Below are 55068 nucleotides of genomic sequence, written 5' to 3'. Positions count from 1 at the left end.
AACTCGGTAACGTTATTGGTTATCCTTGCCCTATGACGGCACCCGAGCGCGCCCCCCAGGACTCCGCCGACCCCGCCCCTGACCCGGCCCCGAACCCGGCCCCGGCCCCGGACGCGGACGCGGACCCACGGGGCCTCGTCGCCGCCCTGCGTCTCGAACGCGCCCACCACGACGCCTGCCGGACCGCGTTCACCGCCATGGTCGCGGGCGCCGACCTCCAGGTCGTCACCGGCGAGGACGTGTCCGCCTCCGGCGCCGACGCCGAAGTCCTCGGCTACCAGCTGCGCAGCCACGCCAAGGCCCTTCACGAACTGCCCGAGGGCCCCCTGTTCTTCGGCCGGCTGGACTTCGCGCACGGCACCGGCGGCGAGCACGAGGGGCTCGCCCACCACATCGGCCGGCTGCGCATCAGCGAGCACCCGGCCGCCCCGCCCCTCGTCGTGGACTGGCGCGCACCCGTCTCCCGCGCCTTCTACCAGGCGAGCGCCCGCGACCCGCAGGGCGTCGCCGTACGGCGACGGTTCGGCTGGGCCCCCGGCAGCCGGGGCGACTCCGCCGACCTCACCGGCCTGGAGGACGAGCGCCTCGACGCCGGCGAGCACCCGGCCGGGCCCGGGCGCGGGTCCGTGGCGCAGGACGGCGGCATCGTCGCCCGCGAGATCGAACGGCCGCGGGTCGGCCCCATGCGGGACATCGCCGCGACCATCCAGCCCGAGCAGGACGACCTCGTACGCGGCGACCTCACCGCGTCGGTGTGCGTGCAGGGCGCCCCCGGCACCGGCAAGACCGCCGTCGGCCTGCATCGGGCCGCCTACCTGCTCTACACCCACCCGCGGCGCATCCAGCGCGGCGGACTGCTGATCCTCGGCCCCAACCGTGCCTTCCTCACCTACATCGCGGAGGTGCTGCCCGCCCTCGGCGAGACCGGAGTACGGCAGTCCACCCTGCCCGACGAGATCGGCCGTCACCGGGCGACCGGAACGGACCCCGACCGCACCGCCGCCGTCAAACACGACGCCCGGATGGCCGAGGTGCTGCGCCGCGCGGTGTACGGGCGGGTGACGGCCGAACGCGCAGAGGACCTGTCCGTCCCGGAGGGCTCCTGCCGCTGGCGCGTCGGGGCCCGTGCGCTGGCGGAGATCGTCGCGGGCGTGCTCGCCGAGGCGCCGCCCTACGAGTCCGGCCGCGAGCGGGTGCGCAGCCGGATCGTCCGCCGGATCCAGGAGCAGGTCGAACGCCGGAGCGGGCCGCGCCCCGTCTCCTGGACCCGCCGGATCGAACGGGCGCGGCCCGTGAGCGCCTGCGTGGAAGCGGTCTGGCCCAAGCTGCGCCCCGAGGAGGTCGTCGCCGGACTCCTCACGGACGCCGAGGCGTTGGCGCGGGCGGGGGACGGACTCCTGGACCCGGACGAGCAGCGCGCCCTGCTCTGGCCGCGGCCGCCCCGCTCCCCGAAGTCGGCGCGCTGGTCGACGGCCGACCTCGTCCTGCTCGACGAAGTGGCCGGCCTCCTGGAGCACCCCCGGGGATACGGCCATGTCGTCGTCGACGAGGCTCAGGACCTCTCACCGATGGAGTGCCGCGCCGTCGCCCGCCGGGTCCGCTTCGGCTCGCTCACCGTCCTCGGCGACCTGGCGCAGGGCACCACCCCGTGGGCGGCCGCCTCGTGGCCGGTGCAGATGACCCACCTGGGCAAGCCGAACGCCACGATCGTCCCGCTGACCACGGGCTTCCGCGTGCCGGCCGCCGTGCTCGCCCTCGCGGACCGCGTCCTGGACCGCCTCGACGTCGACGTGCCGCGGGCCGACTCGTTGCGCCGGGACGGCGAACTGCGCGTCCGGCGGGCGAACGGCGACCTGTACGCCGTCGTCGTCGCCGCCGTGCGCGACGCGCTCGCCCACGAGGGCTCGGTCGGCGTCATCGCGGCGGACCAGCAGGCGGCCGCGGTGCGCGAGGCCCTGACCACGGCCGGCCTGCCGTCCTGCGGGCCGGACGAGCAGGCCGGCCGGGTGACGGTCGTTCCCGCGACCCTCGCCAAGGGCCTGGAGTACGACCACGTCGTCGCCGTCGAACCGGCGGCCGTCGCGGAAGCGGAACAACGCGGACCGAACCGCCTGTACGTGGTGCTCACCCGCGCGGTGACCCGCCTGGAGATCGTCCACGAACGCCCCCTGCCCTGGGACCAGTGAGCCCCATGGCACCCTCCGCATGCCCCTTCGGAGTTACGGCGGAGGGGTGACGGGGGGATCCTGGACGTGATGCTGCTCTTCCTCGACGTCGACGGGACGCTCATCCCGTTCGGAGCCACGGACCCCTACCCCGAGTACGGACCTCCGTCGCCCGCGCACCCTCTCCTGGCCCGGCTCGACCCGTCCCTCGGCCCCCGGCTTCTCGCGCTGGGATGCGAGTTGACCTGGGCGACGACCTGGCTGGAGGACGCGAACACGCTCCTCGCACCCCGGCTCGGCCTGCCCACGCTGCCGGTCGCGGACTGGCCCGACGAGGACCGGCCCGACGAGGACTGGCCGGACGAGGATGAGCCCCCGGCCGACGGCGTCCACTGGAAGACGCGGCCCCTGGTGTCCTTGGCCGCAGGCAGACCGTTCGTCTGGCTCGACGACGAGATCACCGACGCCGACCGCGACTGGGTGGCCGCCCATCACCCAGCCCCGGCGCTGCTGCACCGCGTCCACCCCGCCCGAGCCCTCCAGGGCGCGGACCTCGCGGCGGTGACGGAGTGGATCGCGGACCGGTGAGGGTGGAGTGTGCGGGCGCGCCCCGTCCCGCCGGCGTGGTGACGGGCTCAGGCGTCCGCAGGTGAGGCGTTCAGGGCGGCCGGGTCGAAGCAGGCTTCGACCCGGATGTCGGCGGCGAGCGACTCCGCGACCGACCCGGGCGAGGCCGGTCGGCAGGTCGTCGCAGGCGATGCGCTCGGCTGCCTGGGAGGCACCTGTGCTCGGCCGGGCTCCGACGGATCGGTGGACCGTCTCCGGTGAAACGTCGGCGGCCCGCAGGAGCCCTGCACCGCCGCCTCAGGCGGTCTTGTCAGACCTGCCGTCTATCTTCTGCCCATGACATCGAGAGACCTTGCTCTGTTCGATCAGGCATGGGACCGGTTCGAGTCGTGGCTGGCCGCCCGGTCGCCGGCGGATCACGCCGCACTCCGACCGCCGGCGACGGGCGCCGAGCTCGCCGAGCTGGAGAAGCAGCTGGGCTTCGTCCTGCATCCCGAGCTCAGGCGGCTGCTGGAGCGGCGGAACGGTGTCGTCGAGCCCGAGCGGAACAGCGGACCCGAGCCGGGGGTCTTCCCGGCCGGCAACATCCTGCCGCTGGGCCACCGGCTCGCCTCGACGGCTGAGATCGCATCGATGCACGAGATCCTCGTGGACGTCGGCGAGGACAACGCTGAGGCCGATCTGTGGGACGAGGAGGACCTCGCCGGCCATCTGCACCTCTGTGTGCCGTTCGCGCTCCCCAACGACGGAGGCGTCGCGTTCGTCGACCACCGGCCCGGGCCCACGTACGGGCACGTGTACGAGATGGGCATCGGCTCCGGCGATCTGGAGGGCACCCTCTGGGGCTCGAGCCTGACCGGGTTCGTCCGCGCCGTGACGGACGCTCTGGAGACGGGCGCCCCGTTCAGGTACTACTGGCCCGTCACCTTCGAGCATGCCTCCGGCAGGACCTGCATCGAGTGGGACATCCGCTCATAGACCGGATCGCGGACGGGCCCCTGGGCCGTTGCCGAGCGCGAGTCTGGCGGCCACGGCGTCGAGGACCCAGTCCAGCCCGGTCGTGAAGGACGTCTCGGCGTCCACGTCCGTGCCGTCGTGCACGGCTTTGGCCAGTGCCGGGAAGCGGCCCGTGGCCAGCATTCTCGTCACATGCGGGCCGGAGGCGCGCTGCCAGTCGCGCTTGGACAGGCCCGTGGCGCGCTCGGCCCGCAGGTTCGCGATCTCGCGCCTGATCGCGCCGGTGAAGTAGGCGCTGACGGTCTCCACGGCGCGCATGGCGGTGTCGACGTCGGCGAGGCCGTCGAGCGCGGCCAGCTTGGCCTCGGTCACGGCGAGGCCGTTCGGCCCGAGGGTCGGGCGGCCGCCGAGCAGGTCGGCCAGCCATTCGTGGCGGAGAGCGGTCTGCCGGGTGCGGTGGGCGAGGACGCGCAGCGCCTCCCGCCAGTCACCGGGCTGCTGCCCCGAGCCGTCGGGGAGGATCTCGGCCTGGACCTCGTCCACCATGAGGTCGAACAGCTCCTCCTTGGTGGAGATGTATCCGTACAGCCGCATCGGGCCTGCGTTCAGCCGTGCGGCGACCTTGCGCAACGACACCGCCTCCAGCCCGCCCGCGTCGGCCAGCGCGACGGCGGCGGCGACGATCTGCTCCCGGTCGAGCGGCACAGGGCGAGTCGGCGGCTCGGGCCGGTCCCACACAGTCATGGTCACACCGTACTCTTGCGATACACCGTCCTATGACAATACGGTGTATCGACATGAGGCATCGCATCGCAGTGGTCGGGAGCGGTCCCGGCGGTCTGACCTTCGCCCGTGTCCTGCACCGCCATGGCCACCCCGTCACCGTCCTCGAAAGCGATCCCGCCCCCGATGCGCGTCCTCCGGGCGGCACCCTGGACCTGCACGAAGGGCTGGGCCAGCTCGCACTGGACAAGGCGGGACTGCTGCCGCAGTTCCGGCAGCTGTCCCGTCCCGAGGGACAGGCCATGCGCATCCTGGACACGGCCGGGACCGTCCTGCGCGACTGGCGCCCCCGTCCCGACGACCGGGCCAATCCCGAGATCGACCGCGGGCAACTGCGTGACCTGCTGCTCGGCTCTCTCGACGTCCGGTGGGGGCGGGGCGTGTCGCGGGTGACGCCGGGGACCGGGGACGGCGTACTGGTCCATTTCGCGGACGGGCGGCAGGAGTCGTTCGACCTCGTGGTCGGCGCGGACGGCGCCTGGTCCCGGGTCCGCCCCGCAGTCACCTCGGTGACGCCGCGCTACACCGGCATCACCGTGGTCGAGACCTCCCTGGACGACGTCGACACCCGCCACCCCGACCTCGCCCGGTTGATCGGCGACGGTTCCGTCGCCGTGTACGGCCCGAACCGGAGCCTCGTCGCGCAGCGCAACAGCGGCGGCCACGTCAAGGTGTACGCCCGGTTCCGCGCGCCGCTGGACTGGCACGCGAACCTGGATCCGGCCGACGTCGAGGCCGTGCGATCGAGCCTGCTGGCACTGTTCGACGGCTGGGCCGCTCCCGTCCTGGACCTCCTCCGCCACGGCGCGGCCTTCGCCCACCGTCCGCTCCACGTCCTGCCCGTGGGCCACACCTGGACCCATGTCCCCGGAGTGACGCTCCTGGGCGACGCCGCCCATCTGATGCCCCCGTTGGGGGTGGGCGCGAACCTCGCGATGCTGGAAGGCGCCGAACTCGCCGAGGCCATCGCCGTCGGCCCGGGCGCCGACGTCGACGCCGGCCCCCGACGTCTGGACGACGTCGTCCGTGCCTTCGAGGAGCGGATGTGGGCGCGCGCCGCCAAGTGGGCCGAGATCACGACGGCCGGCCTGGAACGCCTGGTGGGCCCGGACCCCGCCGAAGCCCTCGCCCAGTTCGAAGAGGTCCAGCCCTCCTGACCCCCCGGCCGGGGTCGCCGTGTGCGGCCGCCGTGCTCCTCCCGAGTGGTGTGGCGCACTTTTGCAAGCGGGTGCTTGCAATAGTTAGCGCGGGTGGTGCAAGGTGGAGGCATGGCATCGCTCAACGTCGGCAATCTCGGCGAGTATCTGCGCGAGCAGCGGCGCAACGCGCAACTGTCGCTGCGGCAGCTCGCCGACGCCGCCGGAGTGTCCAATCCGTATCTGAGCCAGATCGAGCGTGGGCTGCGCAAGCCGAGCGCGGAGGTGCTGCAGCAGGTCGCCAAGGCGCTGCGGATCTCCGCCGAGACGCTGTACGTCCGGGCCGGCATCCTCGACGCGGAGCGGGACCGGGACGAGGTGGAGACCCGAGCGGTCATCCTCGCCGACCCCACGCTCACCGAGGCGCAGAAGCTGGCGCTGCTCCAGATCTACGAGTCCTTCCGCAAGGAGAACGGGATCGGGAGCGACGGTCGCGGCCACGGCGGCGTGGACGGCGTGGACGGCGTGGACGCCCGCGCGCGGGAGAGCGACGCCGATCCGCAGCAGACGGCCGGTTGACCGGACCAGGGGACCGGCCGCACCGCTGCGGAACCGCACGACCCTCGGCCGAGGGCGCAGTGGACGCACTCGATGTGATCGAGGTGTCCGACGTACTCGGCTCGCACGACGCATACGACGCACACGACCTGTACGACGAACGTCAATCCGGGAGGACCTTCACCATGGCCATCACCGACGACCTGCGCAAGACCCTCAGCGACCCGACTCCGCTCTACTTCGCCGCGGGCACCGCCGACCTGGCCCTCCAGCAGGCGAAGAAGGTGCCCGGCCTGGTCGAGCAGCTGCGCACCGAGGCCCCGGCCCGCCTCGAGGCGGTCCGCAACACCGACCCCAAGACCGTGCAGGAGAAGGCCGGCGCCCGCGCCAAGGAGGCGACCGCCCGCGCCAAGGAGGCGCAGGAATCCCTCCAGTCCAAGGTCACCGACTTCATCAGCACCCTCGACGGCGACATCAAGAAGCTCGGCAGCACCCTCGACGCCGACCTGAAGAAGCTCGGCGAGTCCGCCCAGGACTTCGCGCTGCGCGGTGTCGGCGTCGCCGCCGAGTACGCCGTCAAGGCCCGCGAGACCTACGAGAAGGTCGCCGAGCACGGCGAGCAGGCCGTGCGGACCTGGCGCGGTGAGGCGGCCGAGGAGATCGAGGAGCTGGCGATCGCGGTCGAGCCGAACACCCAGCCGAGCGCCGAGCCGAAGACCGCTCCGGTCCAGGTCAAGGAGACCGCCGCGCCGAAGCCCGCTCCGGCCGCCGTCACCGTGCCCGCCCCGGAGGCGAAGAAGCCCGCCGTCAAGAAGGCTCCGGTGCGCAAGCCCGTCGCGAAGAAGACGACGCCGCCCGCCAAGTGAGACCTGCGGCCGGGAGGGACACGGCTGACAGCGATATCGACATACGGTCACGGGCCGGGCACTGATGCGGTGCCCGGCCCGTTGTACGGGTAGGGGAAGGGCGGTTGCGGGTACCGTGACCGCACAGGACGAGCAGGTCGAGTCGAGACGCGTCGGATCGGGTGGTGGGCGTTGTGCTGATGTCAGGCTTCGCGGGACTGATGTGGCTGCTGTACCTCGCCATGCTGGTCCTCGCCGTGGTGGCTCTGGTGATGGCGGCCGTGTTCCGTGACGACGCCTACCGGGCCGCCGACAAGCAGAACAAGGGCTTCTGGCTGATCATCCTGGGCATCGCGGTCGCGGTGAACCTGCTGGTGCCGATGCTCTTCCTGCAGCTCGCGGGCCTCGTCGCCACGATCGTCTTCTTCGTGGACGTCCGTCCCGCCCTCAGGCAGGTCTCGGGCGGCGGCTGGGGCCGCCGACGCGGCGGAAGCAGCAGCGACGGCCCGTACGGCCCGTACAACGGCGGACGCTAGACCGGAGGGACGGACGGACGGAGGAACCGGGCGGGGCGGACCGGACGGACCTTTCCTCCCTGTCGAACCCGGCGGGCCGGATCCCGGTCAGGGAACCCGGTCCAGCAGGACGACCGCCACGTCGTCCGTCAGCTCGCCCCCGTTGAGCTCACGCACCTCGTTCACCGCGGCCCGCAGCAACGCCTCCCCGCTCAGTCCCTCGGAGAGCTGCCGGCGGATCATCTCCACCATGCCGTCCTGACCCAGCCGCTCCCGGCCCTCGCCGATCCGCCCCTCGATCAGGCCGTCGGTGTACATCATCAGGCTCCACTCGGCCCCCAGCTCGACCTGTGTCCGCGGCCAGCGTGCGCCCGGCAGCAGGCCGAGGGCGGGGCCGTTGTTGTCGTGGGGCAGCAGACGCGCGGGCCGGTCCGGGCGGGCGATCAGCGGCGCGGGATGACCGGCCAGGCACAGGCCCGCCCGGCGGCCGTCGGGCGCGATGTCCACCGTGCACAGGGTCGCGAAGATCTCGTCGTCGTCGCGTTCGTGCTCCAGCACCTGCTGGAGAGTGTTCAGCAACTGGTCCCCGCACAGACCCGCCAGGGTCAGCGCGCGCCAGGCGATGCGCAGCTCCACGCCGAGCGCCGCCTCGTCCGGGCCGTGCCCGCAGACGTCGCCGATCATGGCGTGCACGGTGCCGTCCGGCGTGCGGACGGTGTCGTAGAAGTCGCCGCCGAGCAGCGCGCGCGAGCGGCCGGGGCGGTAGCGGGCGGCGAAGCGCAGCGGTGAGCCTTCGAGGAGGGGCGTGGGCAGCAGGCCGCGCTCCAGCCGGGCGTTCTCCTGCGCGCGCAGCTTGCCCTCGGCGAGCCGCCGCTCGGCCGTGTCGGAACGTCTTCGTTCCACCGCGTAGCGGATCGCGCGGCTCAGCAGCCGGCCGTCCAGCTCGTCCTTGAAGAGGTAGTCCTGGGCGCCCACGCGCACCGCCTCGGCGCCGCGCTGGGCGTCGCCGGACGCGGTGAGCGCGAGCACGGCGTGACGGGGCGCGAGCCGCAGCACATGCCGCAGCACCGCGAGCTCGTCGTCGTCTCCGGCGGCCGCGGAGGCGCGGCCCGGGGCGGGCAGGGCGAGGTCCAGCAGGATGCAGTGGACGTCGTCGGTGAGCAGCCGCTCGGCCTCGGTGAGGTTGCGGGCGGTGCGCACCCGGATGGGCCTGTCGTCGGAGTCGCGCAGGTCGCGGACGATCGGGGCGGCCGTGGGGTCGTCCTCGATCAGGAGCAGGGTGAGGGTGGTGTGGGCCGAGGCCGCGCCGGCGGCGGCCGCGTCGCCACCGCTCGCGCCGGCGGCCCCGACTCCGGTGGCGCTGACTCCGGTCTGGCTCACTCCGGTCGTGCTCACGCCATGGTGGACGCCGTCGGCGGGCGTGGCGTTGAGCGGGGTGTCGCTCTCGGCGGGCGTCGCCTCGTTGCGACCGGCGTCTTCGTTGCGGACGGCTTCTTCCGTGGAGGGACCGCCGACTGCGGGCGCGGCATGCGCCTGACCACTCTCCACGGCCGGGATCGCTCTTTGCCGCGGTACGGGTACGGGCATCGTCTTGGGTTCCTTCCCTCCCCCCGAGGGCTGGCGGGGGCGAGGGACCTCGACCCACCGACCGGGACCATAGCGGCAGAAGGCGTCGCAACGGAATGGTGTGAAGCACGGTGCTTGATCTCTGGCCACTGTCATATGCCGCGTTCCGTACCGCAGTTGGGCACGCCGGGAACCGGGCGGGAATGACGAACGTCACGTCCGCCCCGGGTTTGGGGCGCGGACGAGGGTGTCGTGGGTCACGTGCCTGAGTCACCGACTCGCCGGCCGCGCCCGCCAGGTCACCCGCCCCGGCCGGCGTCTCCGGTCACGCGTCCGGTCGTACGACCCCGAGTATCGGCATCGAACCGGCCCCGGCGAGCGTGACCGTACGGCCCGGGCGCGGGGCGTGGATGATCGAACCGTCGCCCACGTACATCGCCACATGGCTGGCGTCGCTGAAGTAGATGATCAGGTCGCCGGGGCGCATGTCCTCCACCGGCACGTGCGGCAACTGCTGCCACTGCTCCTGCGAGGTGCGCGGCATCGCCCTGCCGGCGCTCTTCCACGCCTCGGAGGTCAGTCCGGAGCAGTCGAAGCTGTCCGGGCCCTCGGCGCCCCACACATACGGCTTGCCGACCTGCGCGGTGGCGAACTGCACGGCCTTCTTGCCCTGCACGGACGCCGCGCTGTCGATCTCGTGGAGGATGCCGGTGTCCAGCCAGGCGGTCTGCGCCTTCTGCGCGGACTGCCGCTCCAGCTCTTCGAGGCGCGCCTTCTCCTTCTTCTCCAGCCGGGATTCGAGCTTCTCGGCCTCCGAGATCTGCTTCTCGATCTTCTTCTGGGCCGCAGCCTTGATCTTGCGGCCCGCCTCCAGCTTCGCCCACTGTGCCGAGGCGTCCTTGGAGTACTGCTCCAAGTCCTGCTGCGTGCGGGTGAGTTGAGTGATCAGGCCCTTGGTCGCGCGTTGGCCCTGGCGCACCCGGCCCGCGCCGTCGAGGAACTCCGACGGGTCGTTGCTCAGCATCAGCTGCGCCTCGTCCGGCAGGCCGCCGGTGCGGTACTGGGCCCGGGCCGCGGCGCCCGCGCGGTCCTTCAGCTCAGCCAGCTTCTGCTGGCCCGCGACGATCTTCTTGGCCAGCTCGACGATCTCCGCCGACTGCTTCTGGGCCGCTTCCTCCGCCGCGTTGTAGGCGTCGGTGGCGACCGCGGCGTCGTGGTACAGCGTCTCGAGCCGGGCGCGGACGGCCTCGAGGTTCTTGTCCGCGGTCGCGGTCGAGGGCAGCGCGGGGGCCTGGGCGCCTGCGGTCGGCGTCGGCGTCGACGTGGTGGTCGGTGCGGGGATCGGGCTCGCGAACGCGGTGCCGGGCGCCCCCAGCACGGTGATCGCGCAGACCACGGCCACAGCCGTCGCGAGCAGGCCGCGCTTGCCCGTTCCCATACCCCGTCCCCCAACCCCTGATTAACCGTCAGTAACTTACGGCGCTCGGGGGATCGTGCCATGTCACAGCCGAAAACGACAGAGTGACGACGGCGCGACAGTGACGACGGCGACGACGACGGCAACAGTGACGACGGCGGCGGAACGGCAGACCCGAAGAGCGGCCGAACCGGTCCTTCCCCTTCTCACCACCCCGATATGACGATCTCCCCGCCTGTGTGACGAACGACGCACGGAGATCGTTCCCGGCGGCCGGGGAGGGGTCCCGCTCAGTCCCTGGGCGCCAACGCGCCCCACCGCACCGTCACTTCGCCCTGACGCCATCGCACCGGCCCGTCCGTCACCGGCCAGTCGGCCGTCAGGGCGCGTACCGCGCGGATCCACCGCTGACGGGCGCCGTACGACGCGTAGGGCGCGGCCGCCGCCCAGGCGCGGTCGAAGTCGCGCAGGAACGCGTGCACCGGCTCGCCGGGGACGTTGCGGTGGATGAGCGCTTTGGGCAGCCGTTCGGCCAGGTCCGAGGGGCGTTCCAGGGAGCCGAGCCGGGTCGCGAAGGTGACCGTGCGCGGCCCTTCGGGCCCGAGCGCCACCCACACGTGCCGACGCCCGATCTCGTCGCAGGTCCCCTCGACCAGCAGACCTCCACGGGACCCGACGGCCGGATCGGCCGGTGCGAGCCGCGCGCACAGACGCTCCCAGACGCCGGTGACCTCGCCCTCGTCGTACTGCCGCAGCACGTTGGCGGCGCGCACGAGGTGCGGCCGCCGGGCGACCGGGACCTCGAACCCGCCGTGCCGGAAGACCAGCCCCTCGCGTTCGTACGGCGCGGCGGCCGCGACCCGGGCGGGCTCGATCTCGACGCCGACGACCCGCGCGCGTGGCGCGACCGCACGCAGCCGGTGCAACAGCTCGACGGCCGTCCAGGGCGCGGCCCCGTAACCGAGGTCGACGGCGACGGGGTCGACGGCGCGACGCAGCTCGGCGCCGTGCGTCGCGGCGATCCAGCGGTCCATGCGGCGCAGCCGGTTGGGATTCGTCGTCCCGCGCGTGACCGTGCCCACGGGGCGGACGGAGGCGTGGGATGTCATACCCGAGAGGGTAGTGCGGCGCCGGCGCCGGCCCGGCCGGCCCCTTGGCCGGGCCCCACGCACACCGCCCTCGAACGGTTGAGCGACACAGGGTAATGACTCGGCAAAAACCGCCCCCTTCCTTAACCCGCCCGGAATGGGAATCCCTCCGACCGGCGTTGCACCCCCCTGGAGGGCGCGCCACACCCTCCTTCCGGCATGCCCGCAGCAAGGAGGAACGGCCCGTGAGCCAGTACGCCAACAGGCTCGGGCGTCGCTCCACGGCGGCTCCCTCGCGGCTCAGGCTCCACCGCCGCCCCCGCCGCGTCGCGATGCTCTCCGTGCACACCTCTCCGCTCCACCAGCCCGGCACCGGTGACGCCGGGGGCATGAACGTCTACATCGTCGAACTCGCGCAGCGCCTCGCCGCCATCAACATCGAGGTCGAGATCTTCACGCGCGCGACGACCGGCGGTCTCCCGCCGACGGTCGAGCTGGCCCCCGGGGTCCTCGTCCGGCACATCGACGCCGGCCCCTACGAGGGTCTCGCCAAGGAGGACCTCCCGGCCCAGCTGTGCGCCTTCACGCACGGCGTGATGCAGGCCTGGGCCGGTCACCGCCCCGGGTACTACGACCTCGTGCACTCGCACTACTGGCTCTCCGGCCACGTCGGCTGGCTGGCCGCCCAGCGCTGGGGCGCCCCCCTGGTGCACGCCATGCACACCATGGCCAAGGTCAAGAACGCCAACCTGGCCGACGGCGACACCCCCGAGCCCGCCGCCCGTGTCATCGGCGAGACCCAGATCGTCGTCGCCGCCGACCGCCTCATCGCGAACACGGCGGAGGAGGCCGACGAACTCGTACGGCACTACCACGCCGAACCCGGCAAGGTCGCCGTCGTGCACCCCGGCGTCAACCTCGACCGCTTCCGCCCCGCGGACGGCCGCGCCGCCGCCCGCGCCCGCCTCGACCTGCCCCAGGACGCCCTGATCCCCCTTTTCGCGGGCCGCATCCAGCCCCTGAAGGCGCCCGACATCCTTCTGCGCGCGGTGGCCGTCCTGCTCGACGAGCGACCCGAGCTCCGCTCCCGCATCGTCGTCCCGATCGTCGGCGGCCCCAGCGGCAGCGGCCTCACCAAGCCGGAGGGGCTGCAGAAGCTCGCCGCGCGGCTCGGCATCGCGGACGTCGTACGGTTCCGTCCGCCCGTCGACCAGGACCAGCTCGCCGACTGGTTCCGGGCGGCGTCGCTGCTGGTCGTCCCCTCCTACAGCGAGTCCTTCGGCCTGGTCGCCATAGAGGCGCAGGCGGCCGGCACCCCGGTGCTCGCCGCCTCGGTCGGCGGACTCCCGGTGGCCGTCCGGGACGGCGAGACGGGCTTCCTGGTGCAGGGCCACGACCCGGCCGGCTACGCGCGCGTGCTCGCGCGTTTCGCCGACGGCCCCGAACTGCCCGCCCGCATGGGCGCGGCCGCCGCCGCGCACGCCCAGTCCTTCGGCTGGGACACCGCGGCCGCCGCCACGGCCGACGTCTACGCGGCCGCGACCCAGTCCCACCGCCGTCGCGTACGCTCCGAGCATGGGTGACGTGGAGAAGACCGCCGCACAGGCCATCGAGGCCTTCCTGCGGGACGCGGAGCTGGAGTGGGAGAGCACCGAGCCCGGCGCCTACGTGGCCCAGCTGCCCGGCACCCGCAAACTCAGGACGACCGTCTCCCTCATCGTCGGCCGGCACTCCCTCTCCCTCAACGCCTTCGTCATCCGCCACCCCGACGAGAACGAGTCCGGCGTCCACCGCTGGCTCCTGGAGCGCAACCTCAAGCTGTACGGCGTCGGATACGCCGTCGACCAGCTCGGCGACGTCTACGTCACCGCCCGCCTCCCTCTCTCCGCGGTCACCGCCGACGAGGTCGACCGCCTCATGGGCCAGGTCCTGGAGGCCGCCGACGGCGCCTTCAACACCCTGCTGGAGCTGGGCTTCGCGAGCGCCATCCGGCGGGAGTACGAGTGGCGCGTCTCCCGGGGCGAGCCGACGCGCAACCTGGACGCCTTCGCCCACCTGACGCAACGGCCGTCGGCCCCCTCCGGCCCGGCGGATCCGACGGATTCCGCGGACCCGGCGGATCCCACGGACCCGACCGGCTGACCGCCGCCGTTCACTTGCCGGACGGACCGCCCCGCCGTCCGTACCGTCCGGGTGTGACCCCCACCAACTTGCGGAAGTGCCGGGTCAGATGGGCCTGGTCGTAGAACCCGGAAGCCGCCGCGACCTCGCCCGACGGCAGCCCGTCGAGCAGGAGCCGACGGGCGAGATCGACCCGGCGGGCGGTCAGGTACTGGTGCGGCGCGATGCCGTACGCCGAGCTGAACGCCCGTACCAGGTGGGCCGGATGGGCCTGCACCAACCCGGCCGCCTCGTCCAACGTGAGACCTGCCACGACCCGTTCGTCGAGGAGTTCGCGCAGGCGCCGCGCGAGGCCGGGTTCGGGGCGCGGGGGAGCGGCGGGCCGCAGGCGTGGCCCGAGGCGGGCCCGCAGCCGCTCACCGATCAGGGTCAGCCGGCTGTCGGCCTCCAACTCGTCGCCGGGCCGGGCGAGCGCGGAGTGCAACTGGCCCACCCGCCGCCGCAGCACGGGATCGCGCACGTCGGGCGCGTCGACGGCCGCGCCGACGAGGTCCTCGCCGAGCACGCCGGAGTCGAGGTAGAGGACCCGCTTGCGGAACCCCTCCGGCGTCGCGGGCGAGCCGTTGTGCGGGACGTGCGGCGGCAGCAGGGAGACCGTGTCGTGCGGCGTCCCGTGCTCGTGCCGGTCGAGGTCGTAGCGCACCGCGCCGTCGTCGACGATGAGCAGCGTCCATGCCTCGTGGACGTGCATCGGGTAGGCGTACTCGGTGAAGTGGGCGTGGAAGACCTCCACCACGCCCGGCACGCGGGGGCGCCAGGCGCAGACGTCGGCCGTGGGCGGTGCGGCCAGGTGCTGGGCGGCCATGCAAAGAACGTACAAGACGGAGGCTGACGACGACCGGCAGTCTCGTCGTATGGACAGCGCGAACACCACGAACACGCCGCTCGCGGGGAACACCGCCGCCGCGGGGGGCACCACGGCCCCAGGGAAGCCCACGGCCACCGGTAACACCCAGGCAGCCCAGGCAGCCCAGGCAGCCCAGGCAGCCCAGGCCGCTCCGCCCGCCGCGGACGGCGAACCGATCCGCTTCGACACGAAGATCGCCGTGCTGCTGCGCGAGGACCTGGAGACCTGGCAGCGCCTGAACGTCACCGCCTTCCTGGTCAGCGGGCTCGGCACGGAGCTCCCCGAGGTGATCGGGGAGCCGTACGAGGACGCGGACGGCGTCCCGTGCCTGCCGATGTTCCGCCAGCCGGTACTGGTCTTCGAGGGCACGAAGGAGACGTTGAAGACCGCCCACGCGCGCGTGCTGTCCCGGTCCCTCCCGCGCGCGGTGTTCACGGGCGACCTCTTCGCCACCGGCAACGACCGCGACAACCGCGCGGCGGTGCGCGCCGTGCCGACGGCCGATCTCGACCTGGTCGGGCTGGCGCTGTACGGCCCGAAGAACGCGGTGGACAAGGTGCTGAAGGGGGCGAGGATGCACCCGTGACGCGGATGCCGCCCGTGCCGCGGACGCGCCCGCGCCGCTCATGCCGCCGATGCCGCCGAAGGGCACCGACAGCATCGACAGCACCGACGGCTCAGACGGCTCAGGCGGCGTTGACCTGGGGCTTCGCCGACGCGGCGGCCGTGTGCTCGGCGGCGGGCGCGGGCGCCTCGTCCGGGAGCCGGCGCATCAGCAGCCCGTACCCGAGCCCCGCCGCCGTCCCGACCACCGCGCACATTCCCCAGAGCCATTGCGCGCCGAGCCGGTCGATGACGAGGCCGGACATCAGCGGGGCGACCAGGGAGGCCACGGCCCACGAGAGGGTGTACATGCCCTGGTAGCGGCCTCGGCCATGGGTGGGGGAGAGCCGGACGACGAGCCCGGTCTGCGTGGGCGCGTTGACGATCTCGGCGAGGGTCCACACACAGACGGTGAGCGCGAACACGCCGACCGATCCGGCGAAGGCGGTCAGCCCGAAACCGTATCCCGCGAGCACCGAGGAGATCACCAGCAGCCGCCGGGGGTCCCGGTGCTCGATGAACCGCGTGACGGGGATCTGCAGCGCGACGATGAGGACGCCGTTGACGGCGATGGCCATGCCGTAGTCGGCCGGCGTGAACCCGGCCGCGCCCATCGCCACCGGCAGCCCGACGGCCCCCTGCTGGAAGACGAGCGCGACGAGGAAGGACAGCCCGACGACGCTCATGAAGCGCCCGTCGCGCAGAACGGTCCCCAGCCCCGCCTTGTCGCTGTCGCCGACGCCCTTGTCCGTCTGCTCGGGCCGTGACTCGGGCAGCTTGAGGAAGACGACGATCGCGCACACGAACGTCATCCCGGCCTCCAGGAGGAAACCGGCCCGGTAACTGACCTCGGCGATGAACCCGGCGGCCGTGGAGGATACGGCGAACCCGAGGTTGATGGCCCAGTAGTTGAGCGAGAAGGCGCGGACCCGGTCCTCGGGCCGCACGATGTCCGCCATCATCGCCTGCACGGCCGGCCGGGAGGCGTTGGAGGCCATCCCGACGAGGAAGGCGACCCCGGCGATGGCGACGGGATGTTCCATGAACCCGAGCAGCGCGACGGAGGCCGCGGTGGCTGTCTGGGCGAGGAGCATGGTGGGCCGCCGTCCGAGCCGGTCCGCCATGACTCCGCCGCCGAGCGACGACACGACCCCGCCCAGCCCGTGCAGCGAGGCGACGAGCCCGGCGAAGGAGGCGGAGTAGCCGCGGTCCAGGGTCAGATACAGCGCCATGAAGGTGGCGACGAAGGCGCCGAGCCGGTTGACGAGGGTGCTGGTCCACAGCCACCAGAACTCTCGGGGCAGCCCGGACAACGTCTCGCGGGCAGCACGTCTCAGTACGGCGACAGGCATGGCGGATCCCCCGGGATGTAAGTGGCGCACGCAGCACTCAGAACTTACGAGGGAAGCCGAAGCGGAGGCCACTCATTTAACAGAACCGATCAATCGTCGCGGTCCCACACCGCCGTCCCGACGCGTTCCGCCGTCGCCCTCCCGGCCGCCTGCGGGCCGTCCTGCGGGCCCTCCTGCCCTCGCCGTGTCCGCTGTATGAGCGGCCGCACAACGCATCGGAGTGGTGGATTACGCTCGTACGCATGGCCGACGCACCGTACAAGCTGATCCTCCTCCGCCACGGCGAGAGCGAGTGGAACGCGAAGAACCTGTTCACCGGCTGGGTGGACGTCAACCTCAACGAGAAGGGCGAGAAGGAGGCGGTCCGCGGTGGCGAACTCCTGAAGGACGCCGACCTCCTGCCCGACGTGGTCCACACGTCCCTCCAGAAGCGAGCGATCCGCACGGCCCAGCTGGCCCTCGAATCCGCCGACCGCCACTGGATCCCGGTCCACCGCTCCTGGCGCCTCAACGAGCGCCACTACGGTGCGCTGCAGGGCAAGGACAAGGCCCAGACGCTCGCGGAGTTCGGTGAGGAGCAGTTCATGCTCTGGCGCCGCTCCTACGACACCCCGCCCCCGCCCCTCGAGGACGGCACCGAGTTCTCCCAGTCCGAGGACCCGCGCTACGCGACGATCCCGCCGGAGCTCCGCCCCCGCACGGAGTGCCTCAAGGACGTCGTCAACCGGATGCTCCCCTACTGGTACGACGGCATCGTCCCGGACCTCCTCGCCGGCCGCACGGTCCTCGTCGCCGCCCACGGCAACAGCCTGCGCGCCCTCGTCAAGCACCTCGACGGCATCTCCGACGCCGACATCGCGGGCCTGAACATTCCGACGGGCATCCCCCTCGCATACGAACTCGACGCGGACTTCAAGCCGGTCACCCCGGGCGGCACCTACCTCGACCCGGAAGCGGCGGCCGCAGCGATCGAGGCAGTCAAAAACCAGGGCAAGAAGAAGTAAGCGAACGCCAGTAAGCCCCCTGGCCGCGGTTTCTCCGTCGGTCGGGGGGCTTTTCGGCGGGGTGGGGTCGTCGGGGGAGAGGTGAACGGTCCGTGTGCGGTGGTGCTGACGGCGGCGAGGTTCTGCGTTACGGTCCCGGGCCATGGCTGAGGGCGACGGTGTGCCGGAGAAGGTGGCGTGGGTTCTGGTCCGGGACGGCCTGGTGCTGGTGACGCGTAGTCATGGCAGAGATCGGTTCTACTTCCCGGGCGGTCATCGCGAGCCGGGGGAGTCCGACGGCGAGACCCTGGTACGGGAGATCGACGAGGAACTGCAGGCGGCGATCGACCCGGGTTCCATGGTGCACTTCGGCACGTTCGAGGTCGGCGAGGGGCATCCGGAGCACGGCCCGTTCCGGATGATCTGTTACACCGCCGATCACCGCGGCGAGCTGGTCCCGGCGCGGGAGATCGCCGAGAAGGCGTGGTTCGGTTATGCCGATCGGCATCGGGTCTCCGTCATCGACGCCATGGTCTTCGACGCGCTTCGCGAGGCCGGGCGGCTCACCTGAGGACGGCAGTCCGGGAGCGGTCGTCCTCTGGTCTCCTCTGGTCTCCGCTCCGCCGACCCCGCCTCCCGGGTCGGGGGCAGGCGCCGGCGGGGCGGAGACGGGGTTCCGGTGGGCGGGGGGCTCGGTGCGTTCGGGGCGTCAGGGCGTCGGCGTCTTCGCCGGTGAGTCGGTCGCCGTGTTCGGGGTGCTCGTCACGGTCGTGGCATCCGTCGGGTTCGTCCGGGGAAGTTCGCGGACGACGCGGCGACGTCCCGTCGGCACGAGGAGCGGGTGGGCGACGCCCCAGGCCGCGCCCTTGCAGACCAGTTCCTTGTAGAGCGCGGCGGGCCGTCCCGTCAGGGCCGCCTTGACGGCGCGGTCGTCGGCGGTGACGTACTGGATGAGGCCTTCCCTGCGGCCCAGCGAGATGCACTGGTTGAAGTAGCGCAGTGGCACGTCCGGGATCTTTCCCCCGGTCAGGCGGCCCGCGACGGCGTCGGCCGCCTGCCATGCCGTGGGGACTCCCGAGGCGCACGACATCCGCAGCGGCTTGTCGCCGGGGCCCGTCACCAGGGCCGCGTCGCCGATGGCGTACACGTCGGGGTGGGAGACCGAGCGCAGGGTCCGGTCGACCACGATCTGACCGGCGCCGGTCACCTCCAGGGCGGTGGCCTGCGCGATGGGGTGGACGGCGAAGCCGGTCGTCCAGACGGTGGCGGCGGACGGGACGGTCCTGCCGTCGGCCGTGACGACGTGGTCTGCCCCGACGGCGGTGACGGTGGTGTGCTCGTGCACGGTGATGCCGAGATCGTCGACGACCTTGCGCAGGTGCCGGCGGCCCTTGGACGAGAGCCAGTCGCCCAGGCCGGCGCGGGCGGCGAGGGAGACGTCGAGGTCCGGGCGGGCCTCGGCGATCTCGGTCGCCGCCTCCAGGCCGGTGAGGCCGGCGCCCACCACGACCACGGGCTGTCCGGCGGCCAGTCCGGACAGGCGCGCGCGGAGCCGGAGCGCTCCGGCCCGGCCCGCGATCTGGTGCGCGTGCTCGGCGGCGCCCGGGACGCCCTGGTCGTTCCAGCCGCTGCCGAGGGCGTAGACGAGGGTGTCGTACGCCAACTCCTCGATGCCGTCAGGGCCGTCAGGGCCGTCGGCGCCGTCGGCGGCGAGGACGGCGACGGTCCTGCGGTCGACGTCGACGCGCATGACCCTCGCGATCTTCAGTCGCACGCCGGTGCCCGCGAACATCTCGCCGAGCGGGCGGGGCCTGAGGTCCTGGCCGACCGCCAGCTGGTGCATCCGGACGCGCTCGACGAAGTCGGGCTCGGCGTTGACGAGGGTGATGGCGACGTCTTCGCGGTGCAGTCGCCTGGCGAGGCGCCCGGCGGCGATGGCTCCGGCGTATCCGGCCCCGAGGACGATGATGCGGTGCTGCATGTCGCTGCTCCTGTCTTGAGCGGATTCGCCCCTTGAACCGGGCGGCCCGCCGTTTCCTGACAGAAGAACGATGTGAAGCAGCTCACATCTCGGTCAGAAGGCGCGGAGCAGGGGTTCCCCGTGGTCGACGGCGGCCCAGCGCCTGGTCGCGCGTTCGAGCTTGTCGGGGTTGACCTGGTTGCGGAACGCGGCGATGCCGTCCGCGCCGATCTCCAGGCACATGACGCCGATGACCCGGTCGTCGAGCACCGCCACGAGGGCCGGGGCTCCGTTGGCGGTCGTCGCGTAGACGTCGGGCGAGCCGCCGGCGATGGACCGCTTGGCCTGACTGGGCTTGAACAGGCCGCGCATGAACGTCGCGACCGCGAGGGCGCCCTCGAACGCCTTGGCGCGGGCCGGGACCTTCCCGCCGCCGTCGCCGATCGCGATGGCGTCCTGGGTGAGCAGCCGCACGAGCGGCTCGGTCCGGCCGGTGGTGGCGGCCGCGAGGAACTCCTCGACGATGCGCCGGGCGGCGGCTTCGTCGATCTCGACGCGGGCCCTGCCCCCCTGTGCGACGTGCTTCTTGGCGCGGTGGAAGATCTGCTGGCTGGCGGTCTCGGTGAGGTCGAGGATCTCGGCGATCTCCCGGTGCGGGTAGTCGAAGGCCTCCCGCAGCACGTACACCGCCCGCTCGTTGGGGGAGAGGCGCTCCAGCAGGGTCAGCACCGCGTACGACACCGATTCGCGCTGCTCGGCGGTGTCGGCGGGGCCGAGCATCGAGTCCCCGGCGAGCAGCGGTTCGGGGAGCCACTCGCCGACATAGGTCTCGCGCCGTGCGCGGGCCGACGTGAGCTGGTTGAGGCACAGGTTGGTGAGCACCTTCGTCAGCCAGGCCTCGGGAACCGCGACGCGCTCGACGTCGGCGGCCTGCCAGCGCAGGAAGGTCTCCTGCACGGCGTCCTCCGCCTCGCTCGCGGAGCCCAGCAGCCGATAGGCGATGGCCTCCAGGCGGGGCCTCGCCGCCTCGAACCGGTCCACGTCGCTCACGGTCAGGGCCATGGCACGGATCCTAGCCCGCGGGGGCCCCGGGCCGCCCTTCGTCACCAGTGGGTCACAGGCGGCCGGCCGGAAGAACCTTCGTGACCATCCGGGTCGTCTGCCGGGGTGAACAACGGCGCGAGGCGGACGCCCGCGCCGATTCTGAATCGGGGGAACGGCATGCGTGACACGGATGGAAGCGCGGGCGGAAGCGTCGACGGACGGCGGAGCGGACGCGGGAGCGGACGGGAGAACCGGGCCGGGAGCCGGGGTGTCCTGCGAGCGGGGCCCGGGCATGCGCGCCGGGGTTCGGCGGTGGCGGCCGTGGTGGCCACGGCGGCCCTGGCGATGACCGGGTGCCAGCCGACGGATTCGCCGTCCCCCGCGGGGAGTTCCGCCCCCGTCACGTCCCCCGCCGGGGGTTCCGCCCCCGTCACGAGCCCCGCCGGCGGTTCCTCCGCCGGTAGTTCCGCCTCCGCCGGTGGTTCCTCCTCGGCGGGTTCCGCCTCCGGCGGTTCCGCGTCCTCGGCCCCCGCGACCGCCTCGGCCCCGGCCTCCGGCGCCCCCTCGGCCTCCGCCCCCGCCCCGGCCACCGCGTCGGCGTCTCCCGCCGGCGGTTCGACGGGCGGCGCCGTGGCGACCTGTGCGGCGAAGAGTCTGAAGGTCACCGCCCGGCAGGCAGCCGTGCGGCCGACCGGCACCGGGACCGGCGCCGCGATCGTCACGTTCACCAACGTCTCCGCCCGGGCCTGCGTCCTCAAGGGGCACCCGTCCGTCGCCGGGGCCGGCAACGGCTCCCCGGAGCACAACTCCCCGCTCGCCGTCACGCCCGTCGGACCGGCCGTGCCGGTCACGCTGGCCGCGGGCGGCAGGGCGTACGTGAAACTGACCTTCGTGCAGGTGCAGGGAGAGGCCGACGGGTACTGCGTGTCCGGCGCGACCCCCTCCGTGTACCCCACGATCGTGGTCGGCCTGCCGGGCTCCGGAGCGCATCAGGTAGCCCTGGACGACGGGCAGTTCGCCGAGTGCGACAACAAGGTGACCGTCACGGCCGTGTCCGCGGCCAGGCCCTGAGCCGTCCCGGACGCGACGAGGGGCCCCGGCGTCGTGTCGACACCGGGGCCCCGCATCCGCGTACGTCCGTCAGGTGCGACCTCAGCCGCACTGGCAGGGGTTGCCCGACTGGCAGCCGCAGCCGCACCCGGAACCGCAGCCGCACGCGCCGATCAGCATCAGGTTCCTGATCTCGGCGGGCTGCTCGGTCGGGCGCTGCTGTGTCGGGTCGGGCGTGGGAGTGCTGGGGGACTCGGCCATGGGTTCCTCCCGGAGGCGTAGGACCTGTAAGGACCTGTGCCCATTGCATGCCCGTTCCCCTGGGCGCATCAACGGCGCACAGTGTCTTGCGCACGCCCGGGACGGGCCCGGCACGCCCCTGGCGGACGACCGCGCGCGGGCGGACCGGATCCCCCGCGCATCACCCGGCCCGCCCGGCGCTCGTGCCCCGAACGCCCCCGCCCAGCTCTCGCCTGCCCGGGAAGCTCTCGTCTCAGAGACCCTCGTCCTCGGCGCCCGCTGCCGCTCCCGGGGCCGTCCCCGCGGCCGGCTGGATCTCCGGCGGCAGGTCCTGCTGGAGCTCGTCCGCGTGCTCACCGGTGACCAGGAACACCACGCGCTTGGCGACGGCCACCGCGTGGTCGGCGAACCGCTCGTAGTAGCGGCCGAGCAGGGTCACGTCGACCGCGGTCTCGATGCCGTGCTTCCACTTGTCGTCCAGCAGGTGCTGGAAGAGCGTGCGGTGCAGCAGGTCCATCTCGTCGTCGTCCTGCTCCAGCTGGAGCGCCAGGTCGACGTCCTTGGTGATGATGACCTCGGCCGCCTTCGCCATCAGGCGCTGCGCGAGCTGGCCCATCTCCAGGATCGTGGCGTGCAGGTCGTGCGGCACCGCACGGTTGGGGAAGCGCAGCCGCGCCAGCTTCGCCACGTGCTGGGCGAGGTCGCCGGAGCGCTCCAGGTCGGCCGACATCCGCAGCGACGTGACGACGATCCGCAGGTCCGTCGCCACCGGCTGCTGCCGCGCCAGCAGCGCTATCGCCCGCGCCTCCAGGTCGTGCTGCAGCTCGTCGACCCTCTTGTCGGCCTCGATGACGCTCTCGGCGAGCTTCAGGTCGGCGTCGAGAATGGCCGTCGTGGCGCGTCCGATCGCCGACCCGACCAGCCGGGCCATCTCCACCAGGCTGTCGCCGATCGAGTCCAGTTCCTCGTGGTACGCGTCCCGCATCAGGGTTCCCTCTCGTACGTCGTGCTTGGGGTTCGGGTTCGGTTCCGGGGGCCAGAACCGGCCGGGACACCAGGTCGGAACCGGTCCTCCGACCGGCGCCGACCGGCCCTGTGACCGGAGCTGCGAACCCCACGGTGCCACGCTCCGCCCCGTACGCGTCGATTTCCGTCACCTCAAATGAACCACCCCTGGCTCCAAGGTGAACTCTGGGCGACGAGTGTTCGAGCTCGCACCTCGATGGCTGTGGCCAGGACCGAACCCGTGCCTAACCTGGGGGCATGGACGTGAACGCGGCGGTCGCCGCAGCGGCAGCGATCGCCGGGGTGCTCACCGGTGTCATCGCCATGCTGGCGTTCCGCTGGAGCGAGCGGGAGCAGAAGCGCCCCACGCGCACCTCCCTCCACACGGACCCGGTGCTTCCGCCGGGCGTGGACACCGTCCTGTCGGTGCTCCGCTCCTCCGCCGTCGTCCTCGACGAGGCCGACGCCGTCGTCAAGGCCAGCTCCGCCGCGTACGCCCTCGGGCTGGTCCGCGGGGGCAAGCTCAGCGTGGAGCCCATGCTGAAGATGGCGCGGGACACCCGACGCGACGGGGAGATACGCCAGGTGGAGCTGGACCTTCCCCGGCGCGGGACGGGGCGCGGCGAGGCCCTCGCCGTGTCGGCCAGAGTGGCCCCGCTGGGCTCGCGGCTCGTGCTGCTGCTCGTCGAGGACCTCACCGAGGCCCGCCGGATCGAGGCGGTCCGGCGGGACTTCGTGGCGAACGTCAGCCATGAGCTGAAGACGCCGGTGGGTGCGCTCTCCCTCCTCTCCGAGGCCGTCATGGACGCCTCGGACGACCCCGAGGCGGTGGAACGGTTCGCCGGCCGGATGCAGATCGAGGCCACCCGGCTGACCAGCCTGGTGCAGGAGCTCATCGACCTGTCGAGGGTCCAGAACGACGATCCGCTGGAGGACGCCGAACCCGTCGGCGTCGACGAACTGGTCGCGGAGGCCGTCGACCGCTGCCGGCACCAGGCCGGCGCCAAGCAGATCACCATGGCCGCGGGAGGCCCGGCCGACCTGCGCGTCTGGGGGAACCGGGGCCAGCTGGCCGCGGCCCTGGGCAACCTGGTCGAGAACGCCGTCAACTACTCGCCCGCCCGCACGCGCGTGGGCATAGCCGCTCGTAGGGTGAACGCCCCGGGCGGGGACCTCATCGAGATCGCCGTGACCGATCAGGGCATCGGCATCTCCGACAAGGACAAGGAGCGCATCTTCGAGCGCTTCTACCGGGTCGACCCCGCCCGGTCCCGTGCCACCGGCGGCACGGGCCTCGGGCTGGCGATCGTCAAGCACGTGGCCGCCTCGCACGGCGGGGAGGTCACGGTGTGGAGCGCCGAGAACCAGGGCTCCACGTTCACCCTGCGGCTGCCGGAGGCGGGCGCGGCCCGCGACCGCGCGCAACAGAGTCCGGACCCGGACGAGGTCGACGACGTCGACGACCTCGACGAGGTCGCCCCCTCCTCCTCCCGCCCCTCACCCCAGGCGCCGCCCCGCGCCTCATCCCCGAATTCGACCGCGTACCAGACGCTTTCCGCCCCGGAGGTCCATCCGTGACCCGAGTGCTCGTCGTCGAGGACGAGGAGTCCTTCTCCGACGCCCTGTCGTACATGCTCCGCAAAGAGGGCTTCGAGGTCGCGGTCGCGACCACGGGCCCCGACGGACTCGACGAGTTCGAGCGCAACGGCGCCGACCTCGTGCTCCTCGACCTGATGCTGCCGGGGCTGCCCGGCACGGAGGTGTGCCGTCAGCTGCGCGGCCGCTCCAACGTCCCCGTGATCATGGTGACCGCCAAGGACAGCGAGATCGACAAGGTCGTCGGCCTGGAGATAGGGGCCGACGACTACGTGACCAAGCCCTTCTCCTCGCGCGAGCTGGTCGCCCGCATCCGGGCCGTGCTGCGCCGCCGTGGCGAGCCGGAGGAGGTGACGCCGGCGGCCCTGGAGGCGGGTCCGGTCCGTATGGACGTCGACCGCCACGTGGTGACGGTCTCCGGTTCCAAGGTCGACCTCCCTCTGAAGGAGTTCGACCTGCTGGAGATGCTGCTGCGCAACGCCGGCCGCGTCCTGACCCGGATGCAGCTCATCGACCGGGTGTGGGGCGCCGACTACGTCGGCGACACCAAGACCCTCGACGTCCACGTCAAGCGGCTGCGCGCCAAGATCGAGCCGGACCCGGGTGCACCGCGTTACCTGGTCACGGTCCGTGGCCTGGGCTACAAGTTCGAGCCGTAGGCCGGCGCACATGGCTGAAGGGCGGCGCCCCGCGCGGGGCGCCGCCCTTCAGCCATGTCCTGGTACCGGCGGCTCAGTGGCCGGCCGACGCCGACGCCGACCCCGACGCGTTCGGGGAGGCCTTGCCGGACGGTGCGCCCGACCCGGAGGCCGCGCCGGACGGTGAGGCGTTCCCGGAGGGCGACGCGCTGCCGGACGGCGACGACGAGGGCTTGGCCGAGACGCTCGGGAGGGAGCTCGGGCCCCACGAGGAGAAGTAGCCCTCGGCGGGGACGACGTAGGCGCGCAGGCTGACCGCGCCGGTCTCGCTGAAGGTGAAGGTCACCTTCTGCGCGTCGCCGTCCTGAACGGCCTCACGGCTGTTCGGCAGGACGGCGGATGCGTTGTTCGGTCCGCCGATGACGACCGAGCCGTGGGCCGGGACGGTGAGCTTGCCCTTGCCCTTGGCGGGCTTGAGCTGGGCGGACTTGCCCGTGCCGTCGACGGTGACGGACTCCAGGGTCTGGGGGTCGTCGCTGGCGTTGAAGACCGTCGCCGAGATCACCGCGGGGCCGGTGGACTGCAGGTCGGGCTGGGTGATGACGACGACGTTCTGCAGCTTGATCTTGCCGACGTGGGCGGCGGCGTTGTCCGGCTTGACCTCCAGCGTCTGGGAGTCGTTGCCGGCGCCGCAGGCGGCGAGCGAGGCGATCGAGAACGCGATGGCGGAGGCGGCGAGGGCGCCGCGTCGAAGGCTGCTGCTCACGGCGGCGGCAACTCCTTTTGTACGCGCGGGCGGCTTTCCTTTGAACAAAGCCGTCCTAAGGGTCTGTCAGCAGCCTCAGGTTACCGAGCCCTTCCCGTGCCACCGCACCCGACCCGCCTCTGGAGTGATCTCGGGCCCGACGGCGCTCCCGGCCGCCCTGCCGACGGACCTCCCCGCCACGCTCGTCACACCCGTCCCGACAGTCGCTCGCGCCCCATGAGTCACATTGACTTCACCCGTGGTCCACCTGCTCGCGCGTCATTCCGATAACCGCGGTGCACGTCCGCTCGCGGATTTTCCGTGAAGGAATGCGCGCGCGTTCCAGAATTGATCACGCCTCCGGCCGAACGGCTGATGATCAATTCCAGAAACGGCTCGCATCCCGCCAGGCGCACCGAACGGAGTAACGGAAGTCGCACGTGTGGAAGCGGACATATGTGGACGTTCGGCCGTTCGGGCGGAGCTGTGGATGCGTGTAGCGTACGCGTTTCTCCCCCCTCGAAGAGCCGCTCCGACCTGCGAATACCTGCCCCCGAGGACCCTTCGCAGCACGTCCGTGTTGGTGTTGTCAAGCCCCGAGATATGCCCTGACCTGCGAAAACGCCATTCAGAACCCGGAGTTTCCGTGTTACCCTGGATAGCCACGGAAGGGGTACCTGTCACATGACGTTCAAGGTTGGCGACACCGTGGTCTATCCCCATCACGGGGCCGCGCTGATCGAGGCTATCGAAACTCGCCAGATCAAAGGCGTGGACAAGACCTACTTGGTGCTGAAGGTCGCCCAGGGCGACCTGACGGTACGTGTGCCAGCGGACAATGCGGAGTTCGTCGGCGTGCGTGATGTGGTCGGTCAGGACGGGCTGGACCGGGTCTTCGAGGTGCTGCGCGCGCCGTACGCCGAGGAGCCCACGAACTGGTCGCGTCGTTACAAGGCAAATCTGGAGAAGCTCGCCTCCGGCGATGTCATCAAGGTCGCGGAAGTCGTGCGTGACCTGTGGCGTCGTGAGCGCGAGCGCGGACTCTCCGCCGGTGAGAAGCGCATGCTCGCCAAGGCCCGCCAGATCCTGGTGAGCGAGCTCGCTCTCGCGGAGAACACCAACGAGGACAAGGCCGAAGCCCTGCTCGACGAGGTTCTCGCGTCCTGACGCCGGTTCTGCACCGGCCTCGGCACACCGAAGAACACTGAACTGCCGCGGTGCCCGATGACGTACTCCCGTCGCCGGGCGCTGCGGCATGTTCATGCCCGGACATCTCCGGGCTGTCCCGCCCCACGGGGGTGACCCCCCGATACTTGGTGTGCCGGGCCCGGGCTGCTGCCTCGACCGGTGCGTCACGGAAGGGTCGGTCAAGGCGTCGCGCCCGGCACTTCCCAGGCCATACCCACGGCAGGCCAGCACACAAACCTGACAGGAACCGATGTCTGACGATTCGCGTCCCTCCCCCGCGTCCGCCCGCACGGCCGCGGTGATTCCGGCCGCCGGCCGGGGCGTCCGCCTCGGTCCGGGCGCCCCCAAAGCACTGCGCGCGCTGAGCGGCACGCCCATGCTGATCCACGCGGTACGCGCCCTGGCCGCCTCCCGCGCCGTCTCCCTGGTCGTCGTCGTGGCCCCGCCCGACGGCGCCGGCGAGGTCAAGTCGCTGCTCGACGCGCACGCCCTGCCCGACCGCACCGACTTCCTCGTCGTCCCCGGCGGCGACTCCCGCCAGGAATCGGTGAAGCTGGGCCTGGACGCGCTGCCCCCCGAATACGACATCGTGCTGGTCCACGACGCCGCCCGCCCCCTCGTCCCCGTCGACACGGTGGACGCCGTCATCGAGGCCGTCCGCGAGGGCGCCCCGGCCGTCGTGCCCGCGCTGCCGCTCGCGGACACCGTGAAGGAGGTCGAGCCGGCCGCCTCCCCCGGCGACGCCGAGCCGGTCGTCGCCACCCCGGAGCGCGCCCGCCTGCGTGCCGTGCAGACCCCGCAGGGCTTCGACCGCGCCACCCTGGTCCGCGCACACGAGACGGTCGAGACGGACGTCACCGACGACGCCGGCATGGTCGAGCTGCTCGGCCTGACGGTCGTCGTCGTCCCCGGCCACGAGGAGGCCTTCAAGGTCACCCGCCCGCTGGACCTGGTCCTCGCGGAGGCGGTCCTCGCCCGCAGGAGGCTCAACGATGGCTTCTGAGACGCCGCTCGCCGGGGCCCCGCTGCCCCAGGTCGGCATCGGCACCGACATCCACGCCTTCGAGGAGGGCCGCGAGCTGTGGTGCGCGGGCCTCAAGTGGGAAGGGGAGGGCCCCGGACTGGCCGGGCACTCCGATGCGGACGTCGTCGCGCACGCCGCCTGCAACGCGCTCTTCTCCGCCGCCGGCCTCGGCGACCTCGGACAGCATTTCGGCACCGGCCGCCCCGAGTGGTCCGGCGCCTCGGGCGTCACCCTGCTGACCGAGGCGGCCCGGATCGTGCGCGCGGCCGGCTTCGTCATCGGCAACGTCGCCGTCCAGGTCGTCGGCCCCCGGCCCAAGATCGGCAAGCGGCGGGACGAGGCCCAGAAGATCCTCTCGGAGGCGGCGGGAGCCCCGGTGACAGTCTCCGGCGCGACCACGGACGGACTGGGCTTCCCGGGGCGCGGCGAAGGCCTGATGGCGATCGCCACGGCCCTGGTCGCGCGCACCGGCTGAGCCCCGCCGCGCACACCGGCCGAACCCCCGCCGCAGGGCACCGCACCGGCCCGCGCCCCGGCATGTCACGAATATGTGGCCCTTGGGCGGAAGGGGCCCGGGGCACTGCCCCGCGCCCACTACCCTGGTGGGGTGACCATTCGCCTGTACGACACCAGCGCCCGGCAGATCCGTGACTTCATCCCGCTCACGCCGGGCTGCGTCTCGATCTACCTCTGTGGCGCCACCGTGCAGGCCGCCCCGCACATCGGGCACGTGCGCTCCTACCTGAACTTCGACATCATGCGCCGCTGGCTCGTCCACCGCGGGTACGACGTCACGTTCATCCGCAACGTCACCGACATCGACGACAAGATCATCGCGAAGTCGCACGACCAGGGCCGCCCCTGGTGGGCCATCGGCTACGAGAACGAGCGGGCCTTCAACGACGGCTACCAGGCCCTCGGCTGCCTCCCGCCGACCTACGAACCGCGCGCCACCGGGCACGTCCCCGAGATGATCGAGATGATGCGCGGCCTCATCGAGCGCGGCCACGCCTACGAGGCCGACGGCAGCGTCTACTTCGACGTGCGCTCCTTCCCCGGCTACCTGGAGCTGTCCAACCAGGACCTCGACGACCTGCGCCAGCCCGCCGAGGAAGGCATCACCGGCAAGCGCGACCCGCGCGACTTCGCGATGTGGAAGGCCGGCAAGCCGGGCGAGCCGGACTGGGAGACCCCCTGGGGCCGCGGCCGCCCCGGCTGGCACCTCGAGTGCTCCGCCATGGCGCACAAATACCTGGGCTCCGCCTTCGACATCCACGGCGGCGGCCTCGACCTGATCTTCCCGCACCACGAGAACGAGATCGCCCAGGCCAAGGCCTACGGCGACGAGTTCGCCCGGTACTGGGTGCACAACGCCTGGGTCACCATGAGCGGCGAGAAGATGTCGAAGTCGCTGGGCAACAGCGTCCTCGTCTCCGAGATGGTCAAGCAGTGGCGCCCGATCGTGCTGCGCTACTACCTCGGCACCCCGCACTACCGCTCGATGATCGAGTACAGCGAGGAGTCGCTGCGCGAGGCCGAGTCGGCGTTCGCCCGGATCGAGGGGTTCGTGCAGCGCGTCGTCGAGAAGGCCGGGGGAGTCGTCGAACCCGCGGCCGAGGTGCCGCCGGCGTTCGCCGAGGCGATGGACGACGACCTGGGCGTTCCCCAGGCGCTGGCCATCGTGCACACGACGGTACGGCAGGGGAACTCGGCCCTCGCCGCCGACGACAAGGAAGCCGCCGTGGCCCGCCTCGCCGAGGTGCGCGCCATGCTCGGCGTCCTCGGCCTGGACCCGCTCGACGCCCACTGGACCGACGAGGAGAGCCGGGGCGAGGACCTGCACGGCGTGGTCGACAGCCTCGTACGCCTCGTTCTCGACCAGCGCGAGTCGGCCCGCGCACGCAAGGACTGGGCGACCGCGGACGCCATCCGCGACCAGCTCACGCAGACCGGCCTGACCATCGAGGACGGCCCGCAGGGCCCGCGCTGGACCCTGGGTCCGCGTTAGGACGGCCACGGGCCCGTCCTTGATCGACTGTGCCGCCCGGCCCCCCGGGCGGCACACTGCATAAGACGTTTGTACGAAGCTCACGGAGACGAGTGACTCATGGCAGCCAACAACCGCCGCATGTCCGGCAAGAAGGGCGCGCAGGTCGGCAGTGGCGGCCAGCGACGCAAGGGCCTGGAGGGCAGGGGTCCGACCCCGCCCGCCGAGATGCGCAAGAAGCACAAGGCGAACCGCATCGCGAACGCCAAGGCGAAGCAGGCCGCACGCCGGCCCACGCCCCGCGGCCGCGGCGGCAAGGGCACGTCCGAGATGGTCGTCGGCCGTAACCCCGTCGTCGAGGCGCTGCGCGAGGGCGTCCCCGCGACGATGCTGTACGTCCAGCAGTTCATCGACAACGACGAGCGGGTGCGCGAGGCGCTCCAGCTCGCCGGCGAGCGCGGCGGCATCCACCTGATGGAGGCCCCCCGCCCCGAGCTGGACCGTATGACCAACGGCCTCAACCACCAGGGCCTGGTCCTGCAGGTCCCGCCGTACGAGTACGCCCACCCCGAGGACCTGGCCGCCGCCGCCTACGACGGCGGCGAGGACCCGCTGATCGTCGCCCTCGACGGCGTCACCGACCCGCGCAACCTCGGCGCCGTCGTCCGCTCCGTCTCCGCCTTCGGCGGCCACGGCGTCGTCGTCCCCGAGCGCCGCGCCGCCGGCATGACGGCCGGCGCCTGGAAGACGTCCGCCGGCACGGCCGCCCGCACCCCGGTCGCCCGCGCCACCAACCTCACCCGCGCCCTGGAGGCCTACAAGAAGGCCGGCATCGCGGTCGTCGGCCTGGCCGCCGACGGGGAGCACGAGGTCGGCCAGCTGCCGGCCCTCGACGGCCCGGTCGTCATCGTCGTCGGCAGCGAGGGCAAGGGGCTCTCCCGGCTCGTCGGCGAGACCTGCGACTTCCGGGTGCGGATCCCGATGCCGGGCGGCGCCGAATCCCTCAACGCCGGTGTGGCGGCGGGCATCGTCCTCTACGAGGCGGCCCGGCGCAGGAGCTGACCGCGGGCCGGGCGCGGCTTGCGGACCCTGGCGAACAGATGTCCGCAAGCTCACCCGAACAGGTCAACCCCGGCGCGTAGTGCAACCTTGACGGAGTCCGGACAGATCCGCCGGGTCAAAGCAGTGTCCTAAGCGCACGTCACTCGGTTAGATGAGTGTGGACACCAGAACACCCCGCACACCCACGGGGGACCGCTCGTCGGGATTCGACGACGCTCCCGCGCTGAGCATGGTGAAGGTGCCGAGCGACCCGGCGCAGATCATCGTCAGCCACGCGAGCTTCCGCGTGCAGCTCAACGCGTCGGCGCGGCGTAACCAATCCCCGCGGATCGCCCGGCACGTGAGCGCCATCGATGACACCGCGCGCATGGCCGCCGTCGGGGCGGTGGGCAGAGCGGGCGCCTCTTCCGGAGGCCGTCGGCGGGCCGTCGTCTGGAGCGGCAAGTCCGCCCCCGACGACACCGGCGCCCACCGACTGCTGCAGGCCGTGCGGGCAGGCAGCGTCGGCCACGGCGAACCGCCGTCGGCCGACGCCGGCGCCACCCAGGTCATCCCCCGCGTCGGCGCCGACGACAGGGGCTACGACGGCCAACTCGCCGCCCAGACCATGGAGACCCCGCTCGTCGGCGCCCAGCGCACGCCCGTCGCCGGCGAACACCGCCTCCTGCCGAACATGCGCACCGTCGGCAGCGCCTACGACGAACCCGCCTACGACGACGCCCAGTTCGAGGACTTCGGCGAGACCCGTCACGGTGGCGACCCGGACGTCGAACCGACCCGGCGCAGCCGCCGACAGAGCGACGACCCCGCCCGGCACGCCTACTACCCCGGCCGCCGGATGAACCTCGGCGTGGTCCTGCTCCCGCTGCGCGTCTTCCTCGGCTTCATCTCCATCTACGGCGGCATGGGCAAGCTGTGCGACCCCGTCTACTTCGACGGCGGCAAGCGCGGCTCCATGGTCAAGTGGCTCGACACCCTGCACCCCTGGGAAGTCGCCGAGCCGCTGCGCCAGTTCGCCCTCCACCACCCCGTCGGCTCCGGCCTCGTCATCGCCTTCCTCCAGGTCGTCGTCGGCGTCCTCACCGTCCTGGGCTGCTGGCAGCGCGTCGCCGCTGTGCTCGGCGCCGGACTCTCGGCCGCGCTCATCGTCACCGTCAGCTGGAAGACCGTCCCGGTCTACGACACCCCCGACATCATCTACCTCGCCGCCTGGTCACCGCTGATCATCGCCGGCGCCCCCGTCTACTCCGTCGACGGCCGCCTCGCCGCCGGCGCCTGGCGGCGACTCGGCCCGCGCACCGACCTGTGGGAACTGCGCCGCTACGTGCTGCGCCGCGGCGCCCTGGTCACCGCGATCGCCGTCGGACTCACCCTGCTCGTCGGCTCCCTGCTCGGCGGCGCCGTCCGCGACGCCGACCGCGTGGTCGTGCCCGGTCCGGGGGAGCCCCCGCGCAACGAACTGCCCGGCTCCCCGCTCCCCGAGCAGTCCGGCTCGCACAAGGCCTCCCGGAAGCCCTCCGCGTCCACCTCGCCCACCCACGGCGCGGCCTCGGCCTCCCCGACGGCCGGCACGGACAGCGAGCCCTCCAAGACCCACGACTCCGGCACCACCGGCGACTCCGGCGCGGGTGCGCCCAGCCAGACCCAGGGCACCGCGGGACAGGCCCCGCACGAGCGGTCCACCCCGCAGGAGCACGCCCCCGCCACCAGCTCGGGCCCCTCCTCCGGCGGTTCGGCCTCCTCAGGCGGTTCCACCAGCGGCGGCGGCAGCGGCTCGGACGGCGGCTCGTCGTCCTCGGGCCAGCCGGGCCTGGTCGGCGGCCTGCTCGGGTAGACCGCCTGCCCGGGCAGAGCGGACGTCCGAAAAGACCAGGGTGCCGTGCGCTTCACAGCGCACGGCACCCTGGTCTTTTCACACGGGACACCGGAACAGGGACACGAGACCGGGACGCAGGGCAGGGGGACGTGCCGATGTGCGGCTACGCCGCGCGGCGGCGACCGGTTCCCACCAGACCAGACCAGACCAGACGGGACCGGACCAGACCAGGACCGGACCGGCAGTCGAGCACGGACCCGTCCCCTCTGAGGCCCCGCAGAGCGACGCTCAGCGACGAACCGCGGCCAGCTCCTTCGCCGCCTCGGTCAGATCCTTCGCCGTGTCGATGGCCCGCCAGTACGCCCCCTGCGGGAGCGGGAAGCCGGCCAGCCGCCGCTCACGGGCCAGATGCGGAAACGTCGTCCGCTCGTGATCGCCTCGTTCGGGCAGCAGCCCCGCGAACTCCGGCGAGAAGACGTATACGCCCGCGTTGATCTCGTACGTCGTGGGCGGCGCCTCGATGAAGTCGGTGATGTGACCGAACCCGTCCGTCTGCACCGCGCCCCACGGAATACGCGGACGCGCCAGCGCCAGGGTCGCTATGGCGTCGCGCTCGGTGTGGAAGTCGGCCATCTCGCGCAGCGAGAAACGGGTCCAGATGTCGCCGTTGGTCGCGTACCAGGACCGGTCGGGGTGCGGGAGGCGCGCGGCCGCGTACTTCAGACCGCCGCCGCGGCCCAGCGGCTCGGTCTCCACGACGGTGGTGACCGCCACGGGCAGATCCGCCGACTTCAGCCAGTCCTGCAGCACCTCGGCGAGATGGCCGCAGGAGACGACGACGTCGGTCACACCCTCCTCGGCGAGCCAGCGCAGCTGATGACCGATGATCGGCGTCCCGGTACCGGGGATCTCGACCATCGGCTTGGGCCGGTCGTCGGTGTACGGGCGCAGCCTCGACCCCTGGCCACCGGCCAGGATGACGGCTTGCGTGGGTCGGGACGCGGCGTGCGGATCGGTCATGCCCGCACTGTACGTGCCGCATGATGCGGGACGTACGGCTCCCCCGGTGGAGGAGGAACCGCACGTCCCGGTACGGATGCCAGGGCCCGGCGACCGGGCCCTCTGCCTGGGGTTCCTGCCTGAGCCGGCGCTCCGGCCCGTTGCCCGGCCCTCTGCCCGAGCTTCAGCCCTGCGCCTCAGCCCCGCGCCGCCAGGACGCCCGAGGCGAAGGCCGTGTCGCACACCGGGCGGGAGTACGACTGGGCACGCGACGGACCGTACATGCGGACCGCGGCGCGACCGAGGGCGCGGGCGATGGAAGAGCAGTGCCTGGCCAGCGAGGGCTTGCCGTTCACGGCGGCCTGGAGATGGGTCAGGGCGACGCCTGGATCCTTCTCCTGGAGCTCGGCCAGCAACTGGTCGCGCAGGACGTCCTGCGGGGCCTTGGCGGCCTCGTGCGAGGACTGGTGCGCGGCGGAGACGTCGGAGGCGGTGAGCACCGAATCCGAGGGGTTCCCCGACCAGTTGACCCGGGTGACCGCGAGGGTCCCGGAGAGCACCATGACGACGGGCAGGACGAGGGCGAGCGAGCGGCCGATCCGGCGGGCTGGGCCGCCCCGGCCGCTGCGCGTGCGCTGGGTGGTGGAGTGGTTCGCGGAGTGCTTCACGCGTGAGAGGGTAGCGTGCAGTAATGATTTGGCGACATTTAGTCACCCGGACGGGGGATGATGTCGTGCCTCCCATTGGGTAAAGGGTTGACGAGTGCCCGTCGAAATGTCCGCTGTGCCGGGGATTCTGCGGACGCGGAAAGGGGCCCCGCAGCAGGCTGCGGGGCCCCTTTCATCAATCCGGGTGAACCACCCCGGTTCAATCCTGTGCGTCAGTCCGACAGACGCGCACCGGTCGACGTCGAGAACACGTGGGTCTCGCCCGCGCGCGGGACGACGTGCAGCGTGCTGCCCTTCTCCGGGACGTCACGGCCACCGACCCGGACCACGAGGTCCTTCGACTCGGCGCCGACCTTGGCGGTGCCGTACACGAACGCGTCCGAGCCGAGCTCCTCGACCACGTTCACCACGACCGCGAGACCCTGGTCGCCGTCGGGGCCGGCCACGTCGAAGTGCTCCGGGCGGACGCCGACGGTGACCGTCTTGTCCGTGGCCGCGGACAGCGCGTCACGCTGCACCGGCACCACCGAGTTGCCGAACTTCACGCCGCCGTCGGCGATCGGCACCTCGACGAGGTTCATCGCCGGGGAGCCGATGAAGCCGGCCACGAAGAGGTTCGCGGGCCTGTCGTACATGTTGCGCGGGGTGTCGACCTGCTGCAGCAGACCGTCCTTGAGGACCGCCACGCGGTCGCCCATCGTCAGCGCCTCGACCTGGTCGTGGGTGACGTAGACCGTGGTGATGCCGAGACGGCGCTGCAGCGACGCGATCTGCGTACGCGTCGACACGCGCAGCTTGGCGTCCAGGTTGGACAGCGGCTCGTCCATGAGGAACACCTGCGGCTCACGCACGATCGCACGGCCCATCGCCACACGCTGGCGCTGACCGCCGGACAGGGCCTTCGGCTTGCGGTCCAGGTACTCGGTGAGGTCGAGGATCTTCGCGGCCTCCTCGACCTTCTGCCGGATCTCCGCCTTGTTGACGCCGGCGATCTTGAGCGCGAAGCCCATGTTGTCGGCGACCGTCATGTGCGGGTACAGCGCGTAGTTCTGGAACACCATGGCGATGTCCCGGTCCTTCGGCGGCAGGTGCGTCACGTCACGGTCGCCGATGCGGATCGCACCGCCGTTGACGTCCTCGAGCCCCGCGAGCATCCGGAGCGAGGTGGACTTGCCGCAACCGGACGGACCGACCAGGACGAGGAACTCGCCGTCCGCGATCTCGATGTCCAGTCCGTCGACGGCGGGCTTGGTGGAGCCCGGGTAGACCCGGGTCGCCTTGTCGAAAGTGACAGTGGCCATGGCTCGAAGGCCCCCTTCTACCGGCAGGAACGTGCCGGACGATCCGTTGTAGGAAGGTGGTTGGTGTAGTCCACATGAGCGAACTGGGTCAGGACGGTACCTGGCGTTTCCCGGTCTGTCAGCACTTGAGGACATGTGAACTTCACGGGAACTCTCTTCTCGGTCCGTGCCGAGGGGAGAAGTGCGTGGCCCGACGAATGGGGGCCTGTGTACAGTGGAGCCGCCCTTGCGCGCGTGATGGCGCGCGGCGCCTCCTTAGCTCAGCTGGCCAGAGCACCGCTCTTGTAAAGCGAAGGTCGTCGGTTCGAATCCGACAGGGGGCTCCACCGGAAGGCCCAGGTCAGATCTAGTCTGACCTGGGCCTTTCTCTGTTCCTGTTTGGCGATCTTTACCCGTTCTGCCGCCAGGGTGCCCTGAATGTCGCAATCCGGCGGACGATACTGGCTGCGTGAAGCGGCTCACGGGGGTTTCCCGGGTTGGGCGGGTGGTGTGGGCGTATGTGCGCCGCGCGCCCGGCACCTATGTGTGGCTGGCGGTGCTGTTCGTCACGACGGTGGCGCTGCATCACATGTCCCCGGAGTTCGAGCAGGAGTTTCTGCGGCAGCGGTCGACGAACATCCATGAGCTGTCGCGGCATCCGGTGCGGGTGCTGGTGGCGAGCGCGATGTGGATCGACGGCGGGCACTGGGTGCCGTACGTGGTGCTGTACTCCGTCTTCCATGCGCAGGCCGAGCGGTGGCTGGGGACGGCGCGGTGGCTGGCGGTGTGTGCGGCCGCGCATGTGCTGGCGACGTTGGTCAGCGAGGGTGCGCTGGCGGTGGCGATCCAGGACGGGCTGGCGCCGCGGTCGTCGGTCACCACCTTGGACGTGGGGGTGAGCTATGCGCTGGCGGGGGTGGCGGCGGTGCTGGTCTACCGGATCGGTCCGCCGTGGCGGTACGGGTATCTGGCGGGGCTGCTCGTCTTCTACGGCGTTCCGCTGGCGGTCGAGCCGACCTTCACCGACTTCGGGCACTTCGTGTCCGTGCTGATCGGGCTGGGGTGTTATCCGCTGGTCAGGGGGCGGGAGAGTACGCGGGGTTCGAAGGGGGCGGGGGCGGCTCCCACGGGTGGCCTCCGGTCGTGAGCGGCGGGGCGGCCGGATCGGCCGGCGTTGTGGCGGGTCTGCTGTGTCGGGTCCGTCGCGGGGCTGCGTTCGCGGCGGGGATTGTCAGTGGTGGGGTGCAGCATGGGGGGATGGCGAGGACTGGGGCCGGGCGGACCGGCGGTACGGGCAGGGCCGGGGGCAGGGCGAGCGGGGCGGTGCGGGGTGCTCGGCGTCCTGAGGTGCGGCTGCCTCCGTTGGAGCCGTTCGGGGGCGGGGGGCTGGAGCCGGACGGGGATTACGACGGTGTGGAGTGGCGCGAGCTGGATCTCGCCGGGCAGGACGGCGGGGGAGCGCGCTTCATGGACTGCGCTCTGACGGGCTGCGCGCTGGACGGGACGAGGCTGCGGCACGCGCGTTTCCTCGATTCGGTGCTGACCGGTCTGCGGGGGGTCGGCACGGATCTGGCGGAGGCGACTCTGCGGGATGTCGAGCTGCTCGACGCCCGTCTGGGGGGCGCCCAGTTGTACGGGGCGGTGCTGGAGCGGGTCGTGGTGCGCGGCGGCAAGATCGACTATCTGAACCTGCGCCAGGCGCGGCTGCGGGATGTCGTCTTCGAGGGGTGCGTGCTGGTCGAGCCGGATTTCGGTGGTGCTCGGCTGGAGCGCGTCGAGTTCCTCGACTGCGTTGTGAAGTCGGCGGATTTCACGGCGGCGACGCTGACGGACGTGGACCTGCGCGGTGCGGTGGAGCTGGGGCTCGCGGGTGGTGTGGACCGGCTGTCGGGTGCGGTGATCAGCTCGGCTCAACTGCTGGATCTGGCACCGGTGTTGGCGGCCGAACTGGGGATCCGGGTGGAGGGCTGAGGCGGGCCGGTCGGTCCGGGCGTCCGGTCCCGTCCGGTGCTCACTTCACCCGGGGGAAGCGTGCCTGCAGGGTCCAGACGGCGGGGTTCTCGCCCAGGTCCTCGTGCAGGTCGGTCAGGTCGGCGAGGAGGTCGTGGAGGAAGTCGCGTGCTTCGCGGCGGAGTTCGGCGTGGGAGAAGGTGAGCGGGGGCTCCTCGGGCGGCATCCAGTCGGCCTCGATGTCCACCCAGCCGAAGCGGCGGCGGAAGAGCATGCGGTCGGTGGACTCGGTGAAGTCCAGTTCCGCGTACTGGGGGCGGGAGGCGCGCGAGCCCGCCGGATCCTGGTCGACGTGCTCGGCGATGTCGCACAGCGCCCAGGCGAAGTCGAGCACCGGCACCCATCCCCAGGCTGTGGACAGCTCGCGGTCCGCCTTGGTGTCGGCGAGGTAGACGTCGCCGCAGAACAGGTCGTGGCGCAGGGTGCGGACGTCCGCGCGCCGGTAGTCCGTCTGGGGCGGGTCGGGGAAGCGGTTGGAGAGGGCGTAGCCGATGTCGAGCACGTAGGCGATGGTGTCACGCCCGTGCGTGGGTGCCGGACGTCGCCATAAGATCGCCGGCATGTCCCGATCCGCACGTCTTGTACCGAGCACCGCGTTATTGGTCTGTGGCCTTGTCGTGGTCGCGTGCGACGGCGGTTCGTCGGGTGGCTCCGGGGGTTCCCGTGGTGCGGCCGGGGTCGGCGACCCGTACTTCCCGAAGGCGGGCAACGGCGGCTATGACGTCGCGCACTACGGCCTCACCCTCTCCTACGTCCCTGCGGGGAACCGCCTTTCCGGAACGGCGGTCGTCACGGCCCGAGCGACCGAGGACCTGTCCGCGTTCGATCTGGATCTGGTGGGCATGGAGGTCGAGGGGGTGAGCGTCGGGGGCGCGGGTGCGCAGTTCCGCCGGGACGGTCAGGAGCTGATCGTCCGTCCGCCGGAGGTGCTCGCCGAGGGGGAGACCTTCGAGGTAAGGGTCCGATACTCCGGCAGTCCGCGGACGATCACGGATCCGGACGGTTCCCAGGAGGGCTGGCTGCGCACGGCGGACGGTGCGCTCGCGCTCGGCGAGCCGACGGGGGCGATGGCCTGGTTCCCCGGCTCCCATCATCCGGCCGACAAGGCGACGTACGACGTCGCCGTCACCGTTCCGAAGGGGCTGACGGCTGTTTCCAACGGCGAGTTGCGCGGTCAGCGGGCCACGTCGGACGGGCGGACGACGTTCGTCTGGCACACGGCGGAGCCGATGGCGAGTTACGCGGCGACGCTGGCGATCGGCCGGTACACCGTCACCCGTCCGTCGATGGGGGACGGCCGGCCGGCGTATGTCGCGGTGGACCCTTCGCAGGCGGGCGCGAGCCGGGCGGTGCTGGCCCGGCTTCCCGAGGTCATGGACTGGGCGCAGGACAACTTCGGCCCCTATCCCTTCTCGTCCGTCGGCGCGATCGTGGATCGGCCGGGCGATGTGGGCTATGCCCTGGAGACGCAGAACCGCCCCGTCTTCCCCGGGGCTCCTGACATGAGGACGTTCGTCCATGAGATCGCCCACCAGTGGTTCGGGGTCTCGGTCACGCCGAGGAGCTGGCGGGACATGTGGCTCAGCGAGGGTCTGGCGACGTACGCGGAGTGGGTGTGGACGGAGGACGAGGGCGGGGCGACGGCGGAGGAGTCCTTCACGGAGTTGTACGAGCACGGCACGGACACGTACGAGGACCTGTGGGACTTCCCGCCCGCGAGGCCCACGAGCGCCGCGTACATCTCCGAATCCCCCGTCTACCAGCGGGGCGCGATGGTGATCCACCGTGTCCGCCAGGCCCTCGGCGACGACGACGCGTTCTACGACCTTCTGTGGGGCTGGGCCGCCGCCCACCGTCATGGCAACGCCGACACGGCCGACTTCACGGCGTACGTCGAGAAGGGGGCGCCGGACGTGGATTTCGACGAGGTCTGGGCGGACTGGTTGTACGGGGAGGGCCGGCCGCCGCGTCCGTGACCACCGGGACGTCCCTGAGCGGCGGCGTGCGCCGGAGGGAGCGGGGGGCGGGTCAGGCCGGGTCGGGTCGGCGGCCTGTCTCCCATTCGTCGAGCAGCCGGGCGAGCCCGGAGGGCCATACCGGCTCCGGCTCCTCGGCGAGTTCCTCGCGGGTCCACCAGCGCCAGCCGAGGATGCCGTCCGTGACGTGGGCGGCGGCCAGGCCGGGGCCGGTGGGTTCGCGGTGCGGGCCGGGGGTGACGTAGATGTGCTCGTCCTGGCGGACGACGACGCGGTGGGGGATCCCCTTGCTCGTGCGGAGCCTGGCGTGCGTGCGGGTGAAGTCGTGCCGCCATGTGCACAGCAGGGGTCCGGGCTCCAGGTCCGTCCACCCGGTCTCCTCGCGCAGTTCCCGCAGGGCCGCTTCGCGCGGCGACTCGCCCTGGGTGAGGCCCCCGCCGGGCAGGGCCCAGTGCACTCCGGTGCCGTCGTTGTCGTAGCGGAAGAGGAAGACGGAGCCGTCGGGGGCGACGATCGCGGTGCGGGCGGCGCGGCGGGGGATGACGAGGGGTTTGCGCAACACGGAGCAGGGGCGGCCGAGTTGCAGGTCGGGTCGATGCCCGATGGTCTCGTACCCGAGAGCGGTCCAGAAGGCGAGGCCCTGGGGGTTGGCGTCGAGGACGGCGAGCCGTACGGCGTCGTGGCCGGCGGCGCGCAGGCGTTCCTCGACGTGCTCGACGATGTGCCGTCCGAATCCCTGGCCCTGCAGGGCGGCGTCGACCATCAGCAGCCCGATCCAGGGGTCGGGGTCCGCGGGGTCGGGGTGCTGTGCGAGCGTGACGACGATTCCGACGAGTCGTCCGCGGCTGCGGGCGAGCAGTACCTCGACGTGCGGGTCGGCGAGTTCACCGGCGAGGGCTGCGGCCACCTGCTCGGGCCGGATGTCGTCGGGGTCCGGGAAGTCGCCGCTGAGGGCGTGGAACTCGCGGTGGGCGGCGTAGAGGGCGGTGAGTTCGGTGAGGACGGGGGCGGGGATGTCGTGGTCCGGGGTGAGGCGCAGTGCGTCGAGGAGCATGGCCGCAGGCTAGGGGCATCGGTTCCGGGGCGGCCCGGACGCGGGCCGCCCCGCCCGGCGAGGTGCTGGGCGGGGCGGTCCGGGTGTCGCTGTGTGGCGGTGTCGCTGTGTGGCCTCGGGTGTCAGACGCTGACGCCGAAGTCCTGGGCGATGCCGACGAGGCCGGAGGCGTAGCCCTGGCCGACCGCGCGGAACTTCCACTCGGCGCCGTTGCGGTAGAGCTCGCCGAAGACCATGGCCGTCTCGGTGGCCGCGTCCTCGGAGAGGTCGTAGCGGGCGATCTCGGCGCCGCCGGCCTGGTTGACGATGCGGATGTAGGCGTTGCGGACCTGGCCGAAGTTCTGCGAGCGGTTCTCCGCGTCGTAGATCGAGACCGGGAAGACGATCTTGTCGACGTCGGCGGGGAGGCCGGCCAGGTTGACGTTGATCGCCTCGTCGTCGCCCGCGCCCTCGCCGGTGCGGTTGTCGCCGGTGTGGACGATGGTCTGGTCCGGCGTCTGCTTGTTGTTGAAGAAGACGAAGTGGGCGTCGGAGTAGACCTTGCCCTGGGGGTTGACCGCGATCGCGGAGGCGTCGAGGTCGAAGTCCGTGCCGGTGGTGGTGCGGACGTCCCAGCCGAGGCCCACGGTGACGGCGGTCAGGCCCGGAGCCTCCTTGGTGAGCGAGACGTTGCCACCCTTGGACAGGCTTACAGCCATGGTCGGGAGTCCTTCCCTCGTTATGTACGGCTTCGCGGGCACGAAGCTACAGCTATCCCTATGAACGCAGCGAAGGCCGGTCAAGGTTCCCGGCGACCTCGCGTTTCTTTACTTTCTTTACCAAGGGATATTCGCGTGACTCGGGCGGGGCCGGAGCGGGAACATGGTCGGCATGTCTGGTCCCTATGTCGTCCGCGGTTCCGTCTCCCTTCCCGAGGCCGAGCTCATGTGGCGTTTCTCGCGGTCTTCGGGGCCGGGCGGGCAGCACGTCAACACGAGCGACTCGCAGGTGGAGCTCCGCTTCGACCTCGAGCGCACCGAGGCGCTGCCCGAGGTGTGGAAGGCGCGGGCGCTGGAGCGGCTGGCCGGGCGGCTCGTCGACGGCGTGGTGACCGTCCGGGCCTCCGAGCACCGCTCCCAGTGGCGCAACCGCGAGACCGCCGCGGTGCGGCTGGCCGCGCTGCTCGCCGAGGCGACCGCCCCGCCGCCCAAGCCGCGCCGGCCGACGCGTATCCCGCGCGGGATCAACGAGCGCCGGCTGCGGCAGAAGAAGCAGCGCTCGGAGACGAAGCGGGGCAGGACCGGGCGCGACTGGGGCTGAGCCGTCTCCCGTCCCCCCTCGGCTCTGTCCGGCTGTCACATCGGTGGCGCGCCGTTCGTCATCCCGGTGACCGACGACCACGCCGACCGGGTCGACGACCGCGACCGGCGCCCGACCGTGACGAGGGATGCGACCGATGACGACGACGGGTGACGACGACTTCCTGGCCGACTCCTTCGAGGCGCACCGCGGGCGCCTGCGCGCGGTGGCGCACCGGATGCTGGGCTCCGGCGCCGAGGCGGACGACGCCGTGCAGGAGGCGTGGGTGCGGCTGAGCCGGAGCGCCGGCCGGGGTGAGGCCGAGGGCATCGCGAACCTCGGGGGGTGGCTGACCACGGTCGTCGGCCGGGTGTGCCTGGACATGCTGCGCTCGCGCCGCTCGCGTGCCGAGGAGCCGTTGGAGGGCTGGACGCCTGTTGCGTCGGCCGTGCCCGACCCGGCGCAGGACGCGCTGCTCGCCGACTCCGTGGGCGTGGCCCTTCTCGTCGTGCTGGACACCCTCTCCCCGGCGGAGCGGCTGGCGTTCGTCCTGCACGACCTGTTCGGCGTCCCGTACGAGGAGGTGGCGGGGATCGTCGACCGGACGCCGGAGGCGGCCCGGCAGCTGGCCAGCCGGGCCCGCCGCCGGGTGCGTGGGGCCCAGGAGCCCGATGCCGACCCGGTCCGGCAGCGCAGGGTGGTGGACGCTTTCCTGGCCGCCGCCCGGGAGGGAGACTTCGACGGGTTGCTCGCGGTGCTCGATCCGGATGTCATGGCCCGTTCGGGGGCCGTGGTGACCGCGGGGGCGACCGCGGTGGCGCGGGGCGCGTCGGGTTTCGCCCGGCTCGCCATCGTGGCCCGGCCGGCCCTGGTGGACGGCGCGACCGGGCTGGCGGTGCTGGTGGAGGGCCGGGTGGAGCGCACGCTGGCGTTCACGTTCGTCCGCGACCGGATCGCCCTGATCGACGTCACGTCCGATCCCGCGCACCTGGCCCGGCTGGAGGTGACGCTGCTGCGGTCCGACGACGACGCCGACGGGGTCTAGGACCCGGGCCGGTCCAGGGCGAGGACGCCGACGGTCTCGCCCTCGCTCTTCTCGCCGGTCTTGCGGAAGCCGAGCCGCAGGTAGAAGTCCTCGGGGCCGTGCTCGCCCTCGTGCCAGGTCACGTACATCTCGGTGGCGCCGCGGCGGCGCAGTTCCGCGGAGACGGACTCCACGGCGAAACGGCCGTAGCCGCAGCCTTGTTCGCCGACGGCGATGTTCAGCCGCCACAGGCCGGAGCGGATCATGCTGCGGTCGCCGCGGCCGTTCCAGTCGATGTCGAGGAACGCCATGAGGAAGCCGACGGGGCGGTCGCCGTCCATGATCAGTCGCGGCCAGGCGACGCCCGGCGGATGAACGTAGGCCTCCGCGAGGGATTTCACGACCGGGCAGACCGCGAACTCCTGGTCGGGGTGGACGCGAATGGCCGTGGCCGCCTCGAAATTCAGGGGAGTTATCTCCACGAGGCGCAACGGTGAACTCGTGGTCGTCTCGGCGGCGCCGACGCCTGGCATGCCTGTCATGCCCGGCACCCTAGGCGCGTCGTTCGCGGACCGGCCACGGCATTTTCGGCGACGTCAGCCCAACTGCCGGTATCGGCCCCGGAAATAGACCAGCGGACCGTCGTCCGCGCTCGGCGCCGACGCGGTCAGCACGCGGCCGATCACCAGGGTGTGGTCGCCCGCGGACACGCGTTGTTCGGTACGGCATTCCAGGGTGGCCAGGGCGCCGCCGACCAGGAGCGCGCCGCCGGCCTCGCCGCGGACGCAGGGGAGGTCCTCGAAGAGGAGCCGGTCGCTGATGCGTCCCTTCATGGCGAAGCGGCCGGCGATGTGGCGCTGGTTCTCCGAGAGCACCGACACCGCCCACAGCGGCTGTTCGTCGAGCAGGTCGTCCATGCGGGAGCCGGTGCGCAGTCCGACCAGGACCAGCGGCGGGTCGAGGGAGACCGACACGAAGGACGTCGCTGTCATGCCGACGTCCTCGCCGTCCGGGGCTCCGGGGTCGTCCGGGTCGAGGGAGGGTTCGCGGGCGGTCACCAGGACCACGCCGTCGGCCAGCCGGGACATGGCGGCGCGGAACTCGTCGTTGCTCACCCCCTCAGCATGCCCGGAGGGAGTCTTCGGCACGGTCTTGAGCACGTCGGGAGACACATCGAGGGACACACCGGAAACGCTAGTGTCCGATCGGTGCGCCCCGCATCGGACCTCCGCCCGAGTAGGGTCTTAGGGCCGCGGACCGATATCCGGTCTCTGTCCGTGTTCAGGAAACGCACAGGAAAACGCGGAAACTCCACTCAAATGTTCATGTTCATCTGTGACTTGAGTCACAAGACGCATTAATTGTTGACCCTGTGTACCGAGTGGGCAGCGCGCTGTGATTCAGTGGCGGAGGCGTCACAAGGAGACACACACCGACAACAGAGAACCAGAAACGACGTTGCGCCGAAGACAACCCTTGATTCGCTGCGAAGTCTCGGGGGGAGGGCGAAACACATGGAGACCGAGTCGGAGCCGTACGTCCGTCTTGCGTCCCTGCGACAGCTGCACCAGGTCATGGCCGACATGAACACGGCCCGCAGCCTGGCCGACACACTGCAGACCGTCGCCGACGGCGTGGTCACGGCACTCGGGTACGAGCTGGCGTGCGTCAACCTCGTGCGTCCCGACGGCGATCTCGTGGTCGCCGCCTTCTCCGGCAACCCGGCCGCCGAGGCCCTCATCACGGGCCGGGTCGGCTCGCGCGACTCCTGGGAGCGCCGCCTCGCCATGGGCGAGACCTGGGGCGACCTCATCTTCATACCCCACACCGAGGGCTGGGTCCTCGACGACGACGACGTCCCGCAGTGGTACACCGACGGGCCCGCGCCCCGCTTCGAGGACGAGTGGCACCCCTCGGACCGGCTCTTCGCCCCCATGTACACGCCCGCCGCCCCCGGCAGCGGCGGCGCCTGCGGCGAACTGATCGGCGTCCTGTCCGTGGACCGGCCGCGCAACGGTCGCCGGCCGGGCGCATGGGGACGCGAAGCGCTCCAGATGTACACCTTCCAGGCCGCCATCGCGATCAGCAACGCACGTCTGCGGGCAAACATGCAGCGGGCACTGGTCAGGCTCGAACGCGAGCAGCAGGCCCTGCGCGCCAGTGAGGAATCCTTCCGGCAGGCCTTCGAGTACGCCCCCTCCGGCATGGCGATAGCCGAGATGGGCGGCGACCAGCACGGGCGCATACTCCGCACCAACGACGCCCTCTGCCGCCTGCTGGGCCGCCCCGCCTCCGCGATGCGCCGCTACTCGTTCTCCGACCTCGTCCACCCCGAGGACATAGGCACCCTGCTCCGCACCTCGGCGGAGGGCGGACGCGCCGAACTCCGCCTCGGCCGCCGGGACGGCACCTACCTCTGGGTGAGCCTGCGCAACTCCGTGGTCGCCGACGCCGCCGACGGGCCGCGCTTCCTCCTCACCCACGTCGAGGACATAGAGGACCGCAAGCGCCGCGAGCTCCAGCTCGCCCACCGCGCCTCGCACGACTCCCTCACCGGCCTGCCGAACTCCGCGGAACTGCGCTCGCGTCTGTCCGCCCGGCTCTGCCAGCGCCCCCAGTCCACCCACCCCGCGGCCGTCGACGCCATGGACTCGGCCTACGGCCACGCCGCCTTCGACGCCAACGGTCACGGCTTCGACTACCGGCCCGGCGGCGCGGAGTCCTTCGACGGCTACGACCACCACGTGCACACCGCCGCCCCCGAGGACGGCCGCGACGACGGCGCCAAGGGGCTCGCGGTCCTCTTCTGCGACCTCGACGGCTTCAAGTCGATCAACGACCGCTTCGGGCACAACGCGGGCGACGCGGTCCTCATCGAGGTCGCCCGACGGCTCTCGCGCCAGGTCCGCGACGGCGACACGGTCGCCCGGCTCGGCGGCGACGAGTTCGTGATCCTCGCCGACGGCCTCGGCCGGGCCGACGCCGCCGACCTCGCCGTCCGGCTGCGCAACGAGATCATCCAGCCGATCCGCGCCGAGGGCCGGGCCGTGCGGGTGGGCGCCAGTTTCGGCATCGGCTGGGCACAATGCGGGATGACCGCGGACGAAGTGCTGAAGTCCGCCGACGAGCGCATGTACGTCGAGAAACGATCTCGTCCCAAACAGCACAGACGAGCGGGATGATCACCAGGTCAGCGGCCCTGCCCTCCTGCCGTTGCGATCCGAGTCACCCGTTTGGGGGGTGGGGACCGGGTAGGCTCGCAGTTCCCACACGTATGGATCCGCGTACGCGTGTCGCATCCGCCCCGCACTGTTGAGGAGTACGAAGGGATGACGCCCGGCAATAACGGCGCGAGCACGCCCGAGGACGACGACCCGTTCGGCTACCTCTACGCCGACGGCCAGGCCAACGGCGCGCAGCCGCCCTCCGGCGGCGGCTACGGCTACCCGAACTCGGTCAGCCGCGTGCGCGCGGTCGGCGAGCGCCGCAACGGGCAGCCGCCGCAGCAGCAGACCGCGCAGTACGGGCAGCCGCCCACGGTTCCGCAGCAGGGCGCGTACGGCCAGCCCAACGCGCACTACGCCGCGCCCGAGAACTTCGGCGGCGGCCCCTCCACCGGCCGGCAGCCCGTGCAGAACGGCGGCGGCCGCGGTCGCGGCCCCAACACCAAGGGCCTGCTGATCGGCGCGGTCGCAGTGGTCGCCGCGGTCGTGATCGGCATCGTGGTGGCCATGGCGGGCGGCGACGACGACGCGAACGACAACAAGGCGAGCGGCCAGCCGTCGTCCTCGGCCGCCGCGTCCGGAAGCCCTTCGCCCAGCGCGTCGGCCTCCGGCGACGAGAGCAAGGACGAGCTGCCGCAGACGGACGCGAAGGCGCTGAACCTCGGCGGCAGCGCCGCTCTGGCCTCGGACGTCAAGGGCGCGCAGGCGGCCGGCGGCACCTACGTCGGCAACCTCAACCAGGTCGGCAACTCCGTCACCTGGACGGTCAACGGCATCCCGTCGGACGGCGCCTACACCCTCTTCGCGCACTACAGCACGCCCGGCGAGGACCAGGCGATGACGCTCACCGTCAACGGCAAGACCTTCGGCTCCAAGTTCCCGCTGAAGAACTACGCCCACGCCCCCGCCGGTGACTTCGTCAAGGGCTGGACCACGAGCTACACCTGGCCCACCCTCACCAAGGGCACCAACACCCTGTCGATCTCCTGCCAGGACGGCGACAAGTGCAACGTGCTGCTGGACCAGTTGTGGGTGAAGGCCGGTCAGGTCACGAAGTGACCGCCCGGGTCAAGCCGCCGTGGCCTCTCCGGTCACCGTGATGCGGGTCAGCAGCGCCTCGTAGGCCGCGCGGTCGAACTCGCCGGCTGCCGGGGCCGGGACCGTCGCCGCGGAGAGGGCGGCCGCGCGGGTCAGGCGGTCCGGCCAGGGGAGGCGTTCGACCAGGCCCGACAGCAGGCCCGCGCACACCGAGTCGCCGGCGCCCGTGGGGTTGCCGCGGACGCGGGCCGGCGGGGTGGCGCGCCAGCGGCCCTCCGGGGTCGCCGCGACCAGGCCGTCGGCGCCGAGTGAGGCCACCACCGACCGGGCCCCGCGCCTTCGGGCGTCCTGGGTCGCGCGCAACGGCTCGTGGGAGCCGGTCAGTTCGGCCAGTTCGTCGGCGTTCGGTTTGACGATGTCCGGGCGGGCGGCGACCCCGCGGCGCAACGGCTCCCCGCTGGTGTCGAGCAGTACGGGGACGCCCGCGGCCCGTGCCGTGCGGACCAGGACCGCGTACGCGCCCACGGGCACCCCCGGCGGCAGGCTGCCGCACAGGGCCACCGCGTCGGCGTCGGCGAGCAGCCCCTCGTACGCCTCCTGGAAGGCGGACCACTCGGCCGGCGTGACGACCGGGCCGGGTTCGTTGAGCTGGGTGGTGTCGCCCGCGCGGGCGTCGACGACGGCGATCGTGCGACGGGTGGCCCCGGCGACGGGCACGAGGGCGTCCGTCACCCCGGCCGTGGCGGTCAGCAGCTCCTGTACGCGCCGGCCGGTGGCGCCGCCCGCGAATCCGGTCACCGTCACCTCGTGGCCGAGGGCGGCCAGTACCCGGCCGACGTTCAGTCCCTTGCCGCCCGGGCGCTCCCGGACGTCGGTCACCCGGTGCGAGGCGTGCGGCCGTAGGGCGGGCACGTGATACGTGAGGTCGAGAGCGGTGTTCAGGGTGACGGTGAGGATCACTGGGCCGACCTCCCTCGACGGGCACGTGTGCGGGTCCCGGATCCGCGGGCTTCGCGATTCCGGAGGCCTGATCATGCCAAAGAGACGGCAACCGGCCCAGTACTCGGGTCGGCCACCGTCCCGGTGGGGGCGGACGTTTCACGCCAGTTGGGGATCCACCACCCAAACCCCCTTGCGCATCACGCCCTTGACCTGGAAGGCCTCGTCCAGCAGGACCAGGTCGGCGTCCTTGCCGGGCTCCAGGGAGCCGACCCTGTCGTCCAGGCCCAGCAGGCGGGCAGGGTTGGCGGACAGGGCCGCGACCACGTCCTCGACCGGCATGCGGTCGACCGTCACCGCCCGCTGGAAGGCGCGGTCCAGGGTGAGGGTGGAACCAGCGATCGAGCCGCCCTCCACGAGGCGGGCCACTCCCTCGCTGACCTCGACCTCCAGCGGGCCGAGCAGATAGCGGCCGTCGCCGATGCCGGCGGCGTCCATCGCGTCGGTGATGAACGCGACCCGGCCCGGGCCCGCGTGACGGAACGCCAGTTCCAGGGCGGCCGGGTGCAGATGCGTGCCGTCGTTGATGAGCTCGACCGTCACCCGCTCGTCCTCCAGCAGGGCGGCGATCGGGCCGGGGGCGCGGTGCCCGAGGGGCGGCATCGCGTTGAAGAGGTGGGTGGCGACGGTGGCTCCGGCCTCGATGGCCTGAACCGTCTGCTCGTACGTGGCGTCCGTGTGCCCGACGGCGGCGATCACACCGTGTTCGGCGAGCAGGCGTACGGAGTCCAGGCCGCCGGGGAGTTCCGTCGCCAGGGTGAGCATCCTGGCCTGGCCGCGCGCCGCGTCGATCAGCTTGCGGACCTCGGCCGGGTCCGGGTCGCGCAGCAGCGCCTCGGAGTGCGCGCCCTTGCGGCACGGCGAGATGAAGGGGCCCTCGAAGTGGATGCCGGCCAGGTCGCCCTGTTCGGCCAGCTCGCTCAGCAGGCCGGCCTGGCGGACGAGGACGTCCATGTCGTCGGTGACGGTCGAGGCGACGAGGGTGGTGGTGCCGTGCAGGCGGTGCGTGTGGATCGCCGTCTGGACGTCCTGCGCCGAGCCGGAGAACGAGGCTCCGCCGCCACCGTGGTTGTGCAGGTCGACGAAGCCGGGCACCAGCCAGTGGCCGGACACGTCGACGAGGGTTCCCTGCGGGTCCCCGTGCGGGGCTTCGGCGGTGATCTTCGTGCCGTCGATCGCCACGCGTCCGGCGGTCACGGTGCCGGTGGGGAGCACCACCCGGGCGCCGGTGAGCACCTGCCTCCGTGCGCCGGTCGCGGGCCGCGGATGCGTGGTGGCCGGTCGCGTGCTCGCGGCGGAGCCGCTCGGTGCCGCGTCCCGCGCCACTGGGGGGGTGGCCATCAGGGGGTTACCTCCATACGGTCGGTCGAGTTGAGGAGATCCCAGGCGAGCAGGCCCGCCCCCAGGCAGCCGGCGCTGTCGCCCAGGGCCGCCGGGACGATCTCGGGGAGTCTCTGGAAGGTCACCCGTCGGCGGACCGCTTCGCGCAGCGGTGTGAACAAGGTTTCCCCGGCCTCCGCGAGCCCGCCACCGATGACGAGCGTGCGCGGGTCCAGCAGGGTGACGGCGGTGACCAGGCCGTCGGCGAGGGCGTCCACGGCCCTGTGCCAGACCCGGACGGCGTCGGGGTCGTCGGCGGCCACGGCCTTCGCGCAGTGTGCGGCGTCCGCGTCCGGGTCGCCGCTCGCCGTGGCCCATGCCTCGCCGACGGCGGCCGCCGACGCGTAGCGCTCCAGGCAGCCGTGCTGTCCGCACGGGCACGGGGTTCCGCCGGGGCGTACGACGACGTGGCCGATCTCGCCGGCGAAGCCGTGCGCGCCCGCTTCCACCCGGCCGTCGACGCCGATCGCGCCGGCGATGCCGGTGCCGAGGGCCACGAACAGGAACCGGTCCGCGCCCCGGCCCGCGCCGATCCGGCCTTCGGCGAGGCCGCCGGTGCGCACGTCGTGGCCGAGGGCGACGGGAGTGCCGAGGCGTTCGGCGAGCCGTGCGCGCAGGGGGACGTCCCGCCAGCCCAGGTTGGCCGCGTAGACGGCGACGCCGTTCGCCTCGTCGACGATGCCGGGGACGGCGACGCCGGCCGCCTCGGCGGGTTCGCCGAACCGCTCGACGCCGTGTTCGCGCAGGTCGGCGGCGAAGTCGAGGATGGCGTCGACCACGGCGCCGGGGCCGCGCTCGCGGCCGGTGGCCCGACGGGCGCGGTGCAGCAGGGCGCCGTCCGCGCCGACGAGGGCGGCTTTCATCCCGGTGCCGCCCACGTCCAGGGCGATGACATGTCTCACGGGAACAGTGTGGCCCGAGGACCCGCAAGAGGTCTAGTCCACTTACGTGGTGTAGACCTTACTCCGGATAACGGATCCATTGGTATGAGCAATCAGTTGCTCTGTCCATTCAGACGGTGACGAGGAGCGGTTCGGTGCAGCGGGCACGAAAGTCAGGGACGATCGCGGCGGCGTCCGCCCTCGGCATGTCGGCGGTCCTCGCCGGCTGCGGACTGACCGGAGGCTCCGACGACGTCACCCTGAGACTCGTCGCCGCCGACTACGGCGACAGCGGCGCCAACAGCTCCAAGAAGTACTGGGACCAGCTCGTCGAGGCGTACGAGAAGGACCACCCGGGCGTCACCGTCGACGTGACCGTGTACTCCTGGAACGACGTCGACGCCAAGGTCAAGGCCATGGTCGACAAGGGCGACGCCCCCGACATGGCGCAGATCGGCGCGTACGCGGACTACGCGGCGGCCGACCGGCTCTACAAGGTCGGCGACGTGGTCTCCATCCCCGTCGAGGCCGACTTCGTGCCCCGGCTCGCCGACGCGGGCAAGGTGCGCGGCGTGCAGTACGGCATGCCGTTCGCCTCGTCCACGCGGCTGCTGTTCTACAACAAGACCCTCTTCGACCAGGCCGGCATCACCCCGCCGACCACCTGGGCCGGGCTCGCCAGGGACGCCAAGGCGCTCAAGGCGAAGGGCGTGAAGTACCCGTACGCGCTGCCGCTGGGCCCCGAGGAGGCGCAGGCCGAGACCCTGCAGTGGCTGCTCAGTGGCGGGGGCGGCTACACGCAGACCGTCAGCAGCTACAGCCTCGACTCCGCCGAGAACGTCGACACCTTCGACTGGCTGAAGGACGAGCTGGTCGGCAAGGGCCTCACCGGGCCGGTCGCCCCCGGCAAGCTGAACCGGGCCGCCGCGTTCGCCGCGTTCACCGCGGGTGACGTAGGCATGCTCAACGGGCACCCCTCGCTGATGAAGGCGGCCGAGAGCAAGGGCGTGAAGTTCGGCATGGTGCCGATGCCCGGCCTCGACGGCCCGAGCAAGAGCTCCCTGGGCGTCGCCGACTGGATGACCGCCTTCAAGCAGAACGGGCACGGCGAGCAGATCGGCGACTTCCTCGACTTCGTCTACAGCGAGAAGAACGTCCTCGCCTTCTCCCGCGAGTACGACCTGCTGCCCGTCACCGCCTCCGCCTCCCAGGTGATGGGCGCGGCCCCGCAGGACGCCGACCTCCAGCCGTTCCTGGAGGAGCTCCCGCTCTCCGAGAGCTACCCCGTCGGACGGACCTCCTGGGCGAAGGTCAGCGCGGAGATCAAGAAGCGCATCGGCGGGGCAGTGACCGCGAACGGCAACCCGGCCGACGTGCTGGGCGCGCTGCAGACCACGGCCACGACGGAGGAGACCGCCTCCGGCGAGTGACCCGGATGTCGGTGCGGGGCGTTACCGTGCGGGCATGGAGCGGCGAGCGGACACGGACGGGCTGGGGGCGCGGGAGCGGGGCGTCCTCGCCCTGGAGCGGCGCGGCTTTCCCGGGCCCGGCGCGAAGGAACGGGCGATACGCGAGGAACTGGACCTGTCCCCGGTCCGCTACTACCAGCTCCTCAACGCCCTGCTCGACGACCCGCGGGCGCTGGCCCACGACCCGGTGACCGTGAACAGGCTGCGCAGGGTGCGCGAAGCGCGGCGGGCGGAGCGGTAGCCGGGCGGCCCGTTGGCTATGGTCGCCGTATGGGCACCCAAGAGACGCACCACGGGACGCACTCCACGGCACCCGGATCCGCTCCCCCCGGATCCCCGCCCCTTCCCGTCCCCGTCCCCGTTCCCGTCACCGCGGCGGGCCGCGCCGCGCTCGACGCGATCGTGGCCCGGCCGTCGGCCGCCCTGGTCGCCCTCGACTTCGACGGCACCCTCGCGCCGATCGTCGAGAACCCCGAGGACGCCCGGGCCCATCCCGGCGCCGTCCCCGCGCTCGCGGCGCTCGCGCCGAGGATCGCCGCGGTGGCCGTGATCACCGGGCGGCCCGCCGAGGTCGCCGTGCGCAACGGCGGCTTCGCCGGGGTCGAGGGGCTGGCGCACCTGGCCGTCCTCGGCCACTACGGCGCCGAACGCTGGGACGCCCGCACCGGCGCGCTGAGCGCCCCCGCCCCGCACCCGGGAGTCGCCGCCGTCCGCGCCGAGCTCCCCGGCGTCCTGGCGGCGGCCGGCGACCGGCCGGGGATCTGGATCGAGGAGAAGGGCGGGCGGGCCGTCGCCGTCCACACCCGCCGCGCCGACGACCCCCAGGCCGCCTTCGACGCCCTGCGCGCCCCCCTGACCGACCTCGCGACCCGGAACGGGCTGATCGTCGAGCCCGGCCGCATGGTCCTGGAACTGCGTCCGCCGGGCATCGACAAGGGCGTGGCCCTGCTGGAGCACGTGCGCGAGACCGGCGCCGGATCGGTCCTCTACGCCGGCGACGACCTGGGCGACCTGCCCGCCTTCGCCGCCGTGGAGAAGCTCCGCTCCGAGGGCATCCCCGGCCTGCTGGTGTGCAGCGGCAGCGCCGAGGTCGGCGAGCTGGCGGAGCGCGCCGACCTCGTCGTGGACGGACCGGACGGGGTCGTGGAGCTGCTGCGGGCGCTCGCCGCTCAGCTGGGCTGAGGCTCGCGCAGGGCGTTCAGCTGGTCCAGGAACCAGCGGGCCGGGGGGAGCGCGGTCGCCGCCGCCGACAGACGCTCGGTGCGCGCGGCCCGCTCCCGCTGATCCATCGTCAGCCCCTCGTGCAGGGCCCGGGCGGTCTCCAGGACGTCGTAGGGGTTGACGACGATCGCGTCGTCGCGCAGCTCCCAGTACGCCCCGGCCTCCCGGGACAGCACCAGCGCGCAGCCCTCGTCGGAGACGACCGGCACCTCCTTGGCGACCAGGTTCATGCCGTCGCGGATCGGGTTGACCAGCGCCACGTCGGCCAGCCGGTAGGCGGCCAGCGAGCGGGCGAAGTCGTCCTTGAGGTTCAGCAGGACCGGCGTCCAGCCCGGGGTGCCGTAGGCGGAGTTGATCTCCTGCGTCACCCGCTGCACCTCCGCCATGTAGTCCCGGTAGACGGCCAGGTCCTGGCGCGAGGGATAGGCGAAGGCCACGTGCACGACCCGCTCGCGCCACTCCGGGTGGTCGTCGAGCAGCTGCCGGTAGGCCAGCAGCCCGCGCACGATGTTCTTGGACAGCTCGGTGCGGTCGACGCGGACGATCGTCCTGCGTCCCTCGCCGATCTCGGCGCGCAGGGCCGCCATGCGCTCGTCGACGTCCGGCCGGTGCGAGCGCTCCCGCAGGAACTCCCCGTCCGCGCCCAGGCCGTGCACGCCCACCCGCGTCTTGCCCGGGCCTCCGGCGTACTCGGTGCAGCACGCGCTGAACGCGTCCGCCCAGCGACGGGTGAGGAAGCCCAGGCGGTCCGCGCCGAGCATGCCCGTCAGCAGCTGCTCGCGGATGTCGTCGGGCAGCAGGCCGAAGTAGTCCACCGGCGCCCAGGGCGTGTGCGAGAAATGGCCGATGCGCAGGTCGGGGCGGAGCTCGCGGAGCATCCCGGGGACCAGACACAGGTGGTAGTCCTGGACCAGGACCGCCGCTCCCTGCGCCGCCTCCTGCGCCAGCGCCTGCGCGAACGCCCGGTTGTACGTCTCGTAGGCCGCCCACTGGCGGCGGAACTCCGCGTCGAAGACCGGCTCCAGCGGCGTCTGGTAGAGGAGATGGTGGACGAACCACAGCACCGAGTTGGCGATGCCGTTGTAGGCGTCGGCGTGCACGTCGGCCGGGACCGGCAGCATCCGCACGCCCTCCTCGCCGACCCCGCGCGCCACGGCCTCGCGGTCGCCGTCGGTGAGCGCCGAGCACACCCAGAGGGCGCCGGCGTCGGGGCCGATGGCCGACAGGCCGGAGACCAGCCCGCCGCCACCGCGTTTCGCGTGCAGCGAGCCGTCCTCGCGCACCTCGTAGGAGACCGGGCCTCGATTGGACGCGACCAGTACCTGAGCAGTACCCCGAGCAGCCGTTTCGTGCGTGGTAGCCATACGCCTCAACCTAGCCCGGCCTCGAAACGCCCAAACGTTCGCACCGGGCCGCCCCGTGCCATTCGGTCACAGATCTTGTGGAGATCATGTGAGCGGAATGAGGATGTACAGCGCACATGCGAGGCGCCTCCCGTGACGGCGGGAGGCCACGGGGGGTGGGGTTCCATGTCATACCTGAAGCGCGTCCGCCGGCTGGCGGGCGCCGGGGCGCTGATCGCGGCCTCGGCGCTGGCCCTGGCCGGCTGCGGCGGCGACGGCGGCACGAGCGCCGACGCGGACGGCGCC

General features: G+C 72.2%; 54 protein-coding genes and 1 tRNA gene. 32 read left to right on the top strand and 23 right to left on the bottom strand.

The annotated features are described in order from the left end of the window. Nucleotides 1-32: 32 nt before the first annotated feature. The 3 genes from BG482_RS20925 to BG482_RS20915 all read left to right on the top strand — a co-directional run bounded on the left by BG482_RS20925 (nucleotide 33) and on the right by BG482_RS20915 (nucleotide 3710). A complete protein-coding gene (locus BG482_RS20925) occupies nucleotides 33-2186 on the top strand; it encodes an AAA family ATPase (protein ID WP_256096422.1) in 2154 nt (717 codons plus the stop codon). A 69-nt stretch (nucleotides 2187-2255) separates the two neighbouring features. After that, complete coding sequence (locus BG482_RS20920; RefSeq protein ID WP_069770585.1) at nucleotides 2256-2753, top strand: hypothetical protein; 498 nt, start codon at nucleotides 2256-2258, stop codon at nucleotides 2751-2753. A 315-nt stretch (nucleotides 2754-3068) separates the two neighbouring features. Further along, the gene (locus BG482_RS20915; protein WP_069770584.1) at nucleotides 3069-3710 is read left to right on the top strand and encodes an SMI1/KNR4 family protein; all 642 of its coding nucleotides are present in this window, start codon (nucleotides 3069-3071) and stop codon (nucleotides 3708-3710) included. Here BG482_RS20915 and BG482_RS20910 read toward each other — a convergent pair. Then, complete coding sequence (locus tag BG482_RS20910) at nucleotides 3705-4433, bottom strand: TetR/AcrR family transcriptional regulator (protein WP_069770650.1); 729 nt, start codon at nucleotides 4431-4433, stop codon at nucleotides 3705-3707. The genes BG482_RS20915 and BG482_RS20910 overlap by 6 nt on opposite strands. 53 nt (nucleotides 4434-4486) lie before the next feature. On the opposite strand from BG482_RS20910, the gene BG482_RS20905 reads away from it, so the two are divergent. From BG482_RS20905 to BG482_RS20890, 4 genes are all read left to right on the top strand, one after another. After that, nucleotides 4487-5629 carry an NAD(P)/FAD-dependent oxidoreductase gene (locus BG482_RS20905; RefSeq protein ID WP_069770583.1) on the top strand — a complete coding sequence of 381 codons (1143 nt, stop codon included), beginning with the start codon at nucleotides 4487-4489 and terminating at the stop codon, nucleotides 5627-5629. 111 nt (nucleotides 5630-5740) lie between these two features. Then, nucleotides 5741-6187 (top strand): helix-turn-helix domain-containing protein, encoded by a 447-nt coding sequence (locus BG482_RS20900; protein WP_069770582.1) that lies wholly within the window; start codon nucleotides 5741-5743, stop codon nucleotides 6185-6187. A 164-nt stretch (nucleotides 6188-6351) separates the two neighbouring features. Next, complete coding sequence (locus BG482_RS20895) at nucleotides 6352-7032, top strand: hypothetical protein (RefSeq protein ID WP_069770649.1); 681 nt, start codon at nucleotides 6352-6354, stop codon at nucleotides 7030-7032. Between the two features lie 173 nt (nucleotides 7033-7205). Continuing rightward, nucleotides 7206-7547, top strand: coding sequence for a DUF2516 family protein (locus BG482_RS20890; RefSeq protein ID WP_069770648.1), 342 nt, complete (start codon nucleotides 7206-7208; stop codon nucleotides 7545-7547). 87 nt (nucleotides 7548-7634) lie between these two features. Here BG482_RS20890 and BG482_RS20885 read toward each other — a convergent pair whose 3' ends face one another. The 3 genes from BG482_RS20885 to BG482_RS20875 all read right to left on the bottom strand — a co-directional run bounded on the left by BG482_RS20885 (nucleotide 7635) and on the right by BG482_RS20875 (nucleotide 11618). Next, nucleotides 7635-9113, bottom strand: a complete 1479-nt coding sequence (locus BG482_RS20885) for a PP2C family protein-serine/threonine phosphatase (protein ID WP_069770581.1) — start codon at nucleotides 9111-9113, stop codon at nucleotides 7635-7637. A gap of 304 nt (nucleotides 9114-9417) precedes the next feature. Then, nucleotides 9418-10530 (bottom strand): C40 family peptidase, encoded by a 1113-nt coding sequence (locus BG482_RS20880; protein ID WP_069770580.1) that lies wholly within the window; start codon nucleotides 10528-10530, stop codon nucleotides 9418-9420. Nucleotides 10531-10799: 269 nt separating this feature from the next. After that, on the bottom strand, nucleotides 10800-11618 hold the full coding sequence (locus tag BG482_RS20875) for an SAM-dependent methyltransferase (RefSeq protein ID WP_107450665.1): 819 nt from the start codon (nucleotides 11616-11618) through the stop codon (nucleotides 10800-10802). Nucleotides 11619-11842: 224 nt separating this feature from the next. Here BG482_RS20875 and mshA point away from each other — a divergent pair, with 224 nt between their 5' ends. After that, nucleotides 11843-13180, top strand: a complete 1338-nt coding sequence (gene mshA, locus BG482_RS20870) for a D-inositol-3-phosphate glycosyltransferase (RefSeq protein ID WP_069770578.1) — start codon at nucleotides 11843-11845, stop codon at nucleotides 13178-13180. Further along, on the top strand, nucleotides 13173-13739 hold the full coding sequence (locus BG482_RS20865; protein ID WP_256096421.1) for a YbjN domain-containing protein: 567 nt from the start codon (nucleotides 13173-13175) through the stop codon (nucleotides 13737-13739). The genes mshA and BG482_RS20865 overlap by 8 nt, the downstream gene beginning before the upstream one ends. Before the next feature lie 10 nt (nucleotides 13740-13749). Here BG482_RS20865 and BG482_RS20860 read toward each other — a convergent pair whose 3' ends face one another. Then, the gene (locus BG482_RS20860; protein WP_069770577.1) at nucleotides 13750-14583 is read right to left on the bottom strand and encodes an AraC family transcriptional regulator; all 834 of its coding nucleotides are present in this window, start codon (nucleotides 14581-14583) and stop codon (nucleotides 13750-13752) included. A gap of 217 nt (nucleotides 14584-14800) precedes the next feature. Between BG482_RS20860 and BG482_RS20855 the strand changes: the two genes are divergently transcribed. Continuing rightward, on the top strand, nucleotides 14801-15211 hold the full coding sequence (locus BG482_RS20855; RefSeq protein ID WP_069770647.1) for a DUF2000 domain-containing protein: 411 nt from the start codon (nucleotides 14801-14803) through the stop codon (nucleotides 15209-15211). A 100-nt stretch (nucleotides 15212-15311) separates the two neighbouring features. Here BG482_RS20855 and BG482_RS20850 read toward each other — a convergent pair whose 3' ends face one another. Next, nucleotides 15312-16580, bottom strand: coding sequence for an MFS transporter (locus BG482_RS20850; RefSeq protein ID WP_176741430.1), 1269 nt, complete (start codon nucleotides 16578-16580; stop codon nucleotides 15312-15314). A 242-nt stretch (nucleotides 16581-16822) separates the two neighbouring features. On the opposite strand from BG482_RS20850, the gene BG482_RS20845 reads away from it, so the two are divergent. Beyond that, nucleotides 16823-17584: a phosphoglyceromutase gene (locus BG482_RS20845; protein WP_069770576.1), complete on the top strand. Its 762-nt coding sequence runs from the start codon at nucleotides 16823-16825 to the stop codon at nucleotides 17582-17584. Between the two features lie 142 nt (nucleotides 17585-17726). Continuing rightward, nucleotides 17727-18134 carry an NUDIX domain-containing protein gene (locus BG482_RS20840; protein ID WP_079141967.1) on the top strand — a complete coding sequence of 136 codons (408 nt, stop codon included), beginning with the start codon at nucleotides 17727-17729 and terminating at the stop codon, nucleotides 18132-18134. A gap of 138 nt (nucleotides 18135-18272) precedes the next feature. On the opposite strand, the gene BG482_RS20835 is transcribed toward BG482_RS20840, so the two are convergent. Both BG482_RS20835 and sigJ read right to left on the bottom strand, forming a co-directional pair. Next, nucleotides 18273-19544: an NAD(P)/FAD-dependent oxidoreductase gene (locus BG482_RS20835; RefSeq protein WP_069770575.1), complete on the bottom strand. Its 1272-nt coding sequence runs from the start codon at nucleotides 19542-19544 to the stop codon at nucleotides 18273-18275. Between the two features lie 93 nt (nucleotides 19545-19637). Next, entirely contained in the window at nucleotides 19638-20585 is a 948-nt protein-coding gene (gene sigJ, locus BG482_RS20830; RefSeq protein ID WP_069770574.1) for an RNA polymerase sigma factor SigJ, read from the bottom strand. A 612-nt stretch (nucleotides 20586-21197) separates the two neighbouring features. On the opposite strand from sigJ, the gene BG482_RS45315 reads away from it, so the two are divergent. Then, the gene (locus tag BG482_RS45315; protein WP_069770644.1) at nucleotides 21198-21638 is read left to right on the top strand and encodes a DUF4232 domain-containing protein; all 441 of its coding nucleotides are present in this window, start codon (nucleotides 21198-21200) and stop codon (nucleotides 21636-21638) included. 81 nt (nucleotides 21639-21719) lie between these two features. Here BG482_RS45315 and BG482_RS44055 read toward each other — a convergent pair whose 3' ends face one another. Beyond that, on the bottom strand, nucleotides 21720-21878 hold the full coding sequence (locus tag BG482_RS44055; protein ID WP_167467506.1) for a hypothetical protein: 159 nt from the start codon (nucleotides 21876-21878) through the stop codon (nucleotides 21720-21722). 232 nt (nucleotides 21879-22110) lie between these two features. Next, complete coding sequence (gene phoU, locus BG482_RS20820) at nucleotides 22111-22842, bottom strand: phosphate signaling complex protein PhoU (protein WP_069770573.1); 732 nt, start codon at nucleotides 22840-22842, stop codon at nucleotides 22111-22113. A gap of 278 nt (nucleotides 22843-23120) precedes the next feature. On the opposite strand from phoU, the gene BG482_RS20815 reads away from it, so the two are divergent. Beyond that, nucleotides 23121-24440 (top strand): cell wall metabolism sensor histidine kinase WalK, encoded by a 1320-nt coding sequence (locus BG482_RS20815; RefSeq protein ID WP_069770572.1) that lies wholly within the window; start codon nucleotides 23121-23123, stop codon nucleotides 24438-24440. After that, entirely contained in the window at nucleotides 24437-25117 is a 681-nt protein-coding gene (locus tag BG482_RS20810; RefSeq protein WP_015659563.1) for a response regulator transcription factor, read from the top strand. Before BG482_RS20815 ends, BG482_RS20810 begins: the two co-directional genes overlap by 4 nt. Before the next feature lie 73 nt (nucleotides 25118-25190). Here BG482_RS20810 and BG482_RS20805 read toward each other — a convergent pair whose 3' ends face one another. After that, a complete protein-coding gene (locus tag BG482_RS20805) occupies nucleotides 25191-25862 on the bottom strand; it encodes a DUF461 domain-containing protein (protein ID WP_069770571.1) in 672 nt (223 codons plus the stop codon). A 663-nt stretch (nucleotides 25863-26525) separates the two neighbouring features. Between BG482_RS20805 and BG482_RS20800 the strand changes: the two genes are divergently transcribed. The 6 genes from BG482_RS20800 (at nucleotide 26526) to BG482_RS20775 (ending at nucleotide 32936) form a co-directional block, all read left to right on the top strand. Beyond that, the gene (locus BG482_RS20800) at nucleotides 26526-27008 is read left to right on the top strand and encodes a CarD family transcriptional regulator (RefSeq protein ID WP_003953493.1); all 483 of its coding nucleotides are present in this window, start codon (nucleotides 26526-26528) and stop codon (nucleotides 27006-27008) included. 271 nt (nucleotides 27009-27279) lie between these two features. After that, complete coding sequence (ispD, locus tag BG482_RS20795) at nucleotides 27280-28032, top strand: 2-C-methyl-D-erythritol 4-phosphate cytidylyltransferase (protein ID WP_069770570.1); 753 nt, start codon at nucleotides 27280-27282, stop codon at nucleotides 28030-28032. Continuing rightward, a complete protein-coding gene (ispF, locus tag BG482_RS20790; RefSeq protein ID WP_069770569.1) occupies nucleotides 28022-28528 on the top strand; it encodes a 2-C-methyl-D-erythritol 2,4-cyclodiphosphate synthase in 507 nt (168 codons plus the stop codon). Before ispD ends, ispF begins: the two co-directional genes overlap by 11 nt. Nucleotides 28529-28660: 132 nt before the next feature. Beyond that, the gene (gene cysS / locus BG482_RS20785) at nucleotides 28661-30061 is read left to right on the top strand and encodes a cysteine--tRNA ligase (RefSeq protein ID WP_069770568.1); all 1401 of its coding nucleotides are present in this window, start codon (nucleotides 28661-28663) and stop codon (nucleotides 30059-30061) included. Nucleotides 30062-30160: 99 nt separating this feature from the next. Further along, entirely contained in the window at nucleotides 30161-31102 is a 942-nt protein-coding gene (gene rlmB, locus BG482_RS20780) for a 23S rRNA (guanosine(2251)-2'-O)-methyltransferase RlmB (RefSeq protein WP_069770567.1), read from the top strand. A gap of 151 nt (nucleotides 31103-31253) precedes the next feature. Continuing rightward, nucleotides 31254-32936: a DoxX family membrane protein gene (locus BG482_RS20775; protein WP_079141965.1), complete on the top strand. Its 1683-nt coding sequence runs from the start codon at nucleotides 31254-31256 to the stop codon at nucleotides 32934-32936. A gap of 270 nt (nucleotides 32937-33206) precedes the next feature. Here the strand turns inward: BG482_RS20775 and BG482_RS20770 are convergent, their stop codons facing one another. The 3 genes from BG482_RS20770 to BG482_RS20760 all read right to left on the bottom strand — a co-directional run bounded on the left by BG482_RS20770 (nucleotide 33207) and on the right by BG482_RS20760 (nucleotide 35886). Further along, a complete protein-coding gene (locus BG482_RS20770) occupies nucleotides 33207-33938 on the bottom strand; it encodes a nucleotidyltransferase family protein (RefSeq protein WP_069770565.1) in 732 nt (243 codons plus the stop codon). Between the two features lie 176 nt (nucleotides 33939-34114). Continuing rightward, entirely contained in the window at nucleotides 34115-34585 is a 471-nt protein-coding gene (locus BG482_RS20765; protein WP_069770564.1) for a hypothetical protein, read from the bottom strand. Nucleotides 34586-34797: 212 nt separating this feature from the next. After that, nucleotides 34798-35886, bottom strand: a complete 1089-nt coding sequence (locus tag BG482_RS20760) for an ABC transporter ATP-binding protein (protein ID WP_069770563.1) — start codon at nucleotides 35884-35886, stop codon at nucleotides 34798-34800. Nucleotides 35887-36135: 249 nt separating this feature from the next. Here BG482_RS20760 and BG482_RS20755 point away from each other — a divergent pair. From BG482_RS20755 to BG482_RS20745, 3 genes are all read left to right on the top strand, one after another. Then, a tRNA-Thr gene (locus BG482_RS20755) sits at nucleotides 36136-36212 on the top strand. Nucleotides 36213-36334: 122 nt separating this feature from the next. After that, nucleotides 36335-37012, top strand: a complete 678-nt coding sequence (locus BG482_RS20750) for a rhomboid-like protein (RefSeq protein ID WP_069770562.1) — start codon at nucleotides 36335-36337, stop codon at nucleotides 37010-37012. A gap of 110 nt (nucleotides 37013-37122) precedes the next feature. Beyond that, entirely contained in the window at nucleotides 37123-37836 is a 714-nt protein-coding gene (locus tag BG482_RS20745) for a pentapeptide repeat-containing protein (protein WP_069770643.1), read from the top strand. 40 nt (nucleotides 37837-37876) lie between these two features. Here BG482_RS20745 and BG482_RS20740 read toward each other — a convergent pair whose 3' ends face one another. Continuing rightward, nucleotides 37877-38377, bottom strand: coding sequence for a hypothetical protein (locus BG482_RS20740; RefSeq protein WP_069770642.1), 501 nt, complete (start codon nucleotides 38375-38377; stop codon nucleotides 37877-37879). 58 nt (nucleotides 38378-38435) lie between these two features. Between BG482_RS20740 and BG482_RS20735 the strand changes: the two genes are divergently transcribed. Beyond that, on the top strand, nucleotides 38436-39851 hold the full coding sequence (locus BG482_RS20735; protein WP_069770561.1) for a M1 family metallopeptidase: 1416 nt from the start codon (nucleotides 38436-38438) through the stop codon (nucleotides 39849-39851). A gap of 52 nt (nucleotides 39852-39903) precedes the next feature. Here BG482_RS20735 and BG482_RS20730 read toward each other — a convergent pair whose 3' ends face one another. Together BG482_RS20730 and BG482_RS20725 are read right to left on the bottom strand one after the other, a co-directional pair. Beyond that, entirely contained in the window at nucleotides 39904-40905 is a 1002-nt protein-coding gene (locus BG482_RS20730; protein ID WP_069770560.1) for a bifunctional GNAT family N-acetyltransferase/NUDIX hydrolase, read from the bottom strand. Nucleotides 40906-41027: 122 nt separating this feature from the next. Continuing rightward, nucleotides 41028-41603: a TerD family protein gene (locus tag BG482_RS20725; protein WP_069770559.1), complete on the bottom strand. Its 576-nt coding sequence runs from the start codon at nucleotides 41601-41603 to the stop codon at nucleotides 41028-41030. 163 nt (nucleotides 41604-41766) lie between these two features. On the opposite strand from BG482_RS20725, the gene arfB reads away from it, so the two are divergent. Together arfB and BG482_RS20715 are read left to right on the top strand one after the other, a co-directional pair. Continuing rightward, nucleotides 41767-42204, top strand: coding sequence for an alternative ribosome rescue aminoacyl-tRNA hydrolase ArfB (arfB, locus tag BG482_RS20720; RefSeq protein WP_069770558.1), 438 nt, complete (start codon nucleotides 41767-41769; stop codon nucleotides 42202-42204). A 136-nt stretch (nucleotides 42205-42340) separates the two neighbouring features. After that, nucleotides 42341-43228: a sigma-70 family RNA polymerase sigma factor gene (locus BG482_RS20715; RefSeq protein WP_069770557.1), complete on the top strand. Its 888-nt coding sequence runs from the start codon at nucleotides 42341-42343 to the stop codon at nucleotides 43226-43228. Here BG482_RS20715 and BG482_RS20710 read toward each other — a convergent pair. Together BG482_RS20710 and BG482_RS20705 are read right to left on the bottom strand one after the other, a co-directional pair. Continuing rightward, entirely contained in the window at nucleotides 43225-43749 is a 525-nt protein-coding gene (locus BG482_RS20710; RefSeq protein ID WP_256096420.1) for a GNAT family N-acetyltransferase, read from the bottom strand. The genes BG482_RS20715 and BG482_RS20710 overlap by 4 nt on opposite strands. A gap of 54 nt (nucleotides 43750-43803) precedes the next feature. After that, entirely contained in the window at nucleotides 43804-44391 is a 588-nt protein-coding gene (locus BG482_RS20705; RefSeq protein ID WP_370745840.1) for a flavin reductase family protein, read from the bottom strand. A gap of 330 nt (nucleotides 44392-44721) precedes the next feature. Here BG482_RS20705 and cdgB point away from each other — a divergent pair, with 330 nt between their 5' ends. Both cdgB and BG482_RS20695 read left to right on the top strand, forming a co-directional pair. Next, entirely contained in the window at nucleotides 44722-46389 is a 1668-nt protein-coding gene (cdgB, locus tag BG482_RS20700; protein WP_069770554.1) for a diguanylate cyclase CdgB, read from the top strand. Between the two features lie 147 nt (nucleotides 46390-46536). Continuing rightward, entirely contained in the window at nucleotides 46537-47490 is a 954-nt protein-coding gene (locus BG482_RS20695; protein ID WP_069770553.1) for a carbohydrate-binding protein, read from the top strand. Between the two features lie 9 nt (nucleotides 47491-47499). Here BG482_RS20695 and BG482_RS20690 read toward each other — a convergent pair whose 3' ends face one another. The 3 genes from BG482_RS20690 to BG482_RS20680 all read right to left on the bottom strand — a co-directional run bounded on the left by BG482_RS20690 (nucleotide 47500) and on the right by BG482_RS20680 (nucleotide 50750). Then, nucleotides 47500-48429 (bottom strand): 1-phosphofructokinase family hexose kinase, encoded by a 930-nt coding sequence (locus BG482_RS20690; protein ID WP_069770552.1) that lies wholly within the window; start codon nucleotides 48427-48429, stop codon nucleotides 47500-47502. Between the two features lie 138 nt (nucleotides 48430-48567). Then, nucleotides 48568-49809 carry an N-acetylglucosamine-6-phosphate deacetylase gene (gene nagA, locus BG482_RS20685; RefSeq protein ID WP_218108795.1) on the bottom strand — a complete coding sequence of 414 codons (1242 nt, stop codon included), beginning with the start codon at nucleotides 49807-49809 and terminating at the stop codon, nucleotides 48568-48570. Next, nucleotides 49809-50750, bottom strand: coding sequence for an ROK family protein (locus BG482_RS20680; protein ID WP_069770551.1), 942 nt, complete (start codon nucleotides 50748-50750; stop codon nucleotides 49809-49811). The genes nagA and BG482_RS20680 overlap by 1 nt, the downstream gene beginning before the upstream one ends. A 185-nt stretch (nucleotides 50751-50935) precedes the next feature. Here BG482_RS20680 and BG482_RS20675 point away from each other — a divergent pair, with 185 nt between their 5' ends. The 3 genes from BG482_RS20675 to otsB are packed head-to-tail and all read left to right on the top strand — an operon-like array spanning nucleotide 50936 to nucleotide 53380. Further along, nucleotides 50936-52159, top strand: coding sequence for an ABC transporter substrate-binding protein (locus BG482_RS20675; protein WP_069770640.1), 1224 nt, complete (start codon nucleotides 50936-50938; stop codon nucleotides 52157-52159). 34 nt (nucleotides 52160-52193) lie between these two features. Further along, nucleotides 52194-52439: a DUF3263 domain-containing protein gene (locus BG482_RS20670; RefSeq protein WP_069770550.1), complete on the top strand. Its 246-nt coding sequence runs from the start codon at nucleotides 52194-52196 to the stop codon at nucleotides 52437-52439. A 29-nt stretch (nucleotides 52440-52468) separates the two neighbouring features. Then, on the top strand, nucleotides 52469-53380 hold the full coding sequence (gene otsB, locus BG482_RS20665) for a trehalose-phosphatase (RefSeq protein WP_069770549.1): 912 nt from the start codon (nucleotides 52469-52471) through the stop codon (nucleotides 53378-53380). Here otsB and BG482_RS20660 read toward each other — a convergent pair. Continuing rightward, nucleotides 53368-54783 (bottom strand): trehalose-6-phosphate synthase, encoded by a 1416-nt coding sequence (locus BG482_RS20660; protein WP_069770548.1) that lies wholly within the window; start codon nucleotides 54781-54783, stop codon nucleotides 53368-53370. The two genes, otsB and BG482_RS20660, sit on opposite strands and share 13 nt — an antisense overlap. Nucleotides 54784-55068 lie beyond the last annotated feature (285 nt).

It is taken from the genome of Streptomyces sp. LUP30, from assembly GCF_001746365.1.
Taxonomy (GTDB): Bacteria; Actinomycetota; Actinomycetes; order Streptomycetales; family Streptomycetaceae; genus Streptomyces.
This window is presented reverse-complemented; position numbering and strand designations above follow the sequence as displayed.

Bases quoted from the DNA above. Each gene is read 5' to 3' on its own strand.
- BG482_RS44055 (WP_167467506.1), bottom strand. From the start codon at position 21,878: ATGGCCGAGTCCCCCAGCACTCCCACGCCCGACCCGACACAGCAGCGC.
- BG482_RS20905 (WP_069770583.1), top strand. From the start codon at position 4,487: ATGAGGCATCGCATCGCAGTGGTCGGGAGCGGTCCCGGCGGTCTGACC.
- BG482_RS20770 (WP_069770565.1), bottom strand. From the start codon at position 33,938: ATGACCGATCCGCACGCCGCGTCCCGACCCACGCAAGCCGTCATCCTG.
- BG482_RS20660 (WP_069770548.1), bottom strand. From the start codon at position 54,783: ATGGCTACCACGCACGAAACGGCTGCTCGGGGTACTGCTCAGGTACTG.
- BG482_RS20910 (WP_069770650.1), bottom strand. From the start codon at position 4,433: ATGACTGTGTGGGACCGGCCCGAGCCGCCGACTCGCCCTGTGCCGCTC.
- BG482_RS20775 (WP_079141965.1), top strand. From the start codon at position 31,254: ATGAGTGTGGACACCAGAACACCCCGCACACCCACGGGGGACCGCTCG.
- BG482_RS20895 (WP_069770649.1), top strand. From the start codon at position 6,352: ATGGCCATCACCGACGACCTGCGCAAGACCCTCAGCGACCCGACTCCG.
- BG482_RS20865 (WP_256096421.1), top strand. From the start codon at position 13,173: ATGGGTGACGTGGAGAAGACCGCCGCACAGGCCATCGAGGCCTTCCTG.
- ispF (WP_069770569.1), top strand. From the start codon at position 28,022: ATGGCTTCTGAGACGCCGCTCGCCGGGGCCCCGCTGCCCCAGGTCGGC.
- BG482_RS20675 (WP_069770640.1), top strand. From the start codon at position 50,936: ATGTCGGCGGTCCTCGCCGGCTGCGGACTGACCGGAGGCTCCGACGAC.
- BG482_RS20860 (WP_069770577.1), bottom strand. From the start codon at position 14,583: ATGGCCGCCCAGCACCTGGCCGCACCGCCCACGGCCGACGTCTGCGCC.
- BG482_RS20915 (WP_069770584.1), top strand. From the start codon at position 3,069: ATGACATCGAGAGACCTTGCTCTGTTCGATCAGGCATGGGACCGGTTC.
- phoU (WP_069770573.1), bottom strand. From the start codon at position 22,842: ATGCGGGACGCGTACCACGAGGAACTGGACTCGATCGGCGACAGCCTG.
- BG482_RS20715 (WP_069770557.1), top strand. From the start codon at position 42,341: ATGACGACGACGGGTGACGACGACTTCCTGGCCGACTCCTTCGAGGCG.
- BG482_RS20925 (WP_256096422.1), top strand. From the start codon at position 33: ATGACGGCACCCGAGCGCGCCCCCCAGGACTCCGCCGACCCCGCCCCT.
- sigJ (WP_069770574.1), bottom strand. From the start codon at position 20,585: ATGGCCCTGACCGTGAGCGACGTGGACCGGTTCGAGGCGGCGAGGCCC.
- BG482_RS20815 (WP_069770572.1), top strand. From the start codon at position 23,121: ATGGACGTGAACGCGGCGGTCGCCGCAGCGGCAGCGATCGCCGGGGTG.
- BG482_RS20845 (WP_069770576.1), top strand. From the start codon at position 16,823: ATGGCCGACGCACCGTACAAGCTGATCCTCCTCCGCCACGGCGAGAGC.
- nagA (WP_218108795.1), bottom strand. From the start codon at position 49,809: ATGGCCACCCCCCCAGTGGCGCGGGACGCGGCACCGAGCGGCTCCGCC.
- cdgB (WP_069770554.1), top strand. From the start codon at position 44,722: ATGGAGACCGAGTCGGAGCCGTACGTCCGTCTTGCGTCCCTGCGACAG.
- BG482_RS20730 (WP_069770560.1), bottom strand. From the start codon at position 40,905: ATGCTCCTCGACGCACTGCGCCTCACCCCGGACCACGACATCCCCGCC.
- BG482_RS20725 (WP_069770559.1), bottom strand. From the start codon at position 41,603: ATGGCTGTAAGCCTGTCCAAGGGTGGCAACGTCTCGCTCACCAAGGAG.
- BG482_RS20760 (WP_069770563.1), bottom strand. From the start codon at position 35,886: ATGGCCACTGTCACTTTCGACAAGGCGACCCGGGTCTACCCGGGCTCC.
- BG482_RS20840 (WP_079141967.1), top strand. From the start codon at position 17,727: ATGGCTGAGGGCGACGGTGTGCCGGAGAAGGTGGCGTGGGTTCTGGTC.
- BG482_RS20800 (WP_003953493.1), top strand. From the start codon at position 26,526: ATGACGTTCAAGGTTGGCGACACCGTGGTCTATCCCCATCACGGGGCC.
- rlmB (WP_069770567.1), top strand. From the start codon at position 30,161: ATGGCAGCCAACAACCGCCGCATGTCCGGCAAGAAGGGCGCGCAGGTC.
- BG482_RS20880 (WP_069770580.1), bottom strand. From the start codon at position 10,530: ATGGGAACGGGCAAGCGCGGCCTGCTCGCGACGGCTGTGGCCGTGGTC.
- BG482_RS20710 (WP_256096420.1), bottom strand. From the start codon at position 43,749: ATGACAGGCATGCCAGGCGTCGGCGCCGCCGAGACGACCACGAGTTCA.
- BG482_RS20695 (WP_069770553.1), top strand. From the start codon at position 46,537: ATGACGCCCGGCAATAACGGCGCGAGCACGCCCGAGGACGACGACCCG.
- BG482_RS20850 (WP_176741430.1), bottom strand. From the start codon at position 16,580: ATGCCTGTCGCCGTACTGAGACGTGCTGCCCGCGAGACGTTGTCCGGG.
- BG482_RS20745 (WP_069770643.1), top strand. From the start codon at position 37,123: ATGGCGAGGACTGGGGCCGGGCGGACCGGCGGTACGGGCAGGGCCGGG.
- BG482_RS20900 (WP_069770582.1), top strand. From the start codon at position 5,741: ATGGCATCGCTCAACGTCGGCAATCTCGGCGAGTATCTGCGCGAGCAG.
- ispD (WP_069770570.1), top strand. From the start codon at position 27,280: ATGTCTGACGATTCGCGTCCCTCCCCCGCGTCCGCCCGCACGGCCGCG.
- arfB (WP_069770558.1), top strand. From the start codon at position 41,767: ATGGTCGGCATGTCTGGTCCCTATGTCGTCCGCGGTTCCGTCTCCCTT.
- BG482_RS20835 (WP_069770575.1), bottom strand. From the start codon at position 19,544: ATGCAGCACCGCATCATCGTCCTCGGGGCCGGATACGCCGGAGCCATC.
- BG482_RS20885 (WP_069770581.1), bottom strand. From the start codon at position 9,113: ATGCCCGTACCCGTACCGCGGCAAAGAGCGATCCCGGCCGTGGAGAGT.
- otsB (WP_069770549.1), top strand. From the start codon at position 52,469: ATGGGCACCCAAGAGACGCACCACGGGACGCACTCCACGGCACCCGGA.
- BG482_RS20875 (WP_107450665.1), bottom strand. From the start codon at position 11,618: ATGACATCCCACGCCTCCGTCCGCCCCGTGGGCACGGTCACGCGCGGG.
- BG482_RS20920 (WP_069770585.1), top strand. From the start codon at position 2,256: ATGCTGCTCTTCCTCGACGTCGACGGGACGCTCATCCCGTTCGGAGCC.
- BG482_RS20735 (WP_069770561.1), top strand. From the start codon at position 38,436: ATGTCCCGATCCGCACGTCTTGTACCGAGCACCGCGTTATTGGTCTGT.
- BG482_RS20670 (WP_069770550.1), top strand. From the start codon at position 52,194: ATGGAGCGGCGAGCGGACACGGACGGGCTGGGGGCGCGGGAGCGGGGC.